Origin of the sequence: Pseudomonas oligotrophica, assembly GCF_021726475.1 — a bacterium.
Classification (GTDB): Bacteria; Pseudomonadota; Gammaproteobacteria; order Pseudomonadales; family Pseudomonadaceae; genus Stutzerimonas; species Stutzerimonas oligotrophica.
This window is the reverse complement of sequence record NZ_JAKJRU010000004.1, coordinates 113,193-169,879: the sequence shown is the minus strand read 5'-3', so window position 1 is coordinate 169,879 and position 56,687 is coordinate 113,193. Positions and strand designations below refer to the sequence as shown.

The following is a 56,687-nucleotide window of genomic DNA, read 5'->3' as shown; positions in this document are numbered from 1 at the left end:
TATTCCTCGATCAACGACCACCTCGACACCGCCCGCAAGCACGCCGACCAGGCCGAGACACAGGACAAGCCGGAGCTCTACCGCGAAGCGATCGACGAGCTGGTCGCAGCCATCCAGCTGCTGATGCGCAACAACAAGGAAAGCGAAGACTGACCGAGCCGCACAGGACCGGGGCCGTCGCCCATGGAGAGGCAGGATCCGCCGCCCATTGCCGCCGGCACCCGCCCCGTCGCCCTCGATGAAAGCGACGATACCGGCACCCTGCTATGTCCCGAACTTCCGCCGGAGCTGCGCTACTCGGACGACAGCCAGCCCGGCATCCGCCGCAGGCTCCTGCGCGGCAAGTTCGCCTACTTCGACCCCGCCGGCCAACGGCTCCGCGACCCGGGCGAGATCGGACGCATCAATCGGCTGGCCATCCCTCCCGCCTACCGGGACGTGTGGATCTGCCCGGACCCGAGCGGCCACCTGCAGGCCACCGGGCGCGATGCCCGCGGGCGCAAGCAATATCGCTACCATCCTCGCTGGCGCGAGGTACGGGACGAAGGCAAGTACCAGCGCATGCTGGAGTTCGGCCAGTCCCTACCGCGTCTGCGCGCGCGGCTGGAGAAGGACATCGCCCTGCCTGGCCTACCGCGGGCGAAGGTCATGGCGCTGGTGGTCCGGCTGCTGGAATCGACGCTCATCCGCGTCGGCAATGCCCGCTACGCCAAGGACAACCGCTCCTACGGGCTGACCACGCTGCGCAATCGACACGTCAGCGTCGAGGGCAGCGCGATCCGCTTCAGCTTTCGCGGCAAGAGCGGCGTCGAACATCGGGTCACCTTGCGAGACCGCCGCCTGGCACGCCTGATGCGGCGCTGCATGGAATTGCCGGGCCAGCACCTGTTCCAGTACGTCGACGAGCAGGGACAGCGGCACGCCGTCAGCTCCGGGGACATCAACCAGTACCTGCAACAGCTGACCGGGCAGGGCTTCACCGCCAAGGATTACCGCACCTGGGCCGGCAGTACCCAGGCACTGGAGCACTTGCGCCGCCTGCCCTGGCAATCCGAAACGGCAGCACGCCGGCAGCTGGCCGATGCAGTCCGGCAGATCGCCTCGCTGCTGGGCAATACCCCGACGGTCTGCCGCCAGTGCTACATCCACCCGGACATCCTCGGCGCCTTCCTGCGTGGCGAGCTGAGCGGCCTGCGCGCCGCGCGCAAACGCCGGTGGCTGAGCGCCGAGGAGGTCGGGCTCATTGCCTTTTTGGAAAGGGGCAGCCATGCGCCGCTGAAAGACCGGCCCGAGGAATGCCGCGCACCGCGCCGGCCCGCATCGCCACGAGCCAGCCCGGCACAGGCCGATCAGTAGTAGGCGTTTTCGCGATTGCTGTGGTCGGTGACGTCGCGTACGCCCTTGAGCTCGGGGATGCGGGCCAGCAGCGTCTTCTCGATGCCTTCCTTGAGCGTCACATCGGCCTGGCCGCAGCCCTGGCAGCCGCCGCCGAACTGCAGCACGGCAATGCCCTCTTCCACCACGTCGATCAGCGAGACCTGCCCGCCATGGCTGGCCAGGCCTGGGTTGATCTCGGTCTGCAGGTAGTAGTTGATGCGCTCGTTCAGCGGGCTGTCGTCGCTGATCATCGGCACCTTGGCATTGGGTGCCTTGATGGTCAGTTGCCCGCCCATGCGGTCGGTCGCGTAGTCCACCAGGGCGTCCTCGAGGAAGGGCTCGCTGGTGCTGTCGATCCAGGCAGTGAAGCTCTTCAGCCCCAGGGCGACGTCTTCCGGCTTCTCTTCGCCGGGCTTGCAGTAGGCGATGCAGGTCTCGGCATAGGGGGTGCCGGGTTGGGTGATGAAGATGCGAATGCCAATGCCGGGAGTATTCTGCTTTTCCAGCAGGCCAGCCAGGTAATCGTGTGCCGCTTCGGTAATGGTGATCGCGCTCATGGTGACTCCTCGCAAATATGCCGGCAGTCTACGCCAACCCGGGCCGCCGATAAAGTCCTAGCATTTTAGTCAAGTAAGGCAATCAAAGGTTCTCGTAGCGGTTCATGTCCAGCACCCCGGCCTCCAGCGGCTCGGTTTCTTCCAGGTAGCGGCGGAGGTCGTGGAAGTAGAACCAGAACCGCGGATGGCTGCGACGAATGCCCCAACGCTCGACGATGCGTTCGAACTGGCCAGCGGAGCGCACCTGCTCCAGCGCCTGGACGAATGACGGCACCTCGGCTGCCGCCAGCGAAAAGATGAAGTTCGGGTAGCTGGTCAGCACCCCCGGATAGACCGTCAGCGTGTCCAGCCGGGGCTGGTAGCGCAACTCCTCGCCGAACATGAAGGCGACGTTACTGTGCGCGCGATTGCGCAACAGGCTGTAGATCTCGCGGCGCCCGTCGGGCAGTTCCACCCGCAGCAAGGTCGCTTCGGGCAGCTGGGCGATCATCGGCATGCCGGCGGCGGACCGCCCGGCCAGGCGACTGAGGAACTGCTCGGCCTGCTGTAGCGCAGGCGCCTGTCCTGGACGATGACAATGCGCGCCGTCGCAACGGTTGATCGGGTCGGGCCGGGCGTTGATGGCGGCGTGACGGGCCAGCAGCTGCCGGGCGAAATCCTCCCTCGGTCGTGCATCGGCGAGCGCCAGGCCGGTCGCGGTGCGCGTGTCGATGGCGGTATAGGCCAGTTTCAGCTTCAGCTGGCCGCCCTTCTGGTACCAGCTGTCGAGAATCGCCTGGCGCGACGCCGCAGGCAGCAGACGCAGGAAATTGAGTTCCGCACCGTTGCGGATCAGGTCGAAGTACAGCCGCGTCTGCCCCTGGTGCGAGACGTTGCCGAACACGTCGAAGTTGACCACCAGCTGGTAGTAGGTGCGCTCCAGCAGCGGATAATCCATCCACCAGAGCGTCTGCGGGATTTCGCCGATCAGCCCTTTGCGCACCGAGGCACTGTCGTACTGGCGGAAGATCGACAGCAGCGCGTTGTCGTTGCCGCTCCAGATGTGCGCCCACTGGGCCGGCTGCTCGGCGTAGGCCGCGCGGCGCAGTTCCTCGTAACGGTTGCGCTTGCCGCGATAGACGTTCCAGAAGGTCAGCAGATCGCCCAGTTCGTCGAACTGCCCCGGCATCGCCAGCAGCGGCGTCGCCTGCCCGCGAAAGACGGGGTCGCTGAGGTAGAGGTCGTGCTGCGGATCCTGGAACAACACCCAGAAGTTGTCGCGAATGACGTCCGTGGCGATCTGTCCGCGGCAGACGGGGCCGCGGATGAAGGTGCGCACGAAGTATTCGGCATCGTCGAGCATGAACTGGTAGCGCGCCCGCGCCGGGATCGCCTCGAAGGTCAGGAACGGGTTGGCGCGGTGGCCCGCGCCGTAGCCCGGCAGCTGTTCGAGGTTCCAGTCGTCGTCGAGGAACAGTTGGCGTACCCGCGCCAGCTTGGCCGCGCTCAAGGCGAAGGTGATGTGCGTCTTGTGCACGATCACGTCGCTGACCGGGCGCAGTCGGTAGAAGAAAGCGGTGCCGGGATCGTCGTTCGGGCGGCGCGTGGCGATCACGTCCAACGGCTGCCCGCTCGGTGTACGCGAGCGGACCAGTTGATAGAAGTGCCCGCCCTGCGCCGACTGGAAGTGCAGGTGCGCGAGGAACAGGTGCTCGTAGAGCCAGCGGGCGACCAGGCGCTCGCGGATGCCGGGCTGGTTGAGCAGGCCTTCCCAGGCCTCGATCTGCCGCTGCTCGGCCGGCGCGATCCTGATGTCGGCGTGGTCGATGGGCGCGCCCAGCGCCAGCCAGTGCTGCAAGGTCGCGTATTCGGCATCGTCCAGCCCGGCTACGGCGAACGGCATGCCGCCATGCACCGCGCGCCGGGCATAGGCATCGAACTCCTCCGGCAACGGGCAGCTATTGTCGCGCCGGATGCTCACGTCGAGCCCGTCCGGCAACCTGGCGTTCGGCGCCAGCGGCTGGCTGCGCCCGAGTTCGAGCATGCGTGCCATCAGCGCGGCCTGGCTGCCCTGCCCGTCCAGCACGGAGGCAAAGCCCTTGCGCCGCCAGGCAGCTTCGTCATGGGCATCGAGAAACAGTCGCGTTGGCTGCTGTGCCCGCGTGCGCGTGCCGTCGTACACCGGCTGCTTGCTGGCGCCGCGCAGCGCGCCGGCGTCGCTCCCCAGATTGAGCTGGCACGGCGAGTCGTAGCAGGCGTGACAGGCTACGCACTTGGCCGTGAAGATCGGCTGGATATCACGCTGGAACGACAGCGATTCGGCCTGCACCGCAGCACATGCCAGCATGAGCACGAGCAGCCATAAGCGAAGGGGCATGACGGGGCGTCCAGGAAGGGAAACGCCATTGTAGGGCAGCGCCTGCGCCGCGGCGAACCCGGCTCGACTTGAGCGAAATTCATAGAAACGGGGCGACCGATCAAAAACCATACAGCTTTGCTATGATTTGCGCCCTTTCGTCCAGGCTTTACCCAGGTAGTCCAAATGTCCGATCGCGCCGCCCGCCTCCAGGCCCTCCAGCACGCCCTCCAGGAACGCATCCTGATCCTCGACGGCGGCATGGGGACCATGATCCAGAGCTACAAGCTGGAGGAGTCCGACTACCGCGGCGAGCGCTTCGCCGACTGGCCGAGCGACGTCAAGGGCAACAACGACCTCTTGCTGCTCTCGCGCCCCGACGTCATCCAGGCCATCGAGAAAGCCTATCTCGATGCCGGCGCCGACATTCTGGAAACCAACACCTTCAATGCCACCCGGGTCTCCCAGGCCGACTACGGCATGGAAGAACTGGTCTACGAGCTGAACGTCGAAGGCGCACGCGTGGCCCGGGAAGTGGCGGACGCCAAGACCGCCGAGACGCCGGATCGCCCGCGCTTCGTCGCTGGCGTACTCGGCCCGACCAGCCGCACCTGCTCCATCTCGCCGGACGTCAACAACCCCGGCTACCGCAACGTCACCTTCGACCTGCTGGTGGAGAACTACACCGAGGCCACTCGTGGCCTGATCGAGGGCGGCGCCGACCTGATCCTGATCGAGACCATCTTCGATACCTTGAACGCCAAGGCGGCCATCTTCGCCGTGCAGCAGGTATTCGAGGAAGACGGCGTCGAGCTGCCGATCATGATCTCCGGCACCATCACCGACGCCTCCGGCCGCACGCTGTCAGGCCAGACCACCGAGGCGTTCTGGAACTCGGTGCGCCATGCCAAGCCGATCTCCGTAGGCCTGAACTGCGCCCTGGGCGCCAAGGACCTGCGCCCTTATCTGGAAGAGCTGGCCAACAAGGCCGACACCCATGTGTCCGCCCACCCCAACGCCGGCCTGCCCAATGCCTTCGGCGAGTACGACGAAACGCCGGCAGAAATGGCCGCGGTGGTCGAAGAGTTCGCCGCCAGCGGTTTCCTCAACATCATCGGCGGCTGCTGCGGCACCACGCCGGCGCACATCCAGGCGATTGCAGAGGCGGTGGCCAAGTACCCGCCGCGCGTGATTCCGGACATTCCAAAGGCCTGCCGCCTGTCGGGCCTGGAGCCCTTCACCATCGACCGCAGCTCGCTGTTCGTCAACGTCGGCGAGCGCACCAATATCACCGGTTCGGCCAAGTTCGCCCGCCTGATCCGCGAGGAGAACTACACCGAGGCGCTGGAAGTGGCCCTGCAGCAGGTGGAAGCCGGCGCCCAGGTGATCGACATCAACATGGACGAGGGCATGCTGGATTCGAAGGCGGCCATGGTCACCTTCCTCAACCTGATCGCCGGCGAGCCGGACATCTCCCGCGTGCCGATCATGATCGACTCCTCCAAGTGGGAAGTGATCGAGGCGGGCCTCAAGTGCATCCAGGGCAAGGGCATCGTCAACTCCATCTCCATGAAGGAAGGTGTCGAGCAGTTCAAGCACCACGCCCACCTGTGCAAGCGCTACGGCGCCGCGGTGGTGGTGATGGCCTTCGACGAAGCCGGCCAGGCCGATACCGCCGCACGCAAGCGCGAGATCTGCCAGCGCAGCTACGACATCCTGGTCAACGAGGTGGGCTTCCCGCCGGAAGACATCATCTTCGACCCGAACATCTTCGCCATCGCCACCGGCATCGAGGAGCACAACAACTACGCGGTCGACTTCATCGACGCCTGCGCCTACATACGCGACCACCTGCCCTACGCGCTGACCTCGGGCGGCGTGTCCAACGTGTCGTTCTCCTTCCGCGGCAACAACCCGGTGCGCGAAGCGATCCACTCGGTGTTCCTGTTCCATGCGATCAAGGCGGGCCTGACCATGGGCATCGTCAACGCCGGCCAATTGGAGATCTACGACGAGATCCCGAAGGAGCTGCGCGACGCGGTCGAGGACGTGGTGCTCAACCGCAGCGCCGGCGGCACCGAGGCGCTGCTGGAAATCGCCGACAAGTACAAGGGCGATGGCTCGGTCAAGGAAGCCGAGACCGAGGAATGGCGCAATCTGCCGGTGGACAAGCGCCTCGAGCACGCGCTGGTCAAGGGCATCACCGCCTTTATCGTGGAGGACACCGAGGAGTGCCGCCAGCAGTGCGCGAGGCCCATCGAGGTGATCGAAGGCCCGCTGATGGCCGGCATGAACGTGGTGGGCGATCTGTTCGGCGCCGGCAAGATGTTCCTGCCCCAGGTGGTCAAGTCCGCCCGCGTGATGAAGCAGGCCGTGGCGCACCTGATCCCCTTCATCGAAGCGGAAAAGGGTGACAAGCCGGAAGCCAAGGGCAAGATCCTCATGGCAACCGTCAAGGGCGACGTGCACGACATCGGCAAGAACATCGTCGGCGTGGTACTCGGCTGCAACGGCTACGACGTGGTGGACATGGGTGTGATGGTGCCGGCGGAAAAGATCCTGCAGACCGCCATCGCCGAGAAGTGCGACATCATCGGCCTGTCCGGGCTGATCACCCCGTCGCTGGACGAAATGGTTCATGTGGCCAAGGAAATGCAGCGCCAGGGCTTCAGCCTGCCGCTGATGATCGGCGGCGCCACCACCTCCAAGGCGCACACCGCGGTGAAGATCGACCCGCAGTACAGCAACGATGCTGTGGTCTATGTCACCGACGCCTCGCGCGCGGTGGGCGTAGCCACCACCCTGCTGTCCAAGGAACTCAAGCCGGCCTTCGTCGACAAGACCCGCGAGGAGTACGCGATGATCCGCGAGCGCACCGCCAACCGCAGTGCGCGCACCGAACGCCTGAGTTACCTCGACGCTGTCGCCAACAAGCCGTCGTTCGACTGGAGCGGCTACGCCCCGGTCAAGCCTAGCTTCACCGGCCGCCAGGTGCTGGAAGACATCGATCTGCGCACCCTGGTCGACTACATCGACTGGACGCCTTTCTTCATCGCCTGGGACCTGGCCGGCAAGTACCCACGCATCCTCGAGGACGAGGTGGTTGGCGAAGCGGCCACCTCGCTGTTCAACGATGCCCAGGCCATGCTGAAAAAGCTGGTCGACGAGAAGCTGATCCGCGCACGTGCGGTGTTCGGCTTCTGGCCAGCCAACCAGGTCCAGGACGATGACCTGGAAGTGTACGGTGACAACGGCGAGAAGCTGGCCACCCTGCATCACCTGCGCCAGCAGACCATCAAGCCGGACGCCAAGCCGAACCTGTCGCTGGCCGACTTCGTGGCACCCAAGAGCACCGGCATCACCGACTATGTGGGCGGTTTCATCTGCACCGCTGGCATCGGTGCCGAGGAACTGGCCAAGGCCTATCAGGACAAGGGCGACGACTACAACTCGATCATGGTCAAGGCATTGGCCGACCGCCTCGCCGAGGCCTGTGCCGAATGGCTGCACGAACAGGTGCGCAAGCACTACTGGGGCTACGCCAAGGATGAACAGCTGAGCAACGAGGAGCTGATCCGCGAGCAGTACAAGGGCATCCGCCCTGCCCCCGGCTACCCGGCCTGCCCGGACCACACCGAGAAGGGCACGCTGTTCCAGCTGCTGGATGCCGACGGCATCAGCCAGGTCACCCTCACCGAGCACTACGCCATGCTGCCCACCGCGGCGGTCAGCGGCTGGTACTTCGCCCATCCCGAGGCGCAGTATTTCGCCGTCGGCAAGATCGACAAGGATCAGGTGGAAAGCTACAGCCAGCGCAAGGGCCAGGAATTGGCCATCAGTGAGCGCTGGCTGATGCCGAACCTGGGGTACGACGCATGAGCGACGCCATGACCCGCTACCTGCTCGACGAACTCGAGCAGGCCGACATGCTGGAAATCGACGGACTGCATGCCTGGTCCTTCATCCTCGACGAGGCGCTGCTCGACCGCGCCGAGGCGGCGGCTGAAGCCGGCGAGCCATTCGCGAGCGACGAGACGGTGGTCGAGATCGAGTGCGTCGATGGCCGCCAGAAACGCCGCTGGACGTTCAGCTACAACGCGGTGATGGAGGCGTGCCCTGAAGCCGATGGCAGCTGGCTGCTCGGCCCGGAGCCGGGGCATCGCCTGCGCTGCCACGCAGCGTTCAGCGCCGAGGGCGATGCCTGAGGGTCACCGCCGGCCTGCTTCGACGCAGGCCACCTGCCCCGCCGAAGCCTCCGCACGGGCCGGGCGGGTCAGCGGCTGCTCGATAAAGCGGTAGCTCAGCCAGGCCGCCAGCAGCGAGAGCGCCAGGCACAGCGGGACGCGGGTGGCGGTCGGCAGCGCACCGGCATAGGCCGTGGTCAGCAGCCAGACCGGGATATGGCACAGGTACAGCGAGAACGAGACGGTACCGATCGCCTCGACCGGCCGAGAGAAGACGCCGAATACCAGCTCATCCGAGAAGGCGACCAGCACGAAGGCCACGGCAAGGATCAACGTGACGGCGGTCCAGCGGAACGACTCGAACGCCTCGAAGGTGCTGCCCACCACCGCCGCGGCGAGTACCGCGAGCAGCGCCACCCACGCCTTGCGCCCGGCCCCGAGCGCACCGATCTGCGCCTGGATCTCTTCGAACACCGCAAGCGTCGACAGCTTCCACAGCAGCAGGCCGATGAACAGCCCGTTGACGCGGAACAGCCAGGCCGGCTCGAAGGGGTTGGCGAAGCTGAACCAGACGACGATCGCCACCACCGCCGGCCAGAAGCCGTTTCGCAGCAACAGCAACAGCGGGAAGAACAGGTAGAACTGCACTTCCAGGGCAATCGACCAGAAATAGCCGAAGTCCGACTGCTCGAGGGCATTGAACACGTTGGCCAGGAAGAACGCGGCGCTCGCCGCCACGCTGAGCAATAGCTCCAATCCATAGGGGCCGATGCCGGTCTCCTGCTCGACTAGGGCCAGCAACAGCAAGGCCGCGGCCCAGAACCAGGTCGGCGCCAGCACGCGGCGGATGCGCTTGCAGTAGAAGCGATACACCGCATGCGCATCGAAGCCCTGTTGCTTGCGCAGGAAGGTCGCGCCCATCAGGAAGCCGGAGATGATGAAGAACAGGTCCACGCCGATACCCGGCAGGATGCGCTGCAGCAACGCATCCCACGCCTGCGCCTGGGCGCCGGCCAGCATCACCGAGCCATGGGCGAAGAGCACCAGGATGATGGCCAGGCCACGAAGGAATTGAATGTTGCGATTCTTGTGCTCGTGCTGTTTTCCAGCAGCCGTCATAAGCAGTCCGTCAGTGTTGCGGGTCGATGGGGACCGGCAGGCCTCGATCCCCGCTGGCTACCCTGCTGACCCTTCCCCGCGGCAGATGTTCCGATCCGGCCGGCTCAGGCACCCTCGCCCAACTGCCGGGAGGCACGTCCTTCGAAGGGCCGCAAGATCAGCAGCGCGATGGCCAGCAGCACCAGCACGCTGCCCGGCAGCCACTGCCAGCCCATGCGCACCGGCTGCTCGACGAACAGCAGCAGCATCGAGACGAACGGCACCAGGTAGCTGTAGGCGGTCACCGCGCCGGGCGTCAGCTCGGCGGTGGCGCGCTGCTGCAGGAAGAAGGTCATCGCACTGGAGAACACGCCGAGGTAGCTGACCAGCAGCACGTCGCCCAGGTCCATGCGCAGCAACTCGGTCGGCGTCTCCCAGAGCAGGCCCGCCAGGCCGATCAGCGCCGCCCCGCAGAGCAGGCTCCAGAAGGTGCGCAGGCCCGCCTGGGCCGGCAGGCGGTTGCGCGCCAGGCCCCACTTGGAGAGCACCGGGTAGAGCGCCGAGGCCACGCAGCCGAGGAAGAAGCCGAGCTCGCCGAGGCCCAGGCCCATGCTGGAGAAGTCACCGCCGTTCTCCGCCCAGGCCAGCCCCAGCGCACCCAGCGCGCCGAGGGCGAGGATCGCCAGCAGGCGGCCGGCGCGCCGCTCCACCCCCAGGCCACGGCCCAGGCAGTAGGCCAGCAGCGGTACGCTGACGAACAACGTGGCCATCGACAGCGCGCTGACCCGGTGCGCGGCCCAGAACATGGTGCCGAAGAAGCCGGCCAGGCACAGCCCCATGGCCGCGTAGAGCACGAAGGTGGCGGCAGACGGCAACGCCTGGCTCTGCCGCCAGGCCAGTGGCGCCAGCGCCAGGGCGGCGATGGCGAAGCGCATGCTGGTCAGCAGCAGCGGTGGCAGCTCCTCGCTCAGCATCCCCACCGCGGGGAACGACAGCCCGACGAACAGCGCCCAGAGCAGCATGCCCAGATGCGCGCGCAGGCGCTTGCCGCTGTGTTCAGCCATGCTCGGCTCCAGTGTCGGGCGAGCGCTCGGGGCGCTTCGCGGGCCAGGGGGATCGGTATCGGCTCAAGCCGACGCCGGATCGGGAGTCCCGCTCACTGCGAGACCTGCTGTCGAATGACCCTGATCCGGTACTTGAGGTTCGGCTTGCGCGTCACGCTGACGGCCCGCCGCGTGACCGTATCGAGGGTGATGTTCCAGAAGCCCGCGCTGGGCACGCGGATGCGCGCAGGGAAGCGCTCGAAGGCACCGCCGATGTAGCTGTGCCGGCCACCATTCTTGAATGCGCGGAAGTTCTTGTCGTTCATCAGGCGGATGTTGCATGGCTGGTCGCACTCGATGACGACCAGGTCGTCCTCGTCGAGGTGTTCGCGCTGGTGGATGAATTTCATGTCGACCCTGTGGTTTCGAGGCAAGGGGCGAGACGATAGCATGACCGCCCCGCCGGCCCTGCCGGCTCGTTTCCCGGAGTCGCCCATGACCGCGCCTGCGCTCGACGCCAGCCGCCCGATCGTTCGCACGGCGACCCGCTGCGGCTTCTTCATGGCCGGCTTCGGGCTCGCCGTCTGGGCACCACTGGTGCCCTACGTACGGGCGCGGATCGAGATGAGCGACGCGCTGTTCGGCTTCCTGCTGCTGTGCATCGGCATCGGTTCGCTGAGCTGGATGCCGCTGTCCGGCGTGCTGGTGTCGCGCTGGGGCATCCGCCCCGTGGTGCTGGCGGCGGTGGCACTGCTGGTCCTGGCGCTGACCGGCATGGCGCTCGCCAACTCGGTGTGGCTGATGGCGCTCGCGCTGTTCTGCTTTGGCGGCAGCCTCGGTGTGATCGATGTCGTGCTGAACATTCAGTCGGTGCTGGTGGAAACCGCCGTCGGCCGACGGATGATGTCCAACTTCCACGGCATGTTCAGCCTGGGCGCCATCGTCGGCGCACTGGTCATGACCGCACAGCTGAGCCTGGGCGTGTCGGCAGAGGCCGGGACGCTGGCGATGATGGCGCTGGTCCTGGCGGCCAACCTGGCCGTGGCGCCAGGCTTCCTGCCCAACCGCGCCCCTGGCGGCGGCCTTGCCTTCGTCCGTCCGCGCGGCCTGGTGCTGCTGGCCGGGCTGTTGTGCTTCGCGGTCTACCTCGCCGAGGGTGCGGTGCTCGACTGGAGCGCCCTGTACCTGACGGGCGAGAAGGGCCTGGATGTCGCCCATGGCGGGCTCGGTTACGCCGCCTACACGCTGATGACGACCGTCGCACGCTTCGCCGGCGGCCCGGTGATCGCCCGCCTCGGGCCGCCTCGCATCATCGCCCTGGGCGGCCTGCTGGCCGCCGCCGGCATCGGCCTCACCCTGGTGACCGAGCACTGGCTGCTGGCCCTGCTCGGCTACGGCCTGTGCGGGCTGGGCTGCGCCAACGTCTCGCCCGTGCTGATCTCCTCGCTCAGCCGGCAGACCCTGATGCCGATGCACACCGCCGTCACCGTCGCCACCACCATCGGCTTTGCCGGCGTGTTGGCCGGCCCGGCGCTGATGGGCCTGGTCGCGCAGCTGTTCTCCCTGGGCGCGGCCTTCTTCATGCTCGTGCTGCTGTTGCTCTGCATCGTCCCGGCCAGCCGTCGCTTCAGCGATTGAGCGTTGCGCCGACGCTGCCCTTTGCCCAGGCGCCCCGCTAGAATGCGCGCCCTATGCAAATCCACGATATCCATCAGCAGTTCGCCGCCGCCGGCGCCAAGCCCCGTCACATCGGGCGCATGACCCGCGCCTGGCTGCTCGGCCGCGACATCGCCATCGGCCGCCGCCAGCAGCAGGCCGAGGACTTCCTGCCACTCAGCGTGCGCGAGGCGCTGCCGGCGCTGCAGGCAAGCCTTGACGGCCTGGCGCGCCTGCGCTCCGAACACCCCGGCGCCGATGGCTCGGCGCGCCTGCTGGTGGAACTGGGCGACGGGCAGATGGTGGAAAGCGTGCTGTTGCCGCGCGACGGCCTGTGCGTGTCCAGCCAGGTCGGTTGCGCGGTCGGCTGCGTGTTCTGCATGACCGGCAAGAGCGGCCTGCTGCGTCAGCTCGGCAGTGCCGAGATCGTCGCCCAGGTCGCCCTGGCGCGGCGCTTCCGCCCGGTGAAGAAGGTGGTGTTCATGGGCATGGGCGAGCCGGCGCACAACCTCGACAACGTGCTCGAGGCGATCGACCTGCTCGGTACCGACGGCGGCATCGGCCACAAGAACCTGGTGTTCTCCACGGTCGGCGACCCGCGGGTGTTCGAACGCCTGCCCGCGCAACGGGTCAAGCCGGCCCTGGCGTTGTCGCTGCATACCACCGACGCCGAGCTGCGCCAGGCGCTACTGCCGCGCGCGCCGCGCCTCGACCCGGCCGAGCTGGTCGAGCTGGGCGAGCGCTATGCGCGCACGGTCGGCTATCCGATCCAGTACCAGTGGACGCTGCTGGCCGGCATCAACGACAGCCAGCAGGAAATGGACGCGCTGCTGCGCCTGCTGGCCGGCAAGTTCGCCGTGCTCAACCTGATTCCCTACAACAGCCTGGAAGATGACCACTACCAGCGGCCGCAGGGCGAGCGCATCGTGCAGATCGTGCGCTACCTGCACAGCCGCGGCGTGCTGACCAAGGTCCGCAATTCCGCCGGCCAGGACGTCGATGGCGGCTGCGGCCAGCTGCGTGCGCGCGCCGAGCGGGCGCTGGGCAGGAAACACGCGGAACGCAGCGTGCCAGAGGCTGTCCCAGAGCAGTGACCCTCGGCAGTTCCGCCAAGCAAGGACGCGTGAATGCACGATCTCAAGCAACTGCAACGCGGGGAACTGGCCGGCATCCGACGCCTCGACCTGGCCGCCGGGCTGACCCACTTCCCCGATGAAATCTATGCCCTGGCCGACACGCTGGAAATCCTCAACCTGAGCGGTAACCGGCTCGAGCGCCTGCCGGCGGATCTCTCGCGCCTGCACCGCCTGCGCATCCTGTTCTGCTCCGACAACGCCTTCGATCATCTGCCCGAATGCCTGGGCGAATGCCCGAACCTGGAGATGATCGGCTTCAAGGCCAACCGGATCGAGCAGCTGCCCGCCGCGGCATTGCCGCCGGCACTGCGCTGGCTGATCCTCACCGACAATGCGCTGACTGCCTTGCCGGACGAACTGGGCCGCCGCCCGCGCCTGCAGAAACTGATGCTGGCGGGCAACCGCCTGGGCGCCCTGCCCGATTCCCTTGCCGACTGCCACAACCTCGAGTTGCTGCGCCTGGCCGCCAACCGCCTGGAACATCTGCCTGGTTGGCTGCCGGAGCTGCCACGCCTGGCCTGGCTGGCCTTTGCCGGCAACCCGTTCAGCGATCGACGTGAAACCCGGGCCCTGGCGCAGGCCGGGCACGCGAGCATCGATGCGGCCGATGTCAGGCTCCACGAAGTGCTCGGCGAGGGCGCCTCCGGAGTGATCCGCCGGGCCGAATGGCACCAGGGCGACGGCCAGCACCGCGCCGCAGCCGTGAAATGCTTCAAGGGAACGGTGACCAGCGACGGCCTGCCACGCAGCGAGATGGCCGCCTGCATCGCGGCGGGCGAGCATCCCCACCTGCTGCGGGTCGCCGGCTCGCTGGCCGGCCCCGGCAGCCCGGCGCTGCTGATGGAGCTGCTCGACCCACGCTTCGCCGCCCTCGCCCAGCCGCCTTCGCTGGCCAGTTGCACGCGCGACTGCTACGCCCCGGCGCAGCGCTTCGCCCTGGCGCAGGTGTTGAAGCTGGCGCGCGGCACCGCCTCGGCAGTGGCCCACCTGCATGGCCGCGGCATCCTGCACGGCGACCTCTACGCGCACAACCTGCTGGTCGACCCGCAAGGCGGCTGTCGCCTCAGCGATTTCGGTGCCGCCTCCTTCTTCGAACCGGCCGCAGGCACCGCACCGGCGCTGCAGCGCCTGGAGGCGCGGGCCTTCGGCGTGCTGCTCGACGAATTGCTGCAACGCTGCGATGCGACGATCGAAGACGACGAACACCTGGCCCGCCTTGGCGAGCTGCGCGACCGCTGCCTGGACCTGGAGCCGCGCCGGCGGCCGGACTTCACTGCAATCGAAGCGCACCTCGCGACGCTTCGCTGCACCGACATGGAGGAAAGATGACCGACCGACCACGCTATGCAGCAGAGCAGCACCAAACGCCCTACCCGTCTCCCTTCGACAAGGCCGCCCTCGAGCGGGATCCGTTCATCCGCAAGCTGATGGAGCGCCTGCCGGAACATCTTCGTCACTCCTTCAGCCCGGAACAGGTCGAGGCCCTGCGCGATATCTACGGCAGCCGCAGGCGCAGCAAGCATCGCGTGGACCTGCGCGGGACGCTGAACCTGTTCGGCAGTCGCTACTACTTCACCATCCTCGCCGGGCGCAACAAGCGCAGCCCATCCCAGCGCCAGGGCAACCTTTCGCTCGCCGCCAAGGCCATGCTGGCCACGGTGTTCCTCCTGTTCTCGACCCTGCTCGGCCTGCTGATCCTCTACCTGCTGAAGTCCGCGCTGGGCATCAACCTGCTGCCGGGTTACTCGTTCGGGCTCTGGGACTGGTTCAAGGCCAACATCTGGTAACCCGGCCGCAGGCCTCACGCAGCCCCCTGACGGTTGATCGGAATCAAACAGCCAGCCCCCGGCGTGCCAAACAATGCCGGGGTTGTTCCCACTCCAGAGGAGGCTGTGAAATGACCGACGATTCGAGCAAACCCGTTGCGACCGAGACCAAGAAATCGGCGCCGACGCCGCACGAGCCATGGCGTCCGTTCGAGAGCTTGCGCCGCCAGGTGGATCGGCTGTTCGACGACTTCGACCTGTCCTGGCATCGCCCGCTGGCCCGCCACGGCCTGGAGACCGGCACGTTCTGACAGGGCGGCCTGACGCGCCTGCCGGCGGTGGACGTCACCGAGAAGGAGGAGAGCTTCGAGATCAGCGCCGAACTGCCGGGCATGGACGAGCAGGACGTGGAGGTCAAGCTGGTCGGCGACACCCTGGTGATCAAGGGCGAGAAGCGCCAGGAGCGCAAGGAGGAGAAACAGGGCTACTACCTGTCAGAACGCTCCTACGGCAGCTTCCAGCGCAGCTTCAACGTTCCCGATTCGGTCGACCGCGACAGGATCGATGCACGCTTCAGCAAGGGCGTGCTGGTGCTGACGATGCCGAAGAAGCCCGGGGCCACGCCCGGGGAGCGGACCATCTCCGTGAACAAGGCCTGAACCAGCGCGGCGGGCAACCGGCTTGCCCGCCGCCGTTCGGCCGTGCGTGCCTCGCCCGGCGCAGGCTTGGGCTAGACTCCCGGGCAGACCAGCCAGCGCGAGGTTGCCGTGGACGAAGAACCGGACCGCCCCCTGACACTGCGCGAAATGTTGCACAGCGTACTGGCCGCCGCGCTCGGCGTGCAGAGCGGACGCAACCGCGCGCGCGACTTCCGGCATGGCAAGCCGAGCCACTTCATCCTGCTCGGCGTGGGCTTCACCGCGCTGTTCGTGCTGGTGATCCTTGGCGTGGTCAAGCTGGTGCTCTACCTGGCGGGCATGTGAACCAGGCAGCTCAGCTCACTGGTGACTGACCCAGAAGATCGCCGCGCCGACCGCCAGCAGGATCAGCACGAGTATCGCGACGGCATCCACCAGGCTGTCACGCTGCGGACCGAAGTGCTTCATCATCTCGCTTCCCCCAGGTTGGTTTTTGGCCTTGTGCTGTGCAGTCAAGAACATGCTCCGGGCGGCGGCAAGGCGACGTCCGTCAGCGGCCGACAAACGGGGCGGCAGGTTCTAAACATATTCCCAAACATCACTTTTGCGCATAACCGCTAGCTGGTATCTTGCCGCCCCTACCTGAATGGGTGCGCGCGGCCGTGCGCGCTGGAAGCTGTAGCAGCCCTGCACACAGGACATTTCATGTACGTTTACGACCAGTACGACCAACACATCATCGAAGATCGCGTCCGTCAGTTCCGCGATCAGACGCGTCGCTACCTGAGCGGCGAGTTGGGTGGTGAGGAATTCCGCCCGCTGCGCCTGCAGAACGGTCTCTACATCCAGCGCTTTGCGCCCATGCTGCGCATCGCTGTTCCCTACGGTCTGCTGTCCTCCACCCAGCTGCGCAAGCTGGCGTACATCGCGCGCCACTACGACAAGGGCTACGCGCACATCAGCACGCGGACCAACGTGCAGTTCAACTGGCCCGAGCTCGAGGAAGTACCGGAGATCCTCGCCGAACTGGCCACCGTGCAGATGCACGCGATCCAGACCAGCGGCAACTGCATCCGCAACACCACCACCGACCAGTTCGCCGGCGTCGCCCGCGACGAGCTGATCGACCCGCGCCCCTGGTGCGAGATCATCCGCCAGTGGTCAACCTTCCACCCCGAGTTCGCCTTCCTGCCGCGCAAGTTCAAGATCGCGGTGAACGGCGCCGTGAGCGACCGCGCCGCCATCGAAGTGCACGACATCGGCCTGGAAGCGGTGAAGAACGATGCAGGCGAGCTGGGCTTCCGCGTCTCGGTCGGCGGCGGCCTGGGCCGCACCCCGATCGTCGGCAGCTTCATCAATGAATTCCTGCCCTGGCAGCACCTGCTGACCTATCTGGATGCGATCCTGCGCGTGTACAACCGCTACGGCCGCCGCGACAACAAGTTCAAGGCGCGCATCAAGATCCTGGTCAAGGCGCTGACCCCGGAAGTCTTCGCCGAGCGCGTGGATGCCGAGTGGGCGCACCTGAAGGACGGTCCCGCGACCCTGACCGACGACGAAGTCCAGCGCGTCAGCCGCTTCTTCGTCGACCCGGCCTACCGTGAACTGGCCGACCAGGACGCCGAACTGGCGCGCCTGGACGCCGAGCATCCCGGCTTCGCCCGCTGGCGCGTGCGCAACGTGGTGGCGCACAAGAAGCCCGGCTATGCCGCCGTCACCCTGTCGCTGAAAAAGACCGGCGTGGCACCGGGCGACGTCACCGACAAGCAGCTCGAAGCCATCGCCGACCTGGCCGACCGCTACAGCTTCGGCGAGGCGCGCAACTCCCACGAGCAGAACATGATCCTTGCCGACGTCGAGCAGGCCAAGCTGTTCGAACTGTGGCAGGAGCTGCGCGAGCTGGGCCTGGCGACACCGAACATCGGCCTGCTGACCGACATCATCTGCTGCCCGGGCGGTGACTTCTGCTCGCTGGCCAACGCCAAGTCGATTCCCATCGCCGAGGCGATCCAGCGCCGCTTCGACGACCTGGACTACCTGTTCGACATCGGCAACCTGGACCTGAACATCTCCGGGTGCATGAATGCCTGCGGCCACCACCACATCGGCCACATCGGCATCCTCGGCGTCGACAAGAAGGGGGCGGAGTTCTATCAGGTCTCGCTGGGCGGCAGCTCCGGTCGCGATGCCAGCCTGGGGCAGATCCTCGGCCCCTCCTTCGCCCAGGAGGCCATGCCCGACGTGATCGAAAAAGTCATCAACGTCTACGTGGAGCAGCGCACCGAAGATGAGCAGTTTATCGACACCTTCCGTCGCATCGGTATCGAGCCTTTCAAGGAGCGCGTCTATGCAGCGAATCATTAAGGGCGACCAGGTCGTCGACGAGACCTGGCATCTGCTGCCGAAGGACCAGACCCTGGACGGCATCTCCAACTGCGACGACGTGATCGTCCCGCTGGCGCTGTGGCTGGACCACGCCCACGCGCTCAAGGCCCGCGACGGCGGCCTCGGCGTGTGGCTGGATTCGGACGAGCCGGTGGAAGAGATCGCCGACGACCTCCAGCATTTCCAGGTCGTTGCGCTCAACTTCCCGGCCTTTACCGACGGTCGCCACTACTCCAGTGCGCGTCTGCTGCGTGAACGCTACGGCTTCAAGGGCGAGATCCGCGCCATCGGCGACGTGCTGCGCGACCAGCTGTTCTACATGCGCCGCTGCGGCTTCGATGCCTTCGCCATCCGCGCCGACCGCGATCCCTACGAGGCCCTGGAAGGGCTGAAGGACTTCTCGGTGGCCTACCAGGCTGCCGCGGACGAACCGCTGCCGCTGTTCCGCCGCCGCCAGGTCTGAACCCGCTACGCTGGCCGCTGGCGCCGTGCGGGCGCCGCCGGCCAGCGTAGCGTCCTCCCGCGCCAATACGCGCCCGCCTCCCGACCTCCTCTCCACAAGCCCTCGCACTCCGATCCGCCTTGCCTGGCGAATCTGGCCCCTGCTCGCCCGCAGGTTCGACGCCGTTTCGGCCGCTTTTCCGCAGCAGACGGCCGCAAGCGATCAGGCACCTTGATCGACAGCCAACACCGATGCCAATAAATGCCTGCCGGGCTTGGTAGCCTGTCCGCTGCGAATTAGATTACTGAATCATCCAGCGCATCGATCATAAGCAGAAGGGATAAGCATGGCGCTTGCAGACCAGACCAACCCAGTCCGCGAAGGCGAAGAACTGCCCGCCGACGTCATCGACCGCTACCTCAAGGCGCACATGCAGGGCCTGGTCGGGACGCCACGGATCAGCCAGTTCCCCGGCGGGGCCTCCAACCTCACCTACCTGTTGCAGTACGACAACCGCGAGCTGGTGCTGCGCCGGCCGCCGTTCGGCCACAAGGCCAAGTCGGCGCATGACATGGGCCGCGAGTTCCTCATTCTCAACCGGCTCAACGACGGCTTCCCCTACTGCCCCAAGGCCTACGTGCACTGCACCGACGAGGCGGTCATCGGCGCCGAGTTCTACGTCATGGAGCGGGTCAAGGGCATCATCCTGCGCGCCGATTTCCCGCCGGAGCTGGCGTTCGACGAGCAGCAGACCCGGATGCTCTGCGAGAGCTTCATCGACAAGTTCGTCGAGCTGCACAACGTCGACTACCAGGCCTGCGGGCTTGCCGAGCTCGGCAAGCCGGAAGGCTACGTGCAGCGCCAGATAAGCGGCTGGACCGACCGCTACGAGCGCGCCATGACTCCCGACGCGCCGGCCTGGGAGGCCGTCAAGACCTGGCTGCACGACAAGATGCCTGCCGATCACGCCAAGCCGGGCATCGTGCACAACGACTATCGCTTCGACAATGTGATCCTCGACCCGGACAACCCGCAGCAGATCATCGGCGTGCTGGACTGGGAGATGACCACCATCGGCGATCCGCTGATGGACCTGGGCAACAGCCTGGCGTACTGGATCGAGGCCGACGATCCGCAGCCCATGCAGCTGATGCGCCGCCAACCGAGCCACAGGCCCGGCATGCACACCCGTCAGGGCTTCGTCGACTACTACGCACAGCGCGCCGGCATCGAGATTCCCTGCATCGACTTCTACTACGCCTACGGCCTGTTCCGCCTGGCCGGCATCGTCCAGCAGATCTACTACCGCTACTTCCACGGCCAGACCAGGGATCCGCGCTTCGCCCAGTTTATCCAGATGAACAAGCTGCTCGAAGTCAAGGCGACGCAGGTCATCGTCCAGTCGCAGCTGTAAACAGACCCACGCGGCCGTCAGCACGACCGGCCACCGATAACAAGAGGAAACCCCAATGTCCAAGACCACCCTGTTCGACCTGGATGGCAAGATCGCCTTCGTATCCGGCGCCAGCCGCGGCATCGGCGAGGCGATCGCCCGACTGCTTGCCCAGCAGGGCGCCCATGTCATTGTCTCCAGTCGCAAACTCGAGGGCTGCCAGGCGGTGGCCGACTCCATCGTCGAGGCCGGCGGCCAGGCCACCGCCATCGCCTGCCACATCGGCGAACTGGAGCAGATCGCCGCGGTGTTCGCGCAGATCCGCGAGCAGTTCGGCCGGCTGGACATCCTGGTCAACAACGCCGCGACCAACCCGCAGTTCTGCCACATCCTGGATACCGATGTCTCGGCATTCCAGAAGACGGTGGACGTGAACATCCGCGGCTATTTCTACATGTCCATCGAAGCCGGCAAGCTGATGCGCGAACAGGGGGGCGGCAGCATCATCAACGTCGCCTCGATCAATGGCGTCTCGCCGGGCGACTACCAGGGCATCTACTCGATCACCAAGGGCGCGGTGATCAACATGACCAAGGCGTTCGCCAAGGAGTGCGCGCAGTTTGGCATCCGCTGCAACGCCCTGCTGCCGGGCCTGACCGACACCAAGTTCGCCTCGGCGCTGGTCAAGAACGATGCGATCCGCGAGACGGCGCTCAAGCAGATTCCGCTACGCCGCGTGGCCGAGCCGACCGAGATGGCCGGCGCCGTGCTGTACCTGGCCAGCGATGCCTCCAGCTACACCACCGGCGTATCGCTGAACGTCGACGGTGGCTACCTGGCCTGATGGCGCTGACCGGGCTGACCATCGCAGCCGCTCCGCAGCCCGCCCTCGGCGGGCTGTCTGCGTTTGTGGCGGGGACGCCGGCCCTCAGTCGGCCTGCCATTGCTGCAGCGCTTCGCGCGCCGCGGCATTGACCGGCGTGGCCAGCAGCCCGGTGGGGGCCAGCTCGATGGCGAAGCTGGCGCCATCGGCAGCCGGCAGGTGGCTGGTGCGCAGGCGCTCGACCGTAAGGAAGGGGATATCCAGGCGCAGCCGCTCCAGCCACTCTCCGGGCTGCGCCCCGACGGGTTGGTCGACCAGGCGGATCTCGGCGAACCGCGCGCCGGCCTGCTGCTCGACCGCAAGGTAGCGGCTGTTCATCCGCTGCAGGCGATAGCCGGGCTCCAGGCCGATCAGTTCACCGAGGCCGCTCCAGTGCAGCAGCTGCGTCTCGAGCTGCCACAGGTCCCCCTCGAGCAGAGCATCGCCCTGGGACTCGGCGCCCTCGACACGCACCTCGTAGCGCTGGCCGCTCTGGGCGCTGAAATGCACCGTGGCCAGGCGCTTGTCGGCAGGAATGGCGCGGTGCTGGCTGGCCTCGAAGGCGAGCAGCCCGACCAGCGCGGCCAGGCCGAGGAACACCAGGCCGAAGCTGCCACGCAGCCAGCCCAGCAGCCAGTTGCCCCCGAGCAGCAGGCGCAGCCCCAGCAGAACGATGATCAGTGCCAGAAGCCCGACGACGACGGCCAGCCCGAGATATTGCATGACAACCTCCTTTGCAGGCGGCGATTATCCGTAGAGCATCGCCGGCCGAACCGGAAGCCGTTCACGCGCAGGACAACTGCTTGCCATTCACCGGCTGCACACCTCACTGCAGACAAATTCGGCCGCCGGCCGTGCGCGCTGCTATCCTCGGCACCCCGTTACCGCCTACCTGCACCGATGCTGACCTTTCTCGAACTGCCCCTCGAACCGCTCGCCCTGCTGCTGCTCTGCGCCGTCGCCTTTGCCGCCGGTTTCATCGATGCCATCGCCGGCGGTGGCGGCCTGCTCACCCTGCCCGCGCTGCTGACGGCCGGCCTGCCGCCGCACCTGGTGCTGGGTACCAACAAGCTGTGCGCAACCTTCGGCTCGGCCACGGCCAGCTACACCTTCTTTCGCCGCAAGCTGTTCGATCCCAGGCTCTGGCGACGAGCCCTGTTCGGCACCGCGATCGGCGCGGCGGCGGGCGCCGTCACGGCACAATTGCTGCCGGCAAGCTGGCTCAACCAGATGCTGCCGCTGGTGGTCTTCGGCTGCGCGCTCTACCTGCTGTTCGGCAAGCTGCCGGAGGCCACCGCCGAGCAGGCCGCACAGATCGGCAAGCGCCGGCAGTGGCCGCAAGGGCTTGGGCTCGGCTTCTACGACGGGGTCGCCGGACCGGGCACCGGCGCCTTCTGGACCATCAGCAGCCTGCTGATGTACCCGCTGGACCTGCTGCGCGCCAGCGGCGTGGCGCGCAGCATGAACTTCGTCAGCAACGGCATGGCGCTGGCGGTATTCGTCATCACCGGGCAAGTCGCCTGGATACTCGGCATCGGCATGGGAGTGGCGCTCATGGCCGGCGCCTACCTCGGCGCCCGCACGGCCATCGGCGGCGGCGCGAAGTTCATCCGGCCGGTGTTCATCGTCGTGGTGCTGGCGCTGAGCCTGCGCCTAGCCTGGCAGCACTGGTTCGGGGCGGCCTAGTCGCTGAGCGACGTACAGCTCGATGAGGTAACGCGCGATCGACTGCGCGGCAGGCAGCGGCGGCAACTGGTGGATCGAGAACCAGCGCGCGTCCTCGATTTCCTCCGGCTGCGGCACGATCACCCCACCGGCATATTCGGCATGGAAGCCGAGCATCAGCGAATGCGGGAACGGCCAGCCCTGGCTGGCGACGTAGCGCGGCGCATGGATCTCGACGCCGACCTCCTCGCGCACTTCCCGCACGACGCACTCCTCGACCGACTCGCCCGGCTCGACGTAGCCGGCCAGGGTGCTGTAGACACCCGGCGCGAAACGCCCCGAGCGCGCCAGCAGCAACTCGTCGCCGTGCGTGACGAGGACGATCATGCTCGGCGACAGGCGCGGGTAATGCTGGATCTCACAGGCCGGACAATGCATGGCGCGCTCGCCAGGGCGCTGCTCCATGCGCGCGCCGCAGCGCCCACAGAAACGGTGCTGGCTGGCCCAGGTGCCGATCTGCGCGGCAAACCCCAGCATGCGGAACAGATCGCCATCGTTGCGCTGCATCATCAGCTGGCGAAGCGATTGCCACTGGGCACCCGGTACCGCGGCGGGGCTGTCGAGTTCGAAGAGAAACACCGGCTCGCCTTCGAAGTAGCCGATGCCTTGCTCGCTGGCGAGCGGCAGCTCCAGCCGGCGCAGCCAGTCACGCGGGAACAGGACGCCGTTGGCGTCGACGAGGAACTGTTGCCGGCAATGCACCACCGCCGAGCCGCCTGCCAGGGCCGGATCGAGCAGGGTCGCCTGCCAGCGCAGGCTCATCAGGCGGCCACCGGCATACCCAGCGCCCGCACGCTGTCGCTGGCCAGGTCGAGCACATGGGCCCGCGAGGTATCGCGCCGCAGGATGGCGCCGCCCTCCAGGTAGTACTCGAGGCTGGTCAAGGCATCGGCGAGGGTTTCGAGCATTTGTTCCGGCGGCATCTGGCTGGACTCGAGCATCTGCTTCTGGATGAAGTCGGCACAGGCGCCGATCAGATCGGCGGCGCGCTCCTGCTCGAGGAAGCGCAGACCGCCACGCACTGCCTGCAGACTGAAGGGAACGTTGGCCAGATGCAACTTGTCGCCGTTGGATTCCAGATAGGCGGTAATCGCCCGCTTGGCCAGCGCCAGCCCGGCGGTAGCCTCGTCGATGACGACGATGAAGGCCTCGGTGAGCTGGTGGCTGGCGAAGGCCTCCGCTTCGGCACCGGGCGCTGCCTGGGCACGGGGTTCACGGCGCTCACCCTTCTCCAGGCTGGCCACCATGCTTTCTACATAGAGCACGGCATCGGCCAGGCGCAACAACGCGGCGGCATCCGGGGCTTGCTCGGCACTCCAGCCAGAGACCACCGGCAACTGGGCGTGCAGCGTGTTGGCCGCCGAGGACAGCCCGACCATGCCGAGGGTCTTCGCCAGCTTGCCAAGCAGATGGTGCAGGTTGCCGTAGGCATCAGCCTGCGCCGTGCCGCGCTCGATGAGGTCGAGCAGGTCCTTGAGGCTGGCCAGCTCCTCGCGGATGGCCGTGGACAGCGAGCGCATCACCGCCTGGCCGGGGCCGGCGAGACGCTGCGACTCGTCTTCGAGCAGGTGATCGGTGAACGGCAGCGAGGTCAGCGAGAAGACCGCACGCACTTCGCTGGCCAGCGGCCCGCTGCTGTCGGCCAGGGCGACCAGGTAGAGCAGTTCCTTGAGCAGGCTACGCGGGATGTCGTAGCCCGGGTTGGCGAGCAGCTGCTTGATCTCGCGATCCAGCCGGGAGAACAGCTGCTTGCGCGAGCGCCGTGCCAGGAGCTGCCCGTCGAGCTGTGCCTCGACCGCAGCGCCGGCGATCCAGCAGAGCCGACCGCCGAGCGCCTGGTCCAGGCGCGCCAGCGCGCGGCCCATCAACTTGAGGCTGGCCGCAGGATCCTCGTCACGCAGGAAACCGAGCAGGCCGACCTGGTACATCTGCCGCAGGCGGCGCAGGTCCGCGCCGGCCAGGCCGAGCGTACCGGCCTGGCCGGTCGCGGGGCGCGGGTGATCCAGACGGGCGCTGAAGAAGAAACCTTCAGGCAGCAGCGGCTGGCCACCGGCCTGGCGCAGCACGTTGATCGCTGGCAGCAGCAGCTCGGGAATTTCCTGGCGGCTGGCATCCACGCTCTCGAGGTAACGGCGCAACACGTAGAGGCCATTGCTCAGCGCCGCCAGCTGGCTGTCGCGCTCCTCCCCGGCACCGACCGGGATGTCGGTGGCCAAATCCAGCACCTCCTGTGCCAGCAGCTCGGCTCCGGTCAGCTCGATCAGCTTCAGCGTGCCGCGGACCTGCTTGAGGTTCTCCACGGCCTGCTGCAGCAACCCGCCGTTGTTGCGGTCGATGATGAAATGCTCGAGGCTCTGCTCGGCTTCTTCCATGGTGGCGAAGAGCTCGTCGCGCACCAGCCCCAGGGAAGTGGCTCCAGTAACCATGCCTAGTGCGCCTCCCGCGCAACGTTGTAAAGGCGCATCAATCGGCGAAATCCGGCTTCTGCCTGGCCATGTGCGCCGCGACCGCCACGCGCAGGTCGGCCGACTGCAGCATGGCCGCGTTCCAGGTGGCGATGTATTCGAGGCCGTCGTCGACGCGATGGTCACGCATGTAGCGGATCATTTCCTTGGTGCCGCGAATGGCCAGCGGCGATTTTTCAGCGATCTGCCGGGCCAGTTCGTTGACCCCGTCCAGCAGCGCCTGCTGGCTGTCGTAGACCCGATTGACCAGGCCGATGGCCTGGGCTTCGGCGCCCTCGACGGTGCGACCGGTGTAGGCCAGTTCGCGCAGCATGCCGTCGCCGATGATCCGTGGCAGGCGCTGCAGCGTGCCGACATCGGCAGCCATGCCCATGTCGATTTCCTTGATGGAGAAACGCGCATCGGCCGTGGCGTAGCGCATGTCGCAGGCGGAAATGAGGTCGATGGCGCCGCCCAGGCAATAGCCATGGATCGCGGCCAGCACCGGTTTGCGGCAGTTGTCGACCGCGTTGAAGGACGCCTGCAGGGAGAGAATCTTGCGGCGCAGCTGCTCGGCATTGCGGCCGACATCCGTGCCCAGCTGGCTGCCGACCTGGGCCAGCAGCTGCAGGTCGATACCGGAGGAAAAGTGCGCCCCAGCGCCGCTGAGCACCACCGCCCGCACCTCGTCGGTTTCGTCGACCCAGCGGAAGATCTCGATGATTTCCGCCCAGAAGTCGGCGTTCATCGCATTGACCTTCTCCGGGCGATCGATGATCACCTGGGCGACCTTGTCGGCCAACTCTACACGAAAGGCTTTGTATTGGTTCACGCTATCATCCTCGACAGCCGGCGCCTCAAGCGTCAGCAAAAACGCCCGCCCATGGCCATTCAAGCCGCGCAACTATAACAAGCGGCGCTGGCGGGGGTGCATGTGGTTGCGGACGTTGTGAAGCACGGCACGCAACCTAGCGGCGCCTTGAAAACACCGCTAAATCGCTGAGCATGCTGGGAAAAGCCGAGTCACTGCCGGATGCAGTCGACGGTGTAGCCGATGCCTTCGGCGCCGTTGTCGTCCTGCAGGCCGTGCACGTCCGCGTCGAAACCGGGGAAACGCCTGGCGAAATCCCGGGCGAAACGAAGGTAATCCATGATCGAGCGGGTCTGCGCACTGAAGCGCTCGCCCGGCATGATCAGCGGGATTCCCGGCGGATACGGCACCAGCATGACCGCCGCGATGCGCCCCTCCAGCGCCTCGATGGGCACCGCCTCGACCTCGCCGCGTACCAGCTTCTCGTAGGCTTCCGACGGGCTTAGCACCACCTCCGGCAGCGCCGTGTACATGCGGCGCATGGCGCGCGCCGTGGCGTTGTCGCGATAGCAACCGTGCAGCGCGTCGCAGAGGTCGCGCAGCCCCATGCCGGCATAGGCCTCGCCGCCTTGGCGGGCGATCGACGGCAGCGCGTCGCACAGCGGCAGGTTGGCGTCGTAGTGGCGCTTGAACTCCAGCAACTCGGTCAACAGCGTGCTCCACTTGCCCTTGGTGATGCCCATGGAGAACAGCACCAGGATCGAATAGAGGCCGGTCTTCTCCACCACCAGGCCGCGCTCCCAGAGGAAGCGGCTGACCACCGCCGCCGGCACGCCCCGCTCGCCCAGCGCACCGGCGGCCGTCAGCCCCGGGGTGACCAGGGTGACCTTGATCGGATCGAGCAGCACGTAGTCCTCGGCGACATCGCCGAAGCCGTGCCAGTCGGCCTCCGGCTCGAGCTGCCAGTCGACACCCTCCAGCGCCTCGGCGCCATCGGCACGCGGCGACTGCCAGATGGTGAACCACCAGTCCCCCGGCGCGATGTGCCGGCCGAGGTTGGCCAGCGCCCGGCGGAAGCTCAGCGCCTCGTCGAAGGTTTCCTGGATCAGCGAACGCCCGGCCGGCCCTTCCATCATCGCCGAGGCCACATCCAGCGAAGCCAGGATGCCGTACTGCGGGGAGGTCGAGGTGTGCATCATGAAGGCTTCGTTGAAGCGATCACGGTCGAGTTGGCGGCTGCTGCTGTCGAGCACGTGGATCATCGACGCCTGGCTGAACGCTGCGAGCAGCTTGTGGGTCGAGTGGGTACTGAAGATCAGCGGCCCCTGCTCGCGGGTGTCCATGCCATAGCGGCCGTCGTAGAACTCGTGAAAGGCGGCATAGGCGAACCAGGCTTCGTCGAAGTGCAGGACATCGACACTGTCGCCCAGCGCGCGCTTGATCAGGTTGGCGTTGTAGCAGAGCCCGTCGTAGGTGGAGTTGGTCACCACCGCCAGGCGCACCTTGGGCGCGCGACCGCGGGCCAGCGGGTTGGCCTCGATCTTCGCGGCGATCGAGGCCGGGCTGAACTCCTCCAACGGGATCGGCCCGATGATGCCCAGTTCGTTGCGCGAGGGCGTCAGATACAGCGGGATCGCGCCGGTCATGATGATCGCGTGGAGGATCGACTTGTGGCAGTTGCGATCGACCAGCACCAGGTCGCCGCGGGTGACCATCGAATGCCAGACGATCTTGTTCGCCGTCGAGGTGCCGTTGATCACGAAGAACGTGTGGTCGGCGCCGAAGTTGCGTGCCGCGCGCGCCTCCGCCGCCGCCAGCGGGCCGGTGTGATCCAGCAGCGAGCCGAGTTCGGGCGCCGACACCGAAAGGTCCGAACGCAGCGTGTTCTCGCCGAAGAACTGGTGGAACGCCTGGCCTACCGGGCTCTTGCGAAAGGCCACGCCGCCGCCGTGCCCCGGCGTGTGCCAGGAATAGTTCGACTCGCTGGTGTGATGGACCAGGGCGCGGAAGAACGGCGGCAGCAGGTCGTCGAGATAGTTGCGCGCCGCGCGCGCCACCTGCCGGGCGAGGAACGGCACGGTGTCTTCGTACAGGTAGAGCAGCCCGCGCAGCTCATTGAGGTCGGCCATCGCCTCGGCGGGGGCATTCTCGATGGTGACCTGCTCGCCGAGGGCGAAGATCGGCAGCTGCGGCGCGCGCCGACGGGCGACGCGGATCAGCTCGACCACATCCTGCAGCAGCCGCTGGTTCTCGCCGGCGCCCTCGGCCGCGACCAGGATGCAGGCCAGGCCATGGTGGGTCGAGGCGACGATGCGCCCTTCCGCCGAGCTGGCGGTGGGCAGGATGTTGAAGCCGTCCTGCTCCAATTCGGCGGCGATGCCCCGGATGCGCTGGCCGGCCACGGTATCGGCCTTGACGTCCCGGTGGACGATGAGCACGGGGAAATTCAGTTCTTTGTACATGCAAGCTCCAGCGGGACCGTTAGGCTCAGGGTAGAAGCCGCCCTGAGAAAACGGTAGGCCAATCCAGCGCCTGCCGGGTTCCGTCGGTTCAGGCGCACGGCCGCCCTTCGCTGAGCAGGTGCGCGAGCACCGAGCGCATCTTGCCGGCCTTGACCGGCTTGTTCAGCACCGGCACGCCCAGGCCCTGCAACGCCTTGCGGCATTCGTCGCTGCGGTCGGCGGTGATCATCACCACCGGGATGCTGCGGCCGAAATGCCCGCGCAGCGCCTGCGCGACCTCCCAGCCGGTGACGTCGTGATCCAGGTGGTAGTCGGCCAGGATCACCGCCGGCGGCTCGTCGCCGAGCGCTTCGAGCGCCTCGCCCAGGTCGGCCGCCGTCACCACGCTGCACCCCCACTGGTCGAGCAGCGCTGCCATGCTGTGCAAGATGCTCGCTTCGTTGTCCAGCACCAGCAGCCGGCAGCCCGGCAGCGGGTCGCCGAACGGCGGCAGGCCGCCGGAGGCGGCGATGCCCTGCGGCTGGTTGGGCAGCGGTGCCATGGGCACGTCGATGCTGAATACCGAGCCACGGCCCGGTTGCGAACGCACCTGGACCTGGTAGTCCAGCATGCTGGCGATGCGATCGACGATCGCCAGGCCCAGGCCGACGCCCTTGCGCTCGGCCGCGCGTTGCACGCCGAGCTGGTTGAACTCCTGGAAGATCGCGCCGAGCTGGTCGGCGGCGATGCCGCGACCGCTGTCCCAGACCTCGATGCGGATGCAATCGCCGCGCCGGCGGGCACCGAGCAGCACCGCGCCGCGATCGGTGTAGCGGCAGGCGTTGCTGAGGAAGTTGCGCAGGATGCGCGTGAGCAGGCGGAAATCGCTGTACACCGCATAGGCCGGCGCGAAGCAGCGCATCTGCAGGCCCTCGGCCTCGGCGACGGTCTGGAACTCCGAGGCCAGCGGCCGCAGCAGCTCGTCGAGGCGATAGGCGTCGATGTCCGGCTTGATCGCCGCCTGGTCCAGCTTGGAAATGTCCAGCAGGTCGGTGAGCAGGTCCTCGGCGCCTTCCAGCGCCTGGTGTGCCCGTTCGACCAGCAGCTGCTCGGCTTGCGGCAACCGGCGTTCGCGCAGGGTGGAGATCAGCAGCCGGGCGGCGTTGAGCGGTTGCAGCAGGTCATGGCTGGCGGCGGCCAGGTACTTGTCCTTGCTGCGATTGGCCGCCTCGGCCGCGTCGCGCGCCTGGCGCAGCTCGCAGGTCCGCTCGGCTACCCGCTGCTCGAGCTGCTCGTTGAGCTCCACCAGGCGCCGCTGGGCCAGCTTGCGCTCGGTGATGTCGGCGACGAAGCCCTCCACCAGCCCGCCCTCGTCCGGCTTGAGCAGCAGGTTCATCACCACGTCGATGGCGCTGCCATCGCGGCGCCGCAGGCGGGTCTCGTAGCCGAGCAGGCCGCGCTGGGTGTTCAGCGTCTGGCGAATCCGCCGCAGCTCCGCCTCGCCGCCGACGAACAGGTGGTGGGCCAGGTCGGTGAGCCCGAGCAGCGCCTGCTGGGTGTTCTCGTAGCCGAGCATGCGCGCCAGCGCCGGGTTCGCCGCGCGGATGCCTTCCTGCAGGTTGGCCTGGAACACGCCGTGCACGGCATGCTCGAACAGCCACTTGTAGCGATTGCGCTCGGCCTCGAGCTCCTCCAGGCGCGCCAGCAGCTCGGGGTAGTGGCTCTTGCGGGCCGAATGACTGCCAAAGCCCAGCAACTGGGCCAGCGCGTCGTGCTGGCCGTCAGAGGGCTTCGGCATAGACGACCTCGACGTCACGCTGGGTCGACGAACGCGGGTTGGTGAGGATGCACGGATCGCGCATCGCGTGCTGCGAGAGGAACGGGATGTCCGAGAGATGCACGCCGTGCAGCGACAGGCTCTCGGTAAAGCCCACTGCCCGCTTGAACTCGATGAGGTGGTTCACCAGGCGCGCGCGGATCTCGCGCTGCGTCAAGCCGCGGGTATCGATGCCCAGCGTCTCGGCCACCACCTTGAAGCGCTCGGGCGCGCTCTCGTAGTTGAACGCCACCACGTGCTCGACCAGTACCGCGTTGCACAGGCCGTGCGGCAGGTCGAGGTAGCCGCCCAGGCTGTGGGACATGGCATGCACCGCGCCAAGGATCGCGTTGGAGAACGCCAGCCCCGCCTGCATGCTGCCGAGCATCACCTGCTCGCGCAGGTGGATGTCCGCCGGATTGGCGATCATTCGCGTCAGGTTGCCACCGATCAGCCGCATGGCCTCCAGCGCGTGGGGGTCGGTCAACGGGCCGTGGCCGGTGGAAACGAACGCCTCGATGGCATGCACCAGCGCGTCGATCCCGGTACAGGCCGAGAGGAACGGCGACATGCTCAGGGTCGTCTCGGGGTCGATCAGCGAGACGTCAGGCACCGCCGCCTTGCTGACGATGGAGAATTTCATCTGCTCCTGCTGGTTGGAGATGATGACGAACTGCGAGACATCCGCCGAGGTCCCGGCAGTGGTGGGGATCAGGATGATCGGCGGGCTCGGCACGCGCAGCATGTCGACGCCTTCGAACTCGCTGATGTGCCGCCCGTGGGCAACGACGATGCCGATGCCCTTGGCGCAATCCATGGGGCTGCCCCCGCCGACCGCGACGATCGCGTTGCAGCCTGCGCTGCGGTAGAGCTCGGCGCCCAGCATTACCTCCTCGCAACGCGGATTCGGCGATACCTCGGCGAACAGGCAGTGCTCGATACCGGCGCGCTCCAGGCTGGCCTGGACATCATCGACCCAGCCGGCCGCCTGCACGCCCGGATCGGTCACCAGCAAGACCTTGCGCGCACCGAAGTTGGCCGCGCAGGTGCCGACGCTATGGCGGCAACCGGCGCCAAAGACGATCTCGGGGGAAACGAACTTGCGCTGCAGGCTGATATTGGGGCTCATCACCACGGCCTCTTTTTTATTTTTTGTAACAATGGCGCAAAGCCTACTGGATTGCCGGGTTAATGCAATGCTCCGAACGGCGAGCGGTCAGGCCAGCCAGTGCAGGTAGAAGCACCACTCGCATGCCAGCGCATCGGCGAGGTTGCCCGCCTCGCGAAAGCCATGGCGCTCGCCGGGGTAGCGCCGATATTCGACCGCGATCCCGCGCTCGCGCAACGCGGCGACCATGGCCTCGGTCTGTTGCGGCAGGACCACCGCATCGAGCCCGCCCTGAAAGAAGATCACCGGGCTGGCGATGCGCCCGGCCTGCTGCAGCGGCGAGCGCTCGGCATAGCGTTCGGGCACCTGCTGCGGATCACCGATGAGCCAGTCCAGGTAGTCGGCCTCGAACTTGTGAGTCCCCCGCCGCAGCGCCGCTGGATCGCTAACCCCGTAGAGGCTGGCCCCGGCGCGAAAGCGCGTGCTGCCGACCAAGGCGGCAAGGGCCGTGTAGCCGCCGGCACTGGAGCCACGGATGAAGGCCTGCCCGGGCGCCACCCGGCCGGCCGTCGCCAGTGTCTCGACCAGCGCGCAGGCATCCTCGACGTCGAGCCTGCCCCACTGCTCGTGCAGCCGCTGGCGGTAGGCGCGACCGAAACCGGTGCTGCCGCGGTAGTTGAGGTCGGCCACGGCGAAGCCGCGTTGGGTCCAGAACTGGATGCGCGGGTCGAACACCGGGTAGCAGGCCGAGGTCGGCCCGCCGTGGACGAAGACCACCAGCGGCGGCAAGCGTCCGGCCGGGCCGCGAACACGACGGTTGCGCGGCGGATAGAAGAAGGCATGCGCCGTTTCGCCCTGCCCCGTGGCGAAAGCCAGCGGCTCGGGCGACGACAGCTCGTCGGCCGGAAATGGGCGCTCGCCACCGGCGAGGATGCGCAGCGCGCCGCCCTGCCGCTCGATGGCGAGGATCGCCGGCAGCCGATCAGGCGCACCGGCGATGCAGTAGAAGTGCCGGGTATCGGCATCCAGTTGCCGGCAGCGACTGAAGTCCCCGGCCAGGCGCTGCGCCTGCCCTGCCCGGTCGACTGCCAGCAGCTGGCCGAAGCCGTCCACCTGACGGCTGAGCAACAGGCCGTGGCCGCCAAGCGGCAGGTAGCTGAAGGTGCCGAGCTGCCAGGGCGCCGGGGCATGGTCGTAGGGCGCAGCGCACTGCAGCTCCGTACCGCCCAGGCCATCCTCGCGCCAGGGCTGCCACCAGCCGGCACGGTCGCTGAGCCAACTGAGCTGGCCCTCCGGCGAGAAGCGTGGCTGCTGGATCGACTCGATGCGGTCGGCGCCGGCCAGGCAACACGGCGCCTGCCAGCCGTCGCCGCTACGCCGGGCCAGGTACAGGCGGCTGTGCGTCCAGGGTTGCGCCGGACGGCTCCACTGCACCCAGGCGAGCGACTGCCCGTCGGGACTCAGGGCCGGCGCGGCATAGAAATCGTCGCCCTCGGCGAGCACCTGGCGCGCGCCCGTCTGCAACTCGATGGCGACCAGGCGGTGCTCGACCCGGTCCTCGCCATGGCTCTCCTCTATCGCCAGGATCGCCTGCCCGAGCGGGTCGAACTGCAGGTCGCCATATCGCCGCGAGGCCTCGTCGGTCAGGCGTTGCGGCGCGGCCGCCCCGCACTGCAACCAGATCTGCTGGTCCGCCTCGTTGACGAAGGCCACCCCAGGCGGCAGCAGGCAGAAGGCCCCGCCGCCGTACTCGTAGACCCGGCTGCGCACCGAGAAACCGGCCGGCGTGATGCACTCGGCCGTGCCCTCGCGCCAGAACCAGAGCGCGCAGCGGGCCTCTTCGGGGCGGAATTCGATCCAGTAGAGCCCGCCATGGCCGGCACGCAGCTCGGCGAAATCACGGCTGGCGGCGGCCGCCTGTGCGGCGCTCCAGTCGCTCGGCCAGTCACCGAAAGGCTGTTCTGCCTGGACCACCGTCAGCCCTTGCAGATCAGCTGCGAAGCCTGCGGATTGCGCCAGGTGAGCGACTGCAGCGGTTGCGGCGCCTGTTCGGCCTCGCGCCGAGCGGCGAGGATCAGCTCATGCTGCGCCGACTTGCTGCACACCGGGTCGGCATTGGCCGCATCGCCGGTGAGCATGTAGGCCTGGCAGCGGCAGCCGCCGAAGTCGCGCGCCTTCTCGTCGCAGCTGCGGCAGGGCTCGGGCATCCAGTCGTCGCCGCGGTAACGGTTGAAGCCGAAGGAGTGGTACCAGATGTGCTCGATGCTGTGCTCGCGCACGTTGGGGAACTTCACCGGCAGCTGCCGCGCGCTGTGGCAGGGCAAGGCGGTGCCGTCGGGGGTGATGTCGAGGAACAGGTTGCCCCAGCCATTCATGCAGGCCTTGGGCCGCTCCTCGTAGTAGTCAGGGGTCACGAAGATCAGTTTGCAGGGATGCTTTTCGGCCGCCAGGCGCTCACGCCACTCGTTGGTGATGCGCTCGGCGCGCACCAGTTGCTCCTTGCTCGGCAGCAGGCCCGCGCGGTTGAGCTGCGCCCAGCCGTAGAACTGGCAGGTGGCGAGTTCGACGAAGTCGGCCTCGAGCTCCAGGCACAAGCGGATGATGTTGTCGATATTGTCGATGTTGTGCCGATGGGTGACGAAGTTGAGCACCATCGGGTAGCCGTGGCGCTTGACCGCCCGCGCCATTTCCAGCTTCTGGGAGAAGGCCTTCTTCGAGCCGGCGAGCAGGTTGTTCACCTCCTCGTCGGCGGCCTGGAAGCTGATCTGGATATGGTCCAGCCCGGCCTCGGCGAAGCTGGCGATCTTCTCTTCGGTCAGGCCGATGCCGGAGGTGATCAGGTTGGTGTAGTAGCCCAGCTCGCGCGCCGCGCGGATCAGCTCGGCCAGATCCTGGCGCACCAGCGGTTCGCCGCCGGAAAAGCCCAGCTGCGCGGCACCGAGTGCGCGCGCCTGGCGGAACACCTCGATCCACTGCTGGGTGTCGAGCTCCTCCTGGTGCGCGGCGAAGTCCAGCGGGTTGGAGCAGTAGGGGCACTGCAGCGGGCAGCGGTAGGTCAGCTCGGCCAACAGCCACATCGGCGGGCCGACGCTAACCCCCGGCTTAGCGAAGCTCGATCCAGAAGCGTTCAAGCGCCACCTCCAGAAAACCCAGGATGTCTTCCTCGATTCCCTCGGCCTCGGGGAAACGCGCCTGCAGCTCGGCGACGATCGCGCCCGTGGTGCGCGCCCCGTCGACCAGGCCGAGCACCGCCGAGGCGCTCTCGTTGAGCTTGATCATGCCCTCGGGATAGAGCAGCACGTGGCAGTCCTGGGCCGGCTCGAACTGGAAACGGTAGCCACGACGCAGCGCCGGCACCTTGTTCAACATTGCATCGCTCATGGACGAACCTCCGCTGGGTGCGCCGTGCGCACCGGATATGCTCCAGAGGCCATGGTGCGCGCGGCGCACCCTGCGGTCCAGCCCGAAACCTGCACAGGATGCGCAGTGCGCACCAGGGGCTTGCGGCTCACAGCGCAATGCCCTTGTGCCAGACCCGCTCGCGGGTCACGGTGTGGTACGGCGGGCGATCCAGTTCGTAGGCCATGCTCATGGCGTCGAGCATGCTCCAGAGCACATCGAGCTTGAACTGCAGGATCTCCAGCATGCGCTCCTGGGCCTCGCGGGTACGGTAGTGCTCCAGGGTGATGCGCAGGCCGTGCTCGACGTCGCGCCGCGCCTCCTTCAGGCGCTTGCGGAAGTAGTCGTAGCCGGTCGGGTCGATCCAGGGATAGTGCTGCGGCCAGGCATCCAGGCGCGACTGGTGGATGGTCGGCGCGAACAGCTCGGTCAGCGAGCTGCTGGCCGCCTCCTGCCAGCTGGCGCGACGGGCGAAGTTGACGTAGGCGTCCACCGCGAAGCGCACGCCCGGCAGCACCAGCTCCTGCGACAGCACCTGCTCGCGGTCCAGCCCCACGGCCTCGGCCAGGCGCAGCCAGGCCTCGATGCCACCTTCCTCGCCCGGCCGGCCATCGTGGTCGATGATGCGCTGGATCCACTCGCGGCGGGTGTCGCGGTCCGGGCAGTTGGCCATGATCGCCGCGTCCTTCACCGGGATGCACACCTGGTAGTAGAAACGGTTGGCCACCCAGCCCTGGATCTGCTCGCGGGTCGCCTGGCCGGCATACATGGCCCGGTGGAACGGGTGATGGATGTGGTAGTACTCACCCTTGGCGCGCAGCGCCTGTTCGAATTCGGCGGGGCTCATGGCGCTCTGGCTCATGCTGACTCCTTGCTGGCTGGCCGCGATGGGGCGGCGCGTTGTTGTTCTGCTTCGCGCCGGTGCGCACAGGGCGCCGGCGATGGGCCCGGCGTAGGGTGCGCCGTGCGCACCACGCCTGCGGTCTACAGCTCGATGTTCATGCCGTCGTAGGCGACCTCGATACCATGCTCGTCGAGGATCGCGCGCTCGACCGAGTCCTCGTCGAGGATCGGGTTGGTGTTGTTGATGTGGATGAGGACCTTGCGCTTGCCCGGCACGCCGTCGAGCACCTCGATCATGCCGCCCGGGCCGCTCTGCGGCAGGTGGCCCATCTCGCTGCCGAGCTTGTCGCCAACCTCGCGCACGCGCATCTCGTCGTCACGCCAGAGGGTGCCGTCGACCAGCAGGCAGTCGGCGCCGTGCATGGTCTGGAGCAGGCTGTCGCTCACCTGGCCCAGGCCCGGTGCGTAGAACAGCTTGCCGCCGGTGCGCCGATCCTCGATCAGCAGGCCGATGTTGTCGCCCGGGTGCGGATCGTTGCGATGCGGCGAATACGGCGGCGCGGAGCTGCGCAGCGGTATCGGCGAAATCAGCAGGCCGGGACAGCAGTCGATGGAGAAGCTGCCCTCCAGGGCGATGGGGTTCCAGCGCAGGCCGCCGTTCCAGTGCGCGAGCATGTTGAACAGCGGGAAGCCGGTCGTCAGGTCCTGGTGGACCATCTCGGTGCACCAGACCTCGTGCGGGCAACCCTCGCGCAGGGTCAGCAGCCCGGTAGTGTGGTCGATCTGGCTGTCGAGCAGGATGATCGCGCCGATCGCCGTATCGCGCGGCCGGCGTGCCGGTTGCAGCGCCGGGAAGGATTCGAGCTGCGTGCGGATATCCGGCGAAGCGTTGCAGAGTATCCAGTTGCTGCCGTCGTCACTGATGGCGATCGACGACTGGGTGCGCGGCGCCGCGCGCAGGCCGCCATTGCGTACCCCTGCGCAGTTGGCGCAGTTGCAGTTCCACTGAGGGAAGCCGCCGCCCGCGGCGGAACCCAGGATCCTTACGAGCATAGGGCAGCTCCAGAAAGACGAAGCCCCGGCATGGCCGGGGCATGAACAATCAACGATTGGCGAAATACATGGTCACTTCGAAGCCAATGCGCAGGTCGGTGAAGGCGGGTTTGGTCCACATGGGGTCGATCCTCTTCTTGTATGCCGGACGATTCCGGCAACCTCATTAAGCACCCGGTTCGGCATGAGCAGAATGGTACTTTGGAAGGAGACCGCAGCCTGCCTTGGTAGGGCCGGCTGCATGCCTCCGGTGCATTGCACAGTCAAGCACATGCTATTGGCGCAGGCTGGCCGGGCGATCATTGGCATTGCGCCAGGCCAGCTCGTTGGTCAGCGTGGCCATGGGCTGGAACATCGCCTGGTCGAACTCGGCCAGCCCGGCGCCGGCCTGGATGCGCCGCGGCCAGTCGTGGTTGGCCAGCGCCGCCTTGCCGATCGCCACCAGGTCCATGGCGCGGTGCTCGAGCAGCGTCTCGGCCTGCTCACCGGTACGGATGCCGCCGTTGCCGATCAGCGGGATCGGCACGCTAGCGCGGGCGATCGCCGCCAGGCTCGGCCCTTCGCCGAAGGCCGGCTGGGTGATGTCGAACTCGGTGACGTGCAGGTAGTCCAGCCCGGCGTTGGCCAACGTGGCGAAGCGGATCTTGGCCTCCTCCACGCCGCCATCCCACTTCAGCCGGCCGTTGGTCACCATGCCCTGGGACAGCCGCATGCCGACGATGAAATCCTCGCCCAGCGCCTGGCGCACCGCGCGCAGCACCGCCAGCGGCAGCGCCAGACGGGCCTTGAAGTCGCCGCCCCAGCGGTCGCTGCGCTGGTTGAACTCGGCACTGAGGAACTCGTGCAGCAGGTAGCCATTGGCCGCGTGCAGCTCCACCCCATCGAACCCCGCCTCGCGGGCATGCAGGGCCGAACGGACGAAGCCGTCGACAGCCTGGCCGATCTCCTCCTCGTTCATTTCCGCCGGCGTGGCATAGGGCCCCTCGCCACCATAGAAGGCCAGTTGCTGGCCGCCGGGCTGCACGGCCGAGGGCGCGACGTGCCGGGCATGGTGGGCGTTGCCCTGGGTCTGCGCACCGCCGTGCATGAGCTGGGCGATAAATGCCGCGCCAGCGGCATGCACGGCCTCGACCACCGGCTTCCAGCTGTCGCGCTGCCGCTCGGTGGCCAGGCCGGGCTGGTTGAAGTAGCCCTGGCTGTACTCGGTGTCGGTGTAGGTGCCTTCGCTGATCAGCAGGGCGAAGCCGCCCTCGGCGAAGGACTGGTAATAGTCGCGCATCAGTTCGTTGGCCAGGCCGTCCGGCTCGGCGCTGACGCGGGTCATGGGTGCGACCACGGCGCGGTTGCGCAGGGTCAGGTGCTTGAGTTGGAAGGTGTCGAATAGGCGGGGCATGCGCCGCTCTCCTGCAGTTGCACATGCAGCTTCAGAGGCGCGAGGGAGACTGCGAGTTCGCCGCGGACGATGACCGGGCAAAAAAGAACGCGGCCGAAGCCGCGTCGCAATAAGGCTGCCGGGTGCACGGGAGGGAGGCCTGCGGCAGCCTTGCACCTGTTGGTGCCTTGCAAAGACCGGCGCGCTGGAGCGGACGCGCCGGGGCCGTTCAGATCAGAAGAAGCCCAGCGGGTTGATGTCGTAGCTGACCAGCAGGTTCTTGGTCTGCTGGTAGTGGTCGAGCATCATCTTGTGGGTTTCGCGGCCGACGCCGGACTTCTTGTAGCCACCGAAGGCGGCGTGCGCCGGGTACAGGTGGTAGCAGTTGGTCCACACGCGACCGGCCTTGATGCCGCGGCCCATGCGGTAGGCACGGTTGATGTCGCGGGTCCAGACGCCAGCGCCCAGGCCGAACTCGGTGTCGTTGGCGATCGCCAGTGCCTCGGCTTCGTCCTTGAAGGTCGCGACGCCGACCACCGGGCCGAAGATCTCTTCCTGGAACACGCGCATCCTGTTGTGGCCCTTGATCAGGGTCGGCTGCACGTAGTAGCCGGAGGCCAGCCCGCCCTCGAGCTTCTCGGCGGCACCGCCGGTGAGGATCTGCGCGCCTTCCTGCTGGGCGATCTCCATGTAGGAGAGAATCTTGTCGAACTGCTGCTGGCTGGCCTGGGCGCCGACCATGGTCTCGGTATCCAGCGGGTTGCCACGCTTGATCGCCTTGACCTTCTTCATCACCACTTCCATGAAGGGCTCGAAGATCGACTCCTGGATCAGCGCACGCGACGGGCAGGTGCACACCTCGCCCTGGTTGAAGAAGGCCAGCACCAGGCCTTCGGCGGCCTTCTCGATGAAGGCCGGCTCGGCATTCATGATGTCTTCGAAGAAGATGTTCGGGCTCTTGCCGCCCAGTTCCACGGTGCTCGGAATGATGTTCTCGGCAGCGCAACGCATGATGTGCGAGCCCACCGGGGTCGAGCCGGTGAAGGCGATCTTGGCGATGCGGGTGCTGGTGGCCAGCGCCTGGCCGGCCTCGCGGCCGAAGCCCTGGACGATGTTCAGCACGCCGGCCGGCAGCAGGTCGCCGACGATCTCGGCCAGCACCATGATCGACAGCGGGGTCTGCTCGGCCGGCTTGAGCACGATGCAGTTGCCGGCGGCCAGTGCCGGGGCCAGCTTCCAGGCGGCCATCAGCAGCGGGAAGTTCCACGGGATGATCTGCCCGACCACGCCCAGCGGCTCGTGGAAATGGTAGGCGGCGGTGTGTTCGTTGATCTCGGCGCTCGAACCTTCCTGCGCGCGGATGCAGCCGGCGAAGTAGCGGAAGTGGTCGGCCGCCAGCGGCACGTCGGCGTTGAGGGTCTCGCGCACGGCCTTGCCGTTGTCCCAGGTCTCGGCGATGGCCAGCTGTTCCAGGTTGGCTTCGATGCGGTCGGCGATCTTCAGCAGGATGTTAGCGCGATCCTGCACCGAGGTGCGGCCCCAGGCATCGGCGGCGGCATGCGCGGCATCCAGCGCCTTCTCGATGTCCTCGGCACCCGAGCGCGGGAATTCGGCGATGACTTCACCGTTGACCGGCGAGGTGTTGACGAAATACTCGCCCTTGACCGGCGGGACGAACTCACCGCCGATGTAGTTGCCGTAACGCGGCTTGAAGGAAATGACGGCGCCTGGCGTACCGGGTTGTGCGTAGATCATGGATGCGGCCTCTCTTTCTTCTGCTTGTGGAGCCTGCGCCAGCCGGCACAGGGCATGGACCGATCTTAGGCAGCGCCACGGAGGGCCAGGTATGCACCCATGGCAGCGATGGGTTCCTCATTTGGTAGTAGATGCCAAGGTCCGCCCGGTCCGGCCAGATGACGCGAAATGCCGACAAAAGCGCGAAAAAAACCGGGCATCTTAGGCCGCTGAGACGCATCGACCTTGACCATGGACAAGCCCGGCACCGCGTCCGGCAAATATTCCCGCCGCCGCGAAAAACCACGACCAACAGCGGATCAAACCGACCCCAAAGTCGTATTAGAGGCGGCTTTTTCCCCGGCTTAGTTTCAAAGCGCGACACCGCGACACACCCCTGAAACCGCTAGAGGAAAATTGCCATGCAGTGGATCGATCCGGAGTTCTGCGACCTGCGCCTGGGCTTCGAAGTCACCGCGTACGTCTACGTGCGCTGAGCCCTTCCGGCGCATCGGTGCCCCGCCGCCGATGCGCCGGCCAGATGAGGAACCGGCCATGACAACAACAACCCTGTCGCCGACCAGCTGTTACGAGATCCGCCCGCCCTTCCTGTTTCGCTGGGAAGACTCGCAGCAGGCCCACGTGCTGCTCTACCCCGAGGGCATCGTCAAGCTCAACGCCACCGGCGGCGAGATTCTCAAGCGCTGCGACGGCCGCACCACGGTCGCCGAGCTGATCGAACAGCTCAGCCGCAGCTATGACGCAGCCGATCCCGCGACCGTTCGCGACGGCGTCCTGAAATTCCTGGAGGTATCCCATGGCAAAGGCTGGATCCGCGCCAAGGCTTGATGGCAGTGGCAACCCGATCTGGGTGCTGCTGGAGCTGACCTACCAGTGCCCGCTGCAATGCGTGTTCTGCAGCAACCCGCGCAACTTCGCCGACTACCGCCCGCACGAGCTGGACACCGCCGAGTGGATCGACGTGATGGCCCAGGCGCGCGCCATGGGTGCCATGCAGATCGGCTTCTCCGGCGGCGAGCCGACGCTGCGCAAGGACCTCGAGACGCTGGTCGCCGAGGCCGACCGCATGGGCTACTACACCAACCTGATCACCTCGGGCATCGGCCTGACCGAAGCCCGCCTGCGCGCGCTGAAGGACGCCGGGCTGCGCCACATCCAGCTCGGCTTCCAGTCCACCGACCGCAATGTCGCGCGCCAGCTGGCCGGCGTCGACGCCTGGGAGCGCAAGCTGCGCATGGCGCGGCTGATCAAGTCGCTGGACTTTCCCATGGTGCTCAACGTGCCGATCACCCGGCAGAACATCGCCCAGGTGCCGCACATCATCGAATTCGCCGTCGAACTGGGCATCGAGTACGTCGAGCTGGCCAACGTGCAGTACTACAACTGGGCACTGCTCAACCGCGACCAGCTGATGCCGACCCGCGAGGAACTGCAGCGTGCCGAGGCGCAGGTCCGCGAGGCGCGCGAGCGCTACGGCGAGCAGCTGACCATCTTCTTCGTGATCCCCGACTACTACGAGGGCCGGCCCAAGGCCTGCATGAACGGCTGGGGCGCGATCCACGTGACCATCGCGCCGAACGGCGACGTGCTGCCCTGCTCCCAGGCCAGCAACTTCAAGGACCTGGCCTTCCCCAACGTGCGCCAGCAGCGCCTGGAACAGATCTGGCACGACTCGCCGGTATTCAACCTCTACCGCGGCGACGCCTGGATGCCCGAGCCCTGCCGCAGCTGTGACGAGAAGGAAAAGGACTTCGGCGGCTGCCGCTGCCAGGCCCTGCTGCTGACCGGCAACGGCGCCAACACCGACCCGGCCTGCAGCCGCTCGCCGCATCATCAGCTGATCCGCCAGGCCGTCGAGCTGGCGCAGGACGCCACGCGGCCGCAAGGCACGCTGATCGCACGGCACGCCAGCCAGGGGGTGGACCTTGAAACTGCCCCATGACTCCTTCGCCGGCACCGTCAGCGCCGGCCTCGCGCTGACGCTCGGCTGCTACCTGCTGCTGCGCGTACTGGTCTAGGAGGCGCCATGCAACTACCGCTGCTCGACCTTCTGGCCCGCTATGCGCACCTGCTGTTCGCGCTGGTCTGGGTCGGTCACAACTACGCCAACTTCGTGCAGAACCCACGCTTCGTACCGCTGCAGAACGGCATCGACGTCGCCACCCTGAACCGCGACCTGGAGGCGCGGATGAAACGCGAGCACGGCATCTTCCGCTACGCCTCGCTGGTGGTCTGGGCCTCGGGGATGCTGATGCTCTGGCAGCGCGGCTGGCTGCCCGGCGCCCTGCTGCTCGAAGGCCCGCTGGCGGCCATCGGCCTGGGCGCCTGGATCGGCACGGCAATGCTGCTCAACCTGTGGCTGGTGCTCTGGCCGCACCAGAAGAAGCTGCTCGGCTTCGTCCCCGCGACCCTGGAGGAGCGCGTGCGCTGCTCGCGGATCACCTTCCTCTCCTCGCGCAGCAACACCATCCTGTCCATTCCCCTGCTTTTCCTGATGGCGGTCGGCAGCCATGGCCTGCACCTGCTCTGAGGCCTACAACTTCGCTGCCGGCCCGGCGATGCTGCCGGCCGAAGTGCGCCGGCAGCTCGCTGAGCAACTGGGCCACGCAGCGGCCGGCGGCGTGCCGCTGCTCGAGCAGCCGTTCACCGGGGCGGGCTTTCGCGGGCTGATGGAGGAAACCGAAGCGCTGCTGCGCAACCTGCTGGGCATACCCGACGACTACGCCGTGCTGTTCATGCAGGGCGGCGCCTCGGCACAGTTCGCCCTGCTGCCGCTGAACCTGCTGGCGGCCGGGCAAGGCGCGGCCTACGTGGAAACCGGCCACTGGGCGCGCAAGGCCTTCGTCGAAGCCTGCCGCCATGCGCCGGTGCGCTGCGCGGCCAGCGGCGCGGCCACAGGCTACACATCGGTACCGGCCCCGGCCGACTGGCAAGTGCCGGCCGATGCCGGCTACTGCCACCTCACCAGCAACGAGACCGGCAACGGCCTGCAGATGCAGGACTTCCCGCAGCTGCCGGTACCGCTGGTGGCGGACATGACCTCGGACCTGCTCACCCGGCCGCTGGCCGTCGAGCGCTTCGGCGCGATCTACGCCAGCACCCAGAAGAACCTCGGCGTGGCCGGCCTGTGCCTGGTGATCATCCGCCGCGAACTGCTGCGCCCGCCTCGTCCCGGCCTGCCGAGCGCCTTCAGCTACGCGGTGCTGGCCGAGCAGAACAGCCGCTTCAACACCCCGCCGACGCTCGCGCTGTACTGCGCCAACCGGATGCTGCGCTGGGTCGCCGAACGTGGCGGCGTGACGGCCATGGCCGCGCTGTGCCGGCAACGCAGTCGCCTGCTGTACGACTGCATCGACGCCAGCGCGCTCTACCGTTGCGCCGTCCGGCCCGACCAGCGCTCGGCGGTGAACGTCTGCTTCGAACTGCGCGACCGGCCGCTGTCGGCGGTGTTCTTCGGCCAGGCCGAAGCCCACGGCCTGCACCACCTGCAAGGCCACAGTGCGCTGGGCGGCGTGCGGGCCAGCCTGTACAACGCCATGCCGCTCGAGGGCGTGGAACGCCTGGTCGACTTCATGCGCGAGTTCGAAAGCCGCCATGGCTGAGCGCGCCCCGAGCGGCAAGCGGCTGCTGCAGCGCGCAGCGCTCGAGGCGAGCTGCCTGCTGGCCCATCTCGCCAGGCCGGCCGAGGCCCTACCGGTGCGGGCGATGGGGCTGGTCCTCCCCTCACCGCTGGGCATCGCCGCGGGCTTCGACCGCGTCGGCCGGCTGGGAGGCGCAGCCGCGCGACTGGGCTTCGGCTTCAACGAGCTGGGCACCTTCGACCTGGCCGCCCTGCCGCCGCTGCGCCCGCGCGCCGGCGCGGCGCTGCTCGGGCTCAATCTCGCCCTGCCGGCGACGGCCAGCACCGACGCGCTCTGCCGGGGCCTGATCGGCGCCTGGCAACAGGCCGACTACCTGATGCTCAACCTGATGAGCCCGCAAACTGCGGCGCTGGCAGCCGACCCGCCGCGGCTGCAGGCGACCCTGGCGGCGCTGCGCCGGGAACTCGAGCGCTTGCAGCAGGGCAGCACGCGCCGGGTGCCGCTGTTGGCCAAGCTGCGCTGCCTGCCGGGCCGCACGCCCGTGGACATGGCGGTACGCCTGCGCGACCTGGGCTTCGACGGCCTGCTCGCTGCCCACGACCCCGGGCCGCCGGCGACCCGCGAACGCTATCGGCGCTGGCAGCAGGCGGCGCTGCAGGATGCCACCTGCGCGCAGCTGGCCGAGCTGCGGGCGACCTGCGGCCCCGCACTGGCGCTGCTGTCGGTGGGCGGCATCCAGCACGCCGGGCACCTGCAGGCGCGGCTGGCGGCCGGCGCCGACCTCGTCCAGGTGCATAGCGCGCTGCTGCGCCGCGGCCCGTGGCTGGCCCGCGCGTTGCTGCGCGGCCAGCCGGCGTGCCTCAGGACTGCGGACGGAAGATAAGCACCCCGAGCGGCGGCAACGTGACGCTCAGCGAGACCGCCTGGCCGTGGCTGGCGATCGCCTCGGCGCCGATCCCGCCGCCATTGCCGACGTTGGAGCCGCCGTAGCAGGCGGCGTCGCTGTTGAACACCTCGACCCAGCGCGTCTCCAGCGGCACGCCGATCCGATAGCCCTCGCGCACCACCGGGGTGAAGTTGCACAGCACCAGCAGCGGCTGGCCGCCGGCATCGCGGCGCAGCCAGGCGAACACGCTGTTGCCGCGGTCGTCGCCGATCAGCCACTCGAACCCACGCGGGTCGGCGTCCAGCTCGTACAGCGCCGGTTCCCGGGCGTACAGCTGGTTGAGGTCGCGCAGCAGCTGCTGCACGCCACGGTGGTCGGGTTCGTCCAGCAGGAACCAGTCCAGCTCGCGGTCGTGGCTCCACTCGCGCCACTGGCCGAACTCGCTGCCCATGAACAGCAGCTTCTTGCCCGGGTGCGTCCACATGAACGACAGGTAGGCGCGCAGGTTGGCGAACTTCTGCCAGCGGTCGCCCGGCATCTTGTCGATCAGCGAGCCCTTGCCGTGCACCACCTCGTCGTGGGAGATCGGCAGCACGAAGTGCTCCGAGTAGGCGTAGATCATGCCGAAGGTCATCTTGTCGTGGTGGTACTGGCGGTGCACCGGGTCTTGCTCGATGTACTTGAGGGTGTCGTGCATCCAGCCCATGTTCCACTTGTAGGAGAACCCCAGCCCGCCCTGGTCGGTCGGCTTGCTGACCCCGGGAAAGGCGGTGGACTCCTCGGCGATGACCATGGCCCCGGGCGCCTCCAGCGCCACCACGTCGTTGAGATGACGCAGGAAGTCGATGGCCTCGAGGTTCTCGCGGCCGCCGTGGCGGTTGGGAATCCACTCGCCCTCCTTGCGCGAGTAGTCGCGGTAGAGCATCGAGGCGACCGCGTCCACGCGCAGGCCATCGACGTGGAACTCGCGCAGCCAGTGCAGCGCCGAGGCCAGCATGAAGCCGTGCACCTCGGTGCGCCCGAGGTTGTAGATGTAGGTGTCCCAGTCCTGATGGAAGCCCTCGAACGGGTGGTCGTACTCGTACAGCGAAGTACCGTCGAAATCGCCCAGGCCGTGTGCGTCGGTGGGGAAATGCGCCGGCACCCAGTCGAGGATCACGCCGACCCCGGCCTTGTGGCAGGCATCGACGAAGGCGGCGAAGTCGTGCGGCGTGCCGTAGCGCGCGCTGGGTGCGAACTGCGAAAGCGGCTGGTAGCCCCAGGAGCCGCCGAAGGGGTGCTCCATGATCGGCATCAGCTCGATGTGGGTGAAGCCCATCTCCACCACGTAGGGAATCAGCCGCTCGGCCAGCTCGTGCCAGTCGTAGAGCCGGCCATCGTCGCCACCATCGCGCCGCCAGGAGCCGGCGTGCACCTCGTAGATGCTCATCGGCTGGTCGACCTTCTGCCGCGTCGCCCGCTGCTGCAGCCAGCTGCCGTCCTGCCAGTCGTACTCCAGCGGGCGCGCCACCAGCGAGGCGGTACCGGGCGGCAGTTCGGTGGCCAGCGCCACCGGGTCGGCCTTGAGCGGCAGCACGCCGTGCGGGCCGAGGATCTCGTACTTGTAGGCATCGCCCGGCTTCAGCCGCGGGATGAACAGTTCCCAGACGCCAGACGGAATGCGCAGGCGCATCGGGTGGCGGCGGCCGTCCCAGCCGTTGAAGCTGCCGACCACCGAGACGCGCCGCGCATTGGGCGCCCAGACCGCGAAGCGCACGCCCGGGACGCCGTCGACCTCCACCACCTGCGAGCCGAACACCCGGCCGAGCTGGCGGTGGTTGCCCTCGGAGAACAGGTAGATATCCGTCTCGCCAAGCTGCGGGCCGAAGCTGTAAGGGTCCTCGGTGAGCTGCTCGCCGCCGGCCCAGCGGATGCGCAACAGGTAGGGCTGGTGGTTGGCCAGGCGGAGGAAGAACAGCCCCGGCACCTGGCCCTGCTCCATGCTGCCGAGGACGTTGGTACCGGCCCGGTCGAGCACCTCGACGCCCAGCGCATTGGGCAGGTAGGCGCGGATCACCTGGCCATCGCCGTCCGCATGCGGGCCGAGGATGGCGAATGGATTGCCGTGCTCGGCGCGCACCAGCGCATCCACTTCGGCATCGCTGGGCAGCAGGTTCTCTCCTGGCAGGGTCACGGCCGGACGGTCACTCATTGGTTTCTCCTCTGCAAAGCTGTTGCGCCAGCGCGGCCAGGCCCTGCAGGGGCACCGACAGCCAGGCGGGCCGGTTCTCGGCCTCGTAGGCCACTTCGTACGCTGTCTTCTCCAGCGTGAACAGGCTCAGCGTCGCCTCATCGCCCTGTTCGTCGCGCCAAGCATGGCGTATCTCTCTTACCGCTTGGCGATAGCCCTCGAGGAACACCTTGCGCGCGCTGGCCCGGTAATTGCCGGCGATGTTCTGCCGGGCCTGGTCGGCTTCCGGCGAGCTGTCGCTGATCTGTGCGTTGCGCAGGGTCATGGCGGCGGCGTATTCGAACGAGCGCAGCACCCCGGCGACATCCTTGTGCGGGCTGTACTTGCCGCGCCGCTGCTCGAGCGAGCGCGCCGGCTCACCCTCGAAGTCGATGAAGTACGCATCGCCCTGCACCACCAGCACCTGGCCCAGGTGCTGGTCGCCATGCACGCGGATGCGCAGGCCGCCGGTACCCAGCCCGGCCAGGCGCTCGACCTCGGCGAGCAGCGCGTCGCGCTGGCCAAGCAGCCGGTCCACCAGCAGCACATCGCGGCGCTCGAGGTTGGCACGGTTGCTCTCCAGCAGCGCCAAGGCGCGCAACAGTTGCTCGCGCACCGACGCGGCCAGCGCCTGCGCATCGCCCTCGCCAGCCGGCTCGGCGGCGAAGTCGGGGTTATCGGTCGCCCCGGCAAGGATCATGTGCATCTCGCCCAGGCGCTGGCCGAGCAGGCGGTTGAAGGCTTCCAGCTCGTCCAGCGCGCTGTACTGGTTCTCGTGCAGCGACACTCCGCCGGCCAGCTGGTCGCGCACCGCGCGGTCGAGGGTGTTGATCGTCCACTCCCAGGCGTCGCCCTGGTTGTCGAGGTAGCGCTGCACCACCATCAGCGCATGCGGCGTGCCGTCGGCATCGACGCGGCTGACCTGGCCGAGCATCGCCGAGATGTGGGCAAAGCCACGTTCGGTGAGGAAGGCGCCCATCTCCAGCTCCGGGTGGATGCCCGGCGAAACGCGACGCAGCAGCTTGATCATCAGCAGGCCGGAGACGATCGCCGAGCTGTTGGACTGCTCGGTGGTGAGGTAGCGCACGTCCAGCTCGGCCGGCAGTTCGATCTCCTCGAGCTGCTGCATCGGCACGAAGCGCAATTCGCCGCTGCCGGCGCCGAGCACCAGCCGCTCACGCAGGCCCTGCACCACCGCGACGATGAACTTGTCCAGCGCGAAGGCATCGGTCAACAGCCCCACCTGCGGGCCGCGGCGGACCCGCGCCATTGCCAGCTGCTGCGGCAGCGCGGTGCCGAACTCGGCCTCGGGCAGGTAGCCGAACGGCAGCTGGTAGACATCGGTCCGCCCGCTGCTGCTGACCTCGACCTCGCTGAGCAGCAGCGGGTGCTGCGGATCGCCGAACGGCAGCGCGTAGCAGATGTGCACGCTGTCGATGGCGCTGTCCTTGCTGGCGAACCAGCGCCGCTTGGGCAGGTAGGTCGGCAGTGCATCGTGCTCCAGGATCTTGCGGCAGGTGTTGTCCAGCGAGTCCAGGCGCTTGAGCACCAGGGTGCGGAAGTCCGGCATGGTCTCCACCGGTTCCTGGTGCCAACTGGGCATCTGGTTGGTGGGCGCCAGCTGGAACCAGTAGAAGCCGTAGGGCGGCAGGGTCAGCAGGTAGGGCAACTGGCCGATCGGCGGGAAGGCGCTGCCACCGAGCATCTCCACCGGCACCATGCCGGCGTACTGCGACATTTCCAGCTCCGCCGCCTGCGCCGAGCGCGAGACGTTGGCGACGCAGAAGATGATCTCGGTCTGCCCATCCGGCCCGGTGAACTCGCGCAGATAGGCCAGGATGCGCCGGTTGCTCGGCGCCAGCATCTTCAGCGTGCCGCGGCCGAAGGCCTTGAACTGGCGGCGGATGGCGAGCATGCGCCGGGTCCAGTTGAGCAGCGAATGCGGGTCGCGCTGCTGCGCCTCGACGTTGATCGTCTGGTAGCCGTAGAGCGGGTCCATGATCGGCGGCAGCACCAGGCTCGGCGGGTCGGCGCGGGAAAAGCCGCCGTTGCGGTCGACCGACCACTGCATCGGCGTGCGCACGCCGTCGCGGTCGCCGAGAAAGATGTTGTCACCCATGCCGATCTCGTCGCCGTAGTAGATCACCGGCGTACCGGGCATCGACAGCAGCAGGCTGTTGAGCAGCTCGATGCGCCGGCGGTCGCGCTCGAGCAGCGGCGCCAGGCGCCGGCGGATGCCGAGGTTGATGCGTGCGCGCTTGTCGCTGGCGTAGTAGTTCCAGAGGTAGTCGCGCTCCTTGTCGGTGACCATCTCCAGGGTCAGCTCGTCGTGGTTGCGCAGGAAGATCGCCCACTGGCAGTTGTCGGGGATGTCCGGCGTCTGGCGCAGGATGTCGGTGATCGGGAAGCGATCCTCCTGGGCGATGGCCATGTACATGCGCGGCATCAGCGGGAAGTGGAAGGCCATGTGGCATTCGTCGCCGGGGCCGCCATTCTCGCCGCCGAAGTACAGCTGGGTGTCCTCGGGCCACTGGTTGGCCTCGGCCAGCAGCATGCGGTCGGGATAGTTGGCGTCGATCTCGGCGCGGATCTGCTTGAGCACCACGTGGGTCTCGGGCAGGTTCTCGTTGTTGGTGCCGTCGCGCTCGACGAGGTAGGGAATCGCATCCAGGCGCAGGCCATCGATGCCCATGTCCAGCCAGTAGCGCATCACCCCGATCACCGCCTTCATCACCTGCGGGTTGTCGAAGTTGAGGTCCGGCTGGTGCGAGTAGAAGCGATGCCAGAAGTACTGCTTGGCCACCGGGTCCCAGGTCCAGTTGGATTTCTCGGTGTCGAGGAAGATGATCCGCGTGCCCGGATACTTGTCGTCGCTGTCCGACCAGACGTAGAAATTGCGCGCCGCCGAGCCCTTCTTCGCCTTGCGCGCCCGTTGGAACCAGGGGTGCTGGTCGGAGGTGTGGTTGATGACCAGCTCGGTGATCACCCGCAGGCCGCGCCGGTGCGCCTCGGCGATGAAGCGCCGGGCGTCGGCCAGGCTGCCGTAGTCGGGGTGGACGTTCTTGTACTCGGCGATGTCATAGCCGTCGTCCCGCCGCGGCGAGGGATAGAACGGCAGCAGCCAGATGGTGTTCACGCCGAGGTCGGCGATGTAGTCGAGCTTGTCGATCAGCCCGGCGAAGTCGCCGACGCCATCGTTGTTGGAGTCGAAGAAGGATTTCAGGTGCACCTGATAGACCACCGCGTCCTTGTACCAGAGCGGGTCCTTGATGAAGGCTGCGGGTTTGCGCGCTTTCGCCATGTTCGGCTTCCTTTTTGTGGCTGTCACTGCTGGCCAGGGCTCGTTTTCGAGCTTACAAAATGCTTCAGCTAGCTTTGCCATCTGACTGATTAATTTGATTTTCTGACCGTATTCCAGAATTCACTTCAAGTCGGGATCGACCTGCTCGGCGGTGAGCCGCCAGATGCCGAAGGGAATCTTCCAGGGCTCGATGCGCATCCACTGGGTCTTGCCGTACCAGGTCCAGCGATGGCCGTTCATCAGGTCCTCGCCCTGGGTCTGGGCATCGTCGCGCAGGCCCAGTTCCCAGAGCGGCAGTTCGAAATGCGCCTCCTGGGCGTTGTGCGGGTCGAGGCTGATGGCCACCAGGATGAAATTGGAGCGGTCCGCCGTGCGCTTGCCGAAGTAGAAGATGCTGTCGTTCCAGCACAGGTAGGGCTGGAAGCCCAGATGCGTCTGCAACGCCGGGTTCTGCCGGCGGATGCGGTTGAGCTGGGCGATTTCGGCGACGATGTTGCCCGGCGCCTGGTAGTCGCGCGGGCGGATCTCGTACTTCTCCGAGTCCAGGTATTCCTCCTTGCCGGGCATCGCCGCCGCCTCGCACAGCTCGAAGCCCGAGTACATGCCCCACAGCCCCGAGCCCATGGTCGCCAGCGCGGCGCGGATGAGGAAGCCGGCGCGGCCGGACTCCTGCAGGAAGAACGGGTTGATGTCCGGCGTGTTGACGAAGAAGTTCGGCCGGTAGCAGTCGCGCAGCGGCGGCTCGTTGAGCTGGGTGAAGTACTCCGACAGCTCGGCCTTGGTGTTGCGCCAGGTGAAGTAGGTGTAGCTCTGGTTGAAGCCGACCTTGCCCAGGCGCGCCATCATCGCCGGGCGGGTGAAGGCCTCGGAGAGGAACATCACGTTCGGGTCGCGCTCGCGGATGTCGGCGATCAGCCACTCCCAGAACGGCAACGGCTTGGTGTGCGGGTTGTCGACGCGGAAGATCTTCACGCCCTGCTCGACCCAGTGCCAGACCACGTCGCGCAGGGCGATCCACAGGTCCGGCAGGGCATCCTCGGCGTAGAAGTCGACGTTGACGATGTCCTGGTATTTCTTCGGCGGGTTCTCGGCGTACTTGATGGTGCCGTCCGGGCGCCAGGAGAACCAGCCGGGGTGCTCCTTCAGCCAGGGGTGATCCTGCGAACACTGGATGGCGAAGTCGAGGGCGATCTCCAGGCCGTGCTCGGCGGCCGCGCGGACCAACTCGCGGAAGTCCTCCAGGGTGCCGAGCTGCGGGTGGATCGCATCGTGGCCGCCTTCCTCGCTGCCGATGGCATAGGGGCTGCCCGGATCGTTCGGCCCGGCCTCCAGGCTGTTGTTGCGGCCCTTGCGGTGCTGCCGCCCGATCGGGTGGATCGGCGTGAAATAGAGCACGTCGAAACCCATGTCGCGGATCGCCGGCAGGCGCTTGTGCACGTCGCGCAAGGTGCCGTGGCGCGCGGGATCATCCGTCACCGAGCGCGGGAACAGCTCATACCAACTGGCGAACTGGGCGCGCACGCGCTCGACCTCCAGTGGGTACACCGGGCTGCGGCTGCAGTGCTCGCGCGGGTCGGCGACGGCCATGGCCACGGCGGTTTCCTCGGCCAGCAGCACGGACACGCGCTCGTCCTCGAGATGGGCGCTGTCCAGGCGATGCAGCAGGTCGTCGAGGGTCGCGCGGATTTCGCCGTGGCTGCGCTGCGCCGCGCGCTGCAGGTGCCCTCGGCCCTCTTCCAGCTCGACCGCGATCGGCACGCCGGCGGCGTGCTTCTTCGACAGCTCGTAGCGGTAGGACTCGAAAACGTCCCACCAGGCCTCGATGAGAAACTCGTGGGTCGCGACCTGGGTGGGCGTGAAGTGGCCTTCCCAGCTGTCGTTGACCAGCGCCTTGAGGCGCGCCCGCCGCCAGCTTTGCTCGCCCCTGACGCGCCAGCACACCGCGGCGGCGAGCTTGTCGTGACCGTCGGCGAAGATCTTGCTGGTAACCGTGACCTGCTGGCCGATGGTGCCCTTGGCGGCGAAGCGTCCGTCGTCCACGACCGGCTCGGTGGACTCGATGGCGATGCGCGGCATGCGCATGGCTTCGGCAAGTCGGGGGTGGAGCGCGGCGGTACGCTGGGCATCGGTCATCGAACGGACTCCTGAAGCGCTGGGACGTGAAGAAACGGCACACCGGCCCCTCGCCACGGCTGCGGCGAGCGATCCGGTGGCCGCTGGAGCGCCCTCCGACGGTGTCGTGCGGGCTCTCTCTTCCGAGCCGGCGTGGTGCCGAAAGTTCAGCCCCGGCCGCCGCGCCGCGGCCCCACCCGACACAGCGTAGACAGCCGGCAGGCCAGCTGCTGCAGCGCCGGTCTAGACTGCGGGGACGCGCCCGAGAGGAGAACCCGAAGATGACCCATTCGCGCCCCGACGTGCCGCAGCCCGATCCGGTGCTGCAGGACAAGCCCGGCGACCTGCCGCAGGTGCCCTGCGCCGACGAGCTGGAGGACTTCAAGCCCGGCGCGCCCTACGGCAAGCAGAGCGTGGCCGACCCCGACGAGGACGTGCAGCCCGGCTGAGGCAAGATGGCCGCACAGTGCAAAGCGCTGCGGCACGTCAATCCCCCGGGTCACTCGCGTGCTATGGTGCGCCCCGTCCAATCCACAGCCGGGAGTGCCTCATGCTGCTTCGTCTTCTGACCGCCAGCGCCCTTAGCGCGGTCTGCCTGTTCGCCAGCGCCGCCGACCCACACCACGCCCACGATGCGCATGCCATGCACGCTTCGCTGGTCGTCAGCCAGGCCTGGTCGCGGGCGATGCCGCCCAGCGCGCCCAACGGCGCGGTGTATTTCCAGTTGCAGAACCAGGGCAGCGAGGCTGACCGGCTGCTGTCCGCGCAGACGCCGCGGGCCGAACGCGCCGAGCTGCATACGCACAAGCAGGTCGGCGAGGTGATGCGCATGATGCAGGTCGAGGCGGTGGAGATTCCGGCCGGCGGACGCGTCGAGTTCGCCCCCGGCGGCTACCACCTGATGCTGTTCGGCCTCAAGCAGCCGCTCAAGGCCGGCGAGCGCTTCCCGGTGACCCTGACGTTCGACAAGGCCGGCGAACAGACGGTCGAGGTGAGCATCCAGGACGATGCGCCGACCGGCGCCGTGCACGGGCACCACTGACAGGGCGGGCCACCGTCGCGGTGGCCCTTGGCTTCAGATCGACGCTGGCGTGCGCATGGTGACGAATTCCTCGGCCGCCGTCGGATGGATGCCCAGGGTTTCGTCGAACACCTGCTTGGTCGCCCCCGCCTTCAGCGCCACGGCCAGGCCCTGCATGATCTCGCCGGCGTCCGGGCCGGCCATGTGGCAACCGAGCACGCGGTCGGTCTCGGCATCCACCACCAGCTTCATCAGGCTGCGCTCCAGGCTCTGGGTCATGGTCAGCTTCATCGGCCGGAAGCGGCTCTCGTAGACCCGCACCCGGTGGCCGCGCTCGCGGGCCTGTTCCTCGGTGAGCCCCACCGTGGCCATGTTCGGCAGGCTGAACACCGCGGTCGGGATCAGCTCGTAGTCGACCTTGCGATACTCCTCCGGCCTGAACAGTCGCCGCGCCACGGCCATGCCCTCGGCCAGCGCCACCGGCGTCAGTTGTACCCGGCCGATCACATCGCCGATGGCCAGGATCGAGGGCACCGAGGTGCGGTACTCGTCGTCGACGGCGATGAAGCCGCGTTCGTCCAGCTTCACCCCCAGCGCGTCGAGGCCCAGGTTGTCGAGCATCGGCCGGCGCCCGGTGGCGTAGAAGATGCAGTCGGCCTCCAGGCTGCGACCGTCCTCCAGGGTCGCCAGCAGGCTGCCGTCGGCCTGTTTGTCGATGCGCGCGATGTCGGCCTTGAACTGCAGGTCCAGGTCTTTCTTGATCAGCTCGTCCTTGATGTGGTCGCGCAGCGAGCCGTCGAAGCCGCGCAGGAACAGCTCGCCGCGGTAGAGCAGCTTGGTGTCGGCACCGCAGCCGTGGAAGATCGAGGCGAATTCCACGGCGATGTAGCCCCCGCCGACCACCAGCACGCGGCGCGGCAGGCGCTCGAGATAGAAGGCTTCATTGGAGGTGATCGCATGCTCGCGCCCGGGGATGTCCGGCACGAAGGGCCAGCCGCCGGTGGCCACCAGGATGTGCTCGGCGCTGTAGCGCTGGCCGGCGACCTCGACGGTGTGGGCGTCGACCACCCGGGCATGGGCTTCGAACAGGCTGACGCCGCTGTCGACCAGCAGGTTGCGGTAGATGCCGTTGAGCCGCTGGATCTCGCGCTCCTTGTTGGCGATCAGCGTCGCCCAGTCGAAAGTCGCGCCGTCGATGGTCCAGCCATAACCCTGCGCCTGGCCGATGTCCTCGGCGTAGTGTGCGCCGAACACCAGCAGCTTCTTCGGCACGCAGCCGACGTTGACGCAGGTGCCGCCCAGGTAGCGGCTCTCGGCCACGGCCACCCGGGCACCGAAACCCGCCGCGAAACGGGCGGCGCGAACGCCACCGGAACCGGCGCCGATGACGAATAGATCGAAGTCGTAAGCCATGTGTCGTTGTCTCCTGTCAGAATCGCCAGCATACCCCAGGACACCGCGGAGGACTGCCGCATGCGCCCCACCCTCACCCACCTGGCCCTGCATGTACCCGACCTGGACGCCTGCATCGCGTTCTACCAGCGCTTCTGCGGCATGCACGTGTTCCACGAGCGCGCCGGCAAGGGTTCGCGCATCGTCTGGATGGCCGAGCCCGGCCGCGAGCGCGAGTTCATCTTCGTCATCATGCCCGGCGGGGTCGATCGCCAGTTGGCCGCCAACGACTACAGCCACTTCGGCTTCGCCCTGCCCAGCCGCGCGGCGGTCGATGCCCTGGCCGACCAGGCGCGCGAGGCCGGCTGCCTGATCTGGGAGCCACGCGACGAGCCCTACCCGGTCGGCTACTACTGCGGCGTGCGCGACCCGGCCGGCAACTACGTCGAGTTCAGCTATGGCCAGCCGCTGGGTCCGGGCGCCGAGGAGCTGCCGCTGCCCTGAGCCAAACGAAAAGGGCCGCCCGCAGGCAGCCCCTTATCGATCAAGAAATCGCCGCGGCGATCAGAACTTACCGGTCTGGTAGAAGTTCTCGTAGCAGAAGTTGGTCGCCTCGATGTAACCCTCGGCGCTACCGCAGTCGAAGCGCTGGCCCTTGAACTTGTAGGCCAGCACGCAACCGTCCTGCGCCTGCTTCATCAGGGCGTCGGTGATCTGGATCTCGCCACCCTTGCCCGGCTCGGTCTGTTCGATCAGGTCGAAGATGTCGGGGGTCAGGATGTAGCGGCCGATGATCGCCAGGTTCGACGGCGCGTCCTCGGGCTTGGGCTTCTCCACCATGTGGCTGACGCGGAAGATGTCGTCGCGGATCATCTCGCCGGCGATCACGCCGTACTTGCTGGTTTCTTCCGGCGGCACTTCCTGGATCGCCACGATCGAGCAGCGGAACTGGTTGTACAGCTTGACCATCTGCGCCAGCACCGGGTCGCCGCCGAGGTTGATGCACAGGTCGTCGGCCAGGACCACGGCAAACGGCTGGTCGCCGATCAGCGGGCGGCCGCTGAGGATCGCGTGGCCCAGGCCCTTCATCTCGATCTGGCGGGTGTAGGAGAAGGTGCATTCGTCGATCAGCTTGCGGATGCCGACCAGGTACTTTTCCTTGTCGGTGTTGCGGATCTGGTGTTCGAGCTCATAGCTGATGTCGAAGTGATCCTCCAGCGAGCGCTTGCCGCGGCCGGTGACCATGGCGATCTCCTTGAGCCCGGCAGCCAGGGCTTCTTCGACGCCGTACTGGATCAGCGGCTTGTTGACCACCGGCAGCATTTCCTTGGGCATGGCCTTGGTCGCGGGAAGGAAGCGCGTACCGTAACCGGCAGCGGGGAAAAGGCATTTCTTGATCATGGGAGTCCTTTGATAGAGAGGTTCCAGTTGGTGCACTGCCCATAGAAGCAGCACCTCGGAAGCCCGCGGGAGCAACCGACGCTGAGGCTACGACCATCGAATCACGTACCGGTTCGCGATTTTCCCTTACTGGGGTCGATCCCCGGTGCGCCAGGCGCAAAGGCCCGTGGCAGCTGGCGCGGCGGCGCAGGCAAAGCTACGTCCCGGCCGGCCGGCTGTAAATGCCCGGGCACCGTGCGCATGGAAAAAATGAGGCTCTTAGATGGCAGTTCGATGACGGCAGCGGCGGTGCCGAATGCCAGGCGACTGACCCAGGTCAAGCCCGACGTTTTTCCGCGTGAATTTCCCGCCACGCAGGCAGACCGCCGGCGCGCGCCGATAATATCATCAGGCCATCAACGCCTTCGCCAACCTTTTAAAAAACCGCCTAAAGATCAGGGACATTGCGCCGATGCCCTGACCACCAGGCCAGGCTTGCCTTCCTGCGCCAGGCACCGTCGCCAACGAGAACAGGTCCAGCGGCCAGACGTGGCATGCGCAGCAATGGATTCAAGGAAAAACCATGACCAGTACTTCCGCTTCCCGGCAAATGTCCGTCCAAACCAAGATCAACCTGGCGCTGCTGGTGGTGCTGGTACTGATCATGTCGGCCTCGCTGCTGATTGCCGCCGACGCCGAGAAGAAGCTGGTGCTGCAGGTGGTCGAGCAGCAGACCAAGGATGCCGCCGACTCCTACTTCGACAGCATCAACACCATGATGCTGACCGGCACCATGGCCCAGCGCGAAGTGCTGCGCAACAAGCTGCTGGCGCGTCCCGGCGTGATGGATGCGCGGATCATCCGCGGCGAGCCGGTGGCCAAGACCTTCGGCCCGGGCTTCGCCTACCAGGCCCCGGCCGATGCGCTGGACCGTGCCGCGCTGGCCGGCGAGGCGATCATCAAGGTCACCGAACAGACCGACGGCCGCCGCGTGCTGACGGTGATCAACCCGATCGTCGCGCAGCATGACTATCGCGGCACCAACTGCCTGGGTTGCCACCAGGTGCCGGAGAACAGCGTGATGGGCGCGGTGCGCATCGCCTACGACCTGGACGCCCTGGACCAGCGCGTCGACCGCAACATCCAGATCCTCGCCGGCATCCAGC

The 56,687-nt window shown here is 67.3% G+C and carries 48 protein-coding genes and 2 pseudogenes (2 of these 50 cut by a window edge); 25 read left to right on the top strand and 25 right to left on the bottom strand.

The genetic code is table 11. The features are described 5' to 3' along the window. Window positions 1-153, top strand: the 3' portion of a protein-coding gene (locus L3N39_RS10190) for a hypothetical protein (RefSeq protein ID WP_237257219.1). It extends 12 nt beyond the left edge of the window; only the last 153 of its 165 coding nucleotides appear in the window; its start codon lies beyond the left edge, outside the window; it ends in the stop codon at window positions 151-153. A 30-nt stretch (window positions 154-183) separates the two neighbouring features. After that, on the top strand, window positions 184-1,356 hold the full coding sequence (locus L3N39_RS10185; protein ID WP_237257218.1) for a DNA topoisomerase IB: 1,173 nt from the start codon (window positions 184-186) through the stop codon (window positions 1,354-1,356). Here L3N39_RS10185 and nfuA read toward each other — a convergent pair. Together nfuA and L3N39_RS10175 are read right to left on the bottom strand one after the other, a co-directional pair. Then, complete coding sequence (gene nfuA, locus L3N39_RS10180) at window positions 1,350-1,934, bottom strand: Fe-S biogenesis protein NfuA (protein ID WP_237257217.1); 585 nt, start codon at window positions 1,932-1,934, stop codon at window positions 1,350-1,352. The two genes, L3N39_RS10185 and nfuA, sit on opposite strands and share 7 nt — an antisense overlap. 82 nt (window positions 1,935-2,016) lie before the next feature. Beyond that, complete coding sequence (locus tag L3N39_RS10175; RefSeq protein ID WP_237257216.1) at window positions 2,017-4,290, bottom strand: fatty acid cis/trans isomerase; 2,274 nt, start codon at window positions 4,288-4,290, stop codon at window positions 2,017-2,019. Window positions 4,291-4,455: 165 nt separating this feature from the next. On the opposite strand from L3N39_RS10175, the gene metH reads away from it, so the two are divergent. Further along, window positions 4,456-8,148: a methionine synthase gene (gene metH, locus L3N39_RS10170; RefSeq protein ID WP_237257215.1), complete on the top strand. Its 3,693-nt coding sequence runs from the start codon at window positions 4,456-4,458 to the stop codon at window positions 8,146-8,148. Beyond that, a complete protein-coding gene (locus L3N39_RS10165) occupies window positions 8,145-8,474 on the top strand; it encodes a DUF5629 family protein (RefSeq protein ID WP_431978019.1) in 330 nt (109 codons plus the stop codon). The genes metH and L3N39_RS10165 overlap by 4 nt, the downstream gene beginning before the upstream one ends. 3 nt (window positions 8,475-8,477) lie before the next feature. Here L3N39_RS10165 and L3N39_RS10160 read toward each other — a convergent pair whose 3' ends face one another. The 3 genes from L3N39_RS10160 to L3N39_RS10150 form a co-directional block, all read right to left on the bottom strand. Beyond that, complete coding sequence (locus L3N39_RS10160) at window positions 8,478-9,572, bottom strand: acyltransferase family protein (RefSeq protein ID WP_237257214.1); 1,095 nt, start codon at window positions 9,570-9,572, stop codon at window positions 8,478-8,480. A 104-nt stretch (window positions 9,573-9,676) separates the two neighbouring features. Next, entirely contained in the window at window positions 9,677-10,615 is a 939-nt protein-coding gene (locus L3N39_RS10155; RefSeq protein WP_237257213.1) for an EamA family transporter, read from the bottom strand. Window positions 10,616-10,707: 92 nt separating this feature from the next. Beyond that, a complete protein-coding gene (locus tag L3N39_RS10150; protein WP_431978018.1) occupies window positions 10,708-11,004 on the bottom strand; it encodes a DUF1883 domain-containing protein in 297 nt (98 codons plus the stop codon). Window positions 11,005-11,089: 85 nt separating this feature from the next. On the opposite strand from L3N39_RS10150, the gene L3N39_RS10145 reads away from it, so the two are divergent. The 10 genes and pseudogenes from L3N39_RS10145 (at window position 11,090) to L3N39_RS10100 (ending at window position 20,854) form a co-directional block, all read left to right on the top strand. After that, window positions 11,090-12,232, top strand: coding sequence for an MFS transporter (locus L3N39_RS10145; RefSeq protein ID WP_237257211.1), 1,143 nt, complete (start codon window positions 11,090-11,092; stop codon window positions 12,230-12,232). Between the two features lie 53 nt (window positions 12,233-12,285). After that, entirely contained in the window at window positions 12,286-13,344 is a 1,059-nt protein-coding gene (locus L3N39_RS10140) for an RNA methyltransferase (protein WP_237257210.1), read from the top strand. 33 nt (window positions 13,345-13,377) lie between these two features. Continuing rightward, window positions 13,378-14,715: a leucine-rich repeat-containing protein kinase family protein gene (locus tag L3N39_RS10135; protein ID WP_237257209.1), complete on the top strand. Its 1,338-nt coding sequence runs from the start codon at window positions 13,378-13,380 to the stop codon at window positions 14,713-14,715. Further along, complete coding sequence (locus tag L3N39_RS10130; RefSeq protein WP_237257208.1) at window positions 14,712-15,173, top strand: 3-phosphoshikimate 1-carboxyvinyltransferase; 462 nt, start codon at window positions 14,712-14,714, stop codon at window positions 15,171-15,173. The genes L3N39_RS10135 and L3N39_RS10130 overlap by 4 nt, the downstream gene beginning before the upstream one ends. Window positions 15,174-15,283: 110 nt before the next feature. Further along, window positions 15,284-15,811: pseudogene (locus L3N39_RS10125) on the top strand (Hsp20/alpha crystallin family protein). 147 nt (window positions 15,812-15,958) lie between these two features. Next, window positions 15,959-16,135 carry a DUF2970 domain-containing protein gene (locus L3N39_RS10120; RefSeq protein WP_250646526.1) on the top strand — a complete coding sequence of 59 codons (177 nt, stop codon included), beginning with the start codon at window positions 15,959-15,961 and terminating at the stop codon, window positions 16,133-16,135. 360 nt (window positions 16,136-16,495) lie between these two features. Next, window positions 16,496-18,154, top strand: coding sequence for a nitrite/sulfite reductase (locus L3N39_RS10115; protein ID WP_237257206.1), 1,659 nt, complete (start codon window positions 16,496-16,498; stop codon window positions 18,152-18,154). Continuing rightward, a complete protein-coding gene (locus L3N39_RS10110; RefSeq protein ID WP_237257205.1) occupies window positions 18,138-18,638 on the top strand; it encodes a DUF934 domain-containing protein in 501 nt (166 codons plus the stop codon). Before L3N39_RS10115 ends, L3N39_RS10110 begins: the two co-directional genes overlap by 17 nt. A 325-nt stretch (window positions 18,639-18,963) precedes the next feature. Continuing rightward, complete coding sequence (locus tag L3N39_RS10105; RefSeq protein WP_237257204.1) at window positions 18,964-20,031, top strand: phosphotransferase family protein; 1,068 nt, start codon at window positions 18,964-18,966, stop codon at window positions 20,029-20,031. A 55-nt stretch (window positions 20,032-20,086) separates the two neighbouring features. Continuing rightward, entirely contained in the window at window positions 20,087-20,854 is a 768-nt protein-coding gene (locus L3N39_RS10100; RefSeq protein WP_237257203.1) for an SDR family oxidoreductase, read from the top strand. Between the two features lie 84 nt (window positions 20,855-20,938). On the opposite strand, the gene L3N39_RS10095 is transcribed toward L3N39_RS10100, so the two are convergent. Next, complete coding sequence (locus tag L3N39_RS10095) at window positions 20,939-21,595, bottom strand: hypothetical protein (protein WP_237257202.1); 657 nt, start codon at window positions 21,593-21,595, stop codon at window positions 20,939-20,941. 177 nt (window positions 21,596-21,772) lie between these two features. On the opposite strand from L3N39_RS10095, the gene L3N39_RS10090 reads away from it, so the two are divergent. Beyond that, window positions 21,773-22,558 carry a TSUP family transporter gene (locus L3N39_RS10090; protein ID WP_237257201.1) on the top strand — a complete coding sequence of 262 codons (786 nt, stop codon included), beginning with the start codon at window positions 21,773-21,775 and terminating at the stop codon, window positions 22,556-22,558. On the opposite strand, the gene nudC is transcribed toward L3N39_RS10090, so the two are convergent. The 14 genes from nudC to exaC form a co-directional block, all read right to left on the bottom strand. Continuing rightward, window positions 22,526-23,359, bottom strand: coding sequence for an NAD(+) diphosphatase (nudC, locus tag L3N39_RS10085; RefSeq protein WP_237257200.1), 834 nt, complete (start codon window positions 23,357-23,359; stop codon window positions 22,526-22,528). The two genes, L3N39_RS10090 and nudC, sit on opposite strands and share 33 nt — an antisense overlap. Further along, a complete protein-coding gene (locus L3N39_RS10080) occupies window positions 23,359-25,023 on the bottom strand; it encodes a FimL-related protein (protein ID WP_237257199.1) in 1,665 nt (554 codons plus the stop codon). Before L3N39_RS10080 ends, nudC begins: the two co-directional genes overlap by 1 nt. 37 nt (window positions 25,024-25,060) lie before the next feature. Beyond that, window positions 25,061-25,873 (bottom strand): crotonase/enoyl-CoA hydratase family protein, encoded by an 813-nt coding sequence (locus L3N39_RS10075; protein WP_237257198.1) that lies wholly within the window; start codon window positions 25,871-25,873, stop codon window positions 25,061-25,063. Window positions 25,874-26,064: 191 nt separating this feature from the next. After that, window positions 26,065-28,314 carry an arginine/lysine/ornithine decarboxylase gene (locus tag L3N39_RS10070; RefSeq protein ID WP_237257197.1) on the bottom strand — a complete coding sequence of 750 codons (2,250 nt, stop codon included), beginning with the start codon at window positions 28,312-28,314 and terminating at the stop codon, window positions 26,065-26,067. Window positions 28,315-28,402: 88 nt separating this feature from the next. Then, window positions 28,403-30,091 (bottom strand): PAS domain-containing hybrid sensor histidine kinase/response regulator, encoded by a 1,689-nt coding sequence (locus L3N39_RS10065; RefSeq protein WP_237257196.1) that lies wholly within the window; start codon window positions 30,089-30,091, stop codon window positions 28,403-28,405. Beyond that, window positions 30,075-31,238, bottom strand: a complete 1,164-nt coding sequence (ercA, locus tag L3N39_RS10060) for an alcohol dehydrogenase-like regulatory protein ErcA (protein WP_237257195.1) — start codon at window positions 31,236-31,238, stop codon at window positions 30,075-30,077. Before ercA ends, L3N39_RS10065 begins: the two co-directional genes overlap by 17 nt. A gap of 87 nt (window positions 31,239-31,325) precedes the next feature. Next, window positions 31,326-33,191, bottom strand: a complete 1,866-nt coding sequence (locus tag L3N39_RS10055) for a S9 family peptidase (RefSeq protein ID WP_237257194.1) — start codon at window positions 33,189-33,191, stop codon at window positions 31,326-31,328. A 2-nt stretch (window positions 33,192-33,193) separates the two neighbouring features. Beyond that, on the bottom strand, window positions 33,194-34,348 hold the full coding sequence (pqqE, locus tag L3N39_RS10050; protein WP_237257193.1) for a pyrroloquinoline quinone biosynthesis protein PqqE: 1,155 nt from the start codon (window positions 34,346-34,348) through the stop codon (window positions 33,194-33,196). Next, on the bottom strand, window positions 34,320-34,598 hold the full coding sequence (gene pqqD / locus L3N39_RS10045; protein ID WP_237257192.1) for a pyrroloquinoline quinone biosynthesis peptide chaperone PqqD: 279 nt from the start codon (window positions 34,596-34,598) through the stop codon (window positions 34,320-34,322). Before pqqD (L3N39_RS10045) ends, pqqE (L3N39_RS10050) begins: the two co-directional genes overlap by 29 nt. A 127-nt stretch (window positions 34,599-34,725) precedes the next feature. After that, window positions 34,726-35,478 carry a pyrroloquinoline-quinone synthase PqqC gene (gene pqqC, locus L3N39_RS10040; RefSeq protein ID WP_237257191.1) on the bottom strand — a complete coding sequence of 251 codons (753 nt, stop codon included), beginning with the start codon at window positions 35,476-35,478 and terminating at the stop codon, window positions 34,726-34,728. Between the two features lie 122 nt (window positions 35,479-35,600). Continuing rightward, window positions 35,601-36,512 (bottom strand): pyrroloquinoline quinone biosynthesis protein PqqB, encoded by a 912-nt coding sequence (gene pqqB, locus L3N39_RS10035; RefSeq protein ID WP_237257190.1) that lies wholly within the window; start codon window positions 36,510-36,512, stop codon window positions 35,601-35,603. A 49-nt stretch (window positions 36,513-36,561) separates the two neighbouring features. Continuing rightward, the gene (pqqA, locus tag L3N39_RS10030) at window positions 36,562-36,633 is read right to left on the bottom strand and encodes a pyrroloquinoline quinone precursor peptide PqqA (protein WP_003253598.1); all 72 of its coding nucleotides are present in this window, start codon (window positions 36,631-36,633) and stop codon (window positions 36,562-36,564) included. A 153-nt stretch (window positions 36,634-36,786) separates the two neighbouring features. Then, a complete protein-coding gene (locus tag L3N39_RS10025; protein ID WP_237257189.1) occupies window positions 36,787-37,905 on the bottom strand; it encodes an oxidoreductase in 1,119 nt (372 codons plus the stop codon). A 213-nt stretch (window positions 37,906-38,118) separates the two neighbouring features. Further along, window positions 38,119-39,639, bottom strand: coding sequence for an acetaldehyde dehydrogenase ExaC (exaC, locus tag L3N39_RS10020; RefSeq protein ID WP_237257188.1), 1,521 nt, complete (start codon window positions 39,637-39,639; stop codon window positions 38,119-38,121). 401 nt (window positions 39,640-40,040) lie between these two features. Here exaC and pqqA (L3N39_RS19010) point away from each other — a divergent pair, with 401 nt between their 5' ends. From pqqA (L3N39_RS19010) to L3N39_RS09995, 6 genes are all read left to right on the top strand, one after another. Then, window positions 40,041-40,115 (top strand): pyrroloquinoline quinone precursor peptide PqqA, encoded by a 75-nt coding sequence (pqqA, locus tag L3N39_RS19010; RefSeq protein ID WP_074519857.1) that lies wholly within the window; start codon window positions 40,041-40,043, stop codon window positions 40,113-40,115. A gap of 58 nt (window positions 40,116-40,173) precedes the next feature. Beyond that, window positions 40,174-40,467, top strand: a complete 294-nt coding sequence (pqqD, locus tag L3N39_RS10015) for a pyrroloquinoline quinone biosynthesis peptide chaperone PqqD (protein WP_237257187.1) — start codon at window positions 40,174-40,176, stop codon at window positions 40,465-40,467. Beyond that, window positions 40,436-41,581: a pyrroloquinoline quinone biosynthesis protein PqqE gene (gene pqqE / locus L3N39_RS10010; protein ID WP_237257186.1), complete on the top strand. Its 1,146-nt coding sequence runs from the start codon at window positions 40,436-40,438 to the stop codon at window positions 41,579-41,581. The genes pqqD (L3N39_RS10015) and pqqE (L3N39_RS10010) overlap by 32 nt, the downstream gene beginning before the upstream one ends. An 84-nt stretch (window positions 41,582-41,665) precedes the next feature. After that, a complete protein-coding gene (locus tag L3N39_RS10005; protein WP_237257185.1) occupies window positions 41,666-42,169 on the top strand; it encodes a urate hydroxylase PuuD in 504 nt (167 codons plus the stop codon). After that, on the top strand, window positions 42,150-43,241 hold the full coding sequence (serC, locus tag L3N39_RS10000; protein WP_237257184.1) for a 3-phosphoserine/phosphohydroxythreonine transaminase: 1,092 nt from the start codon (window positions 42,150-42,152) through the stop codon (window positions 43,239-43,241). The genes L3N39_RS10005 and serC overlap by 20 nt, the downstream gene beginning before the upstream one ends. After that, window positions 43,234-44,103, top strand: coding sequence for a dihydroorotate dehydrogenase (locus tag L3N39_RS09995; RefSeq protein ID WP_237257183.1), 870 nt, complete (start codon window positions 43,234-43,236; stop codon window positions 44,101-44,103). Before serC ends, L3N39_RS09995 begins: the two co-directional genes overlap by 8 nt. Here L3N39_RS09995 and glgB read toward each other — a convergent pair. The 3 genes from glgB to L3N39_RS09980 all read right to left on the bottom strand — a co-directional run bounded on the left by glgB (window position 44,081) and on the right by L3N39_RS09980 (window position 51,749). Beyond that, the gene (gene glgB / locus L3N39_RS09990) at window positions 44,081-46,297 is read right to left on the bottom strand and encodes a 1,4-alpha-glucan branching protein GlgB (RefSeq protein ID WP_237257182.1); all 2,217 of its coding nucleotides are present in this window, start codon (window positions 46,295-46,297) and stop codon (window positions 44,081-44,083) included. The two genes, L3N39_RS09995 and glgB, sit on opposite strands and share 23 nt — an antisense overlap. Further along, on the bottom strand, window positions 46,290-49,616 hold the full coding sequence (gene treS / locus L3N39_RS09985; RefSeq protein ID WP_237257181.1) for a maltose alpha-D-glucosyltransferase: 3,327 nt from the start codon (window positions 49,614-49,616) through the stop codon (window positions 46,290-46,292). The genes glgB and treS overlap by 8 nt, the downstream gene beginning before the upstream one ends. A 120-nt stretch (window positions 49,617-49,736) precedes the next feature. After that, a complete protein-coding gene (locus L3N39_RS09980; protein ID WP_237257180.1) occupies window positions 49,737-51,749 on the bottom strand; it encodes an alpha-1,4-glucan--maltose-1-phosphate maltosyltransferase in 2,013 nt (670 codons plus the stop codon). A gap of 260 nt (window positions 51,750-52,009) precedes the next feature. On the opposite strand from L3N39_RS09980, the gene L3N39_RS09975 reads away from it, so the two are divergent. Then, window positions 52,010-52,177 (top strand): hypothetical protein, encoded by a 168-nt coding sequence (locus tag L3N39_RS09975; protein WP_237257179.1) that lies wholly within the window; start codon window positions 52,010-52,012, stop codon window positions 52,175-52,177. 101 nt (window positions 52,178-52,278) lie between these two features. Further along, window positions 52,279-52,770, top strand: coding sequence for a copper chaperone PCu(A)C (locus L3N39_RS09970; protein WP_237257178.1), 492 nt, complete (start codon window positions 52,279-52,281; stop codon window positions 52,768-52,770). Between the two features lie 33 nt (window positions 52,771-52,803). On the opposite strand, the gene gorA is transcribed toward L3N39_RS09970, so the two are convergent. Beyond that, the gene (gorA, locus tag L3N39_RS09965; RefSeq protein WP_237257177.1) at window positions 52,804-54,162 is read right to left on the bottom strand and encodes a glutathione-disulfide reductase; all 1,359 of its coding nucleotides are present in this window, start codon (window positions 54,160-54,162) and stop codon (window positions 52,804-52,806) included. Window positions 54,163-54,222: 60 nt separating this feature from the next. Here gorA and L3N39_RS09960 point away from each other — a divergent pair, with 60 nt between their 5' ends. Next, window positions 54,223-54,645: a VOC family protein gene (locus tag L3N39_RS09960; protein ID WP_237257176.1), complete on the top strand. Its 423-nt coding sequence runs from the start codon at window positions 54,223-54,225 to the stop codon at window positions 54,643-54,645. 60 nt (window positions 54,646-54,705) lie between these two features. Here L3N39_RS09960 and galU read toward each other — a convergent pair whose 3' ends face one another. Beyond that, window positions 54,706-55,542, bottom strand: coding sequence for a UTP--glucose-1-phosphate uridylyltransferase GalU (gene galU / locus L3N39_RS09955; protein ID WP_041105686.1), 837 nt, complete (start codon window positions 55,540-55,542; stop codon window positions 54,706-54,708). A gap of 562 nt (window positions 55,543-56,104) precedes the next feature. On the opposite strand from galU, the pseudogene L3N39_RS19005 reads away from it, so the two are divergent. Next, window positions 56,105-56,687, top strand: a pseudogene (locus L3N39_RS19005) (HAMP domain-containing protein) (its annotated part continues 179 nt past the right edge of the window); the annotation flags it as partial.

Excerpts from the sequence above, each read along its gene's own strand:
- L3N39_RS09970 (WP_237257178.1), top strand. The coding sequence starts at position 52,279 with ATGCTGCTTCGTCTTCTGACCGCCAGCGCCCTTAGCGCGGTCTGCCTG.
- L3N39_RS10175 (WP_237257216.1), bottom strand. The coding sequence starts at position 4,290 with ATGCCCCTTCGCTTATGGCTGCTCGTGCTCATGCTGGCATGTGCTGCG.
- L3N39_RS10115 (WP_237257206.1), top strand. The coding sequence starts at position 16,496 with ATGTACGTTTACGACCAGTACGACCAACACATCATCGAAGATCGCGTC.
- L3N39_RS10090 (WP_237257201.1), top strand. The coding sequence starts at position 21,773 with ATGCTGACCTTTCTCGAACTGCCCCTCGAACCGCTCGCCCTGCTGCTG.
- pqqD (WP_237257192.1), bottom strand. The coding sequence starts at position 34,598 with ATGAGCGATGCAATGTTGAACAAGGTGCCGGCGCTGCGTCGTGGCTAC.
- metH (WP_237257215.1), top strand. The coding sequence starts at position 4,456 with ATGTCCGATCGCGCCGCCCGCCTCCAGGCCCTCCAGCACGCCCTCCAG.
- L3N39_RS10095 (WP_237257202.1), bottom strand. The coding sequence starts at position 21,595 with ATGCAATATCTCGGGCTGGCCGTCGTCGTCGGGCTTCTGGCACTGATC.
- L3N39_RS09960 (WP_237257176.1), top strand. The coding sequence starts at position 54,223 with ATGCGCCCCACCCTCACCCACCTGGCCCTGCATGTACCCGACCTGGAC.
- L3N39_RS10160 (WP_237257214.1), bottom strand. The coding sequence starts at position 9,572 with ATGACGGCTGCTGGAAAACAGCACGAGCACAAGAATCGCAACATTCAA.
- L3N39_RS10070 (WP_237257197.1), bottom strand. The coding sequence starts at position 28,314 with ATGTACAAAGAACTGAATTTCCCCGTGCTCATCGTCCACCGGGACGTC.
- serC (WP_237257184.1), top strand. The coding sequence starts at position 42,150 with ATGGCCTGCACCTGCTCTGAGGCCTACAACTTCGCTGCCGGCCCGGCG.
- nudC (WP_237257200.1), bottom strand. The coding sequence starts at position 23,359 with ATGAGCCTGCGCTGGCAGGCGACCCTGCTCGATCCGGCCCTGGCAGGC.
- L3N39_RS10140 (WP_237257210.1), top strand. The coding sequence starts at position 12,286 with ATGCAAATCCACGATATCCATCAGCAGTTCGCCGCCGCCGGCGCCAAG.
- L3N39_RS10120 (WP_250646526.1), top strand. The coding sequence starts at position 15,959 with ATGTTGCACAGCGTACTGGCCGCCGCGCTCGGCGTGCAGAGCGGACGC.
- L3N39_RS10165 (WP_431978019.1), top strand. The coding sequence starts at position 8,145 with ATGAGCGACGCCATGACCCGCTACCTGCTCGACGAACTCGAGCAGGCC.
- exaC (WP_237257188.1), bottom strand. The coding sequence starts at position 39,639 with ATGATCTACGCACAACCCGGTACGCCAGGCGCCGTCATTTCCTTCAAG.
- treS (WP_237257181.1), bottom strand. The coding sequence starts at position 49,616 with ATGGCGAAAGCGCGCAAACCCGCAGCCTTCATCAAGGACCCGCTCTGG.
- L3N39_RS10150 (WP_431978018.1), bottom strand. The coding sequence starts at position 11,004 with ATGAAATTCATCCACCAGCGCGAACACCTCGACGAGGACGACCTGGTC.
- pqqD (WP_237257187.1), top strand. The coding sequence starts at position 40,174 with ATGACAACAACAACCCTGTCGCCGACCAGCTGTTACGAGATCCGCCCG.
- L3N39_RS10080 (WP_237257199.1), bottom strand. The coding sequence starts at position 25,023 with ATGGTTACTGGAGCCACTTCCCTGGGGCTGGTGCGCGACGAGCTCTTC.
- galU (WP_041105686.1), bottom strand. The coding sequence starts at position 55,542 with ATGATCAAGAAATGCCTTTTCCCCGCTGCCGGTTACGGTACGCGCTTC.
- pqqC (WP_237257191.1), bottom strand. The coding sequence starts at position 35,478 with ATGAGCCAGAGCGCCATGAGCCCCGCCGAATTCGAACAGGCGCTGCGC.
- pqqE (WP_237257186.1), top strand. The coding sequence starts at position 40,436 with ATGGCAAAGGCTGGATCCGCGCCAAGGCTTGATGGCAGTGGCAACCCG.
- L3N39_RS10145 (WP_237257211.1), top strand. The coding sequence starts at position 11,090 with ATGACCGCGCCTGCGCTCGACGCCAGCCGCCCGATCGTTCGCACGGCG.
- L3N39_RS10130 (WP_237257208.1), top strand. The coding sequence starts at position 14,712 with ATGACCGACCGACCACGCTATGCAGCAGAGCAGCACCAAACGCCCTAC.
- L3N39_RS10110 (WP_237257205.1), top strand. The coding sequence starts at position 18,138 with ATGCAGCGAATCATTAAGGGCGACCAGGTCGTCGACGAGACCTGGCAT.
- L3N39_RS09995 (WP_237257183.1), top strand. The coding sequence starts at position 43,234 with ATGGCTGAGCGCGCCCCGAGCGGCAAGCGGCTGCTGCAGCGCGCAGCG.
- L3N39_RS10185 (WP_237257218.1), top strand. The coding sequence starts at position 184 with ATGGAGAGGCAGGATCCGCCGCCCATTGCCGCCGGCACCCGCCCCGTC.
- L3N39_RS10025 (WP_237257189.1), bottom strand. The coding sequence starts at position 37,905 with ATGCCCCGCCTATTCGACACCTTCCAACTCAAGCACCTGACCCTGCGC.
- glgB (WP_237257182.1), bottom strand. The coding sequence starts at position 46,297 with ATGAGTGACCGTCCGGCCGTGACCCTGCCAGGAGAGAACCTGCTGCCC.
- nfuA (WP_237257217.1), bottom strand. The coding sequence starts at position 1,934 with ATGAGCGCGATCACCATTACCGAAGCGGCACACGATTACCTGGCTGGC.
- L3N39_RS10155 (WP_237257213.1), bottom strand. The coding sequence starts at position 10,615 with ATGGCTGAACACAGCGGCAAGCGCCTGCGCGCGCATCTGGGCATGCTG.
- L3N39_RS10105 (WP_237257204.1), top strand. The coding sequence starts at position 18,964 with ATGGCGCTTGCAGACCAGACCAACCCAGTCCGCGAAGGCGAAGAACTG.
- L3N39_RS10100 (WP_237257203.1), top strand. The coding sequence starts at position 20,087 with ATGTCCAAGACCACCCTGTTCGACCTGGATGGCAAGATCGCCTTCGTA.
- L3N39_RS09975 (WP_237257179.1), top strand. The coding sequence starts at position 52,010 with ATGACCCATTCGCGCCCCGACGTGCCGCAGCCCGATCCGGTGCTGCAG.
- L3N39_RS10065 (WP_237257196.1), bottom strand. The coding sequence starts at position 30,091 with ATGCCGAAGCCCTCTGACGGCCAGCACGACGCGCTGGCCCAGTTGCTG.
- L3N39_RS09980 (WP_237257180.1), bottom strand. The coding sequence starts at position 51,749 with ATGACCGATGCCCAGCGTACCGCCGCGCTCCACCCCCGACTTGCCGAA.
- L3N39_RS10135 (WP_237257209.1), top strand. The coding sequence starts at position 13,378 with ATGCACGATCTCAAGCAACTGCAACGCGGGGAACTGGCCGGCATCCGA.
- L3N39_RS10005 (WP_237257185.1), top strand. The coding sequence starts at position 41,666 with ATGCAACTACCGCTGCTCGACCTTCTGGCCCGCTATGCGCACCTGCTG.
- pqqB (WP_237257190.1), bottom strand. The coding sequence starts at position 36,512 with ATGCTCGTAAGGATCCTGGGTTCCGCCGCGGGCGGCGGCTTCCCTCAG.
- gorA (WP_237257177.1), bottom strand. The coding sequence starts at position 54,162 with ATGGCTTACGACTTCGATCTATTCGTCATCGGCGCCGGTTCCGGTGGC.
- ercA (WP_237257195.1), bottom strand. The coding sequence starts at position 31,238 with ATGAGCCCCAATATCAGCCTGCAGCGCAAGTTCGTTTCCCCCGAGATC.